This is a genomic window from Frigoribacterium sp. CFBP 13729, assembly GCF_014841875.1.
Classification (GTDB): Bacteria; Actinomycetota; Actinomycetes; order Actinomycetales; family Microbacteriaceae; genus Frigoribacterium.
In genome coordinates this window covers 173015-221555 of sequence record NZ_JACYUR010000001.1, presented here as the reverse complement: position 1 = coordinate 221555, position 48541 = coordinate 173015, and the positions used below count along the sequence as shown (strand labels likewise).

Genomic DNA, 48541 nt, shown 5'->3' with positions numbered 1-48541 from the left:
CCCTCCGTCGTTCGCTACCCAACCCTCTCCCCCACGCCTACGGACTCACGCATTCGCCCGCGGTCCTACCCAGCGCCGCAGGACGCCGCTCCGCCTTCGGGCGGGCCATCGTGCCCCACGGCGGCTTCCCGTAGCCCTCACCGGGCTCCCGTGCCTCGCGGCGGGTTCACGTGCCACTCGGCGGGCCCACCTAGCCCCCAGCAGGTCAGCGCGGACCCGCCGGCGGCGACAGCGGTCCTCCGTCCCCGCACGAGGTAGTGCGGCAGGGTCGCGCGTTCCAGGAGGCACGGCCAGGGCTCCCCAGGCGTGTGCCAGCGCCTCGACGGCCTCCCAGCACCTGTTCGGCGGGTTGCCATAGCTCCCGACGGGCCAGGGCCGACCCACTGCAGGTGACGACGAGAACCGAGCCGATGCGCCACCGCGGAGCACGAGGCTACGCGCTCTCTGATGCGCCTGGCGGCCTCGATGCCGCACGCCGCTGACCTCGGCGGGTTCCCGTGACCATCGTCGGGTGGCCGTAGGCCGTGGCGGTCCGCGCGGACCCGCCAGCGGCTACAGCTACCCGCCGACTCCGCGGAGCCGAGCGAGCCAGTGGGGCCCACTGCGCTCACCGACGCACGTCGAATCCGGTGATCAGGGGGAATGGGACAAGTCGGCAACGGGCCCCGGGGCATCTCGTCCCCTTCGCGTCAGAGAGCTCGAGTGTGCCCGTCCGCACGGAACGGCAGCCACGTCGGCCGCGCAGACACAGCCAGCCGGAGGTACCAACGACGGATGCCGCCCACCCTCAAGGGTGGGCGGCATCCGCGTGGACGATGACGTCAGTGGGCGAAGTTGCCCCGGTAGTACTCGTAGACCCAGCCGACGAGGGCGACGGCCACGAGGGCGCCACCGATGTAGATGATCCACATGCCGACAGCGAGGGCGAGGAAGATCAGGCCGCACGAGAAGGCGAGCAGGATGGGCCACCACGACCAGGGGCTGAAGTGCCCGAGCTCGGGGTCGCCGTCGTCGATGTTCGCGTCGGGACGGTCCTCGGCGAGCTCGCCGCCCTGGGCCGCGTGCGAGCGCCCCATGTAGAAGGCCAGGAACACGCCCAGGGCGCCAGCGAGGCCGATGCCCATGGTGCCGGCCCACTCCACCTTGCCCGTGTCGATGAGGCTCCAGATGACGTACACGGCGTCCATGAGGAAGAAGAAGATCGCGAGGATCCAGAACAGGGTCGCGTTGGTTCTCATCGGACTACTTCACCTCGTTGCTGGATGCGTCGTACGTGGGGGCCTCGGGTGCGTCCTTGACCGGACCGATGCCGACGGGGATGCCCGCCTCGGGGTGGTTGAGGTCGAACGCCGGCGACTCCGAGCGGATGCGCGGGATGGACGTGAAGTTGTGGCGGGGCGGCGGGCACGACGTGGCCCACTCGAGCGAGCGGGAGTAGCCCCAGGGGTCGTTGACCTCGACCTTGGGCGCCCGACGCGCGGTGATGTAGACGTTGTAGAGGAACGGCAGGATCGAGACGCCGAGGAGCATGGCGCCGATCGTCGACAGCTGGTTCATCCACGTGAAGTGGTCCTCGGCCTGGTATGTGGCGTAGCGGCGGGGCATGCCCATGACGCCGAGCCAGTGCTGGATGAGGAACGTCGTGTGGAAGCCGATGAAGAGCATCCAGAAGTGGATCTTGCCGAGACGCTCGTTGAGCATCTTGCCCGTCCACTTCGGCCACCAGAAGTAGAAGCCGGAGAACATCGCGAAGACGACCGTGCCGAACACCACGTAGTGGAAGTGCGCCACGACGAAGTACGTGTCGGAGACGTGGAAGTCGAGCGGGGGCGACGCCAGGATGACGCCGGTGAGCCCACCGAAGGTGAACGTCACCAGGAAGCCGATCGCCCAGAGCATCGGGGTCTCGAACGTGACCGAGCCGCGCCACATCGTGCCGATCCAGTTGAAGATCTTCACGCCGGTGGGGACCGCGATGAGCATCGTCATCAGCGAGAAGAACGGCAGGAGGACGGAGCCGGTGACGTACATGTGGTGCGCCCACACGGTGACGGACAGGGCCGCGATCGAGATCGTCGCGTACACCAGCGTCTTGTAGCCGAAGATCGGCTTCCGGCTGAACACCGGGAAGACCTCGGAGACGATGCCGAAGAACGGCAGCGCGATGATGTAGACCTCAGGGTGACCGAAGAACCAGAAGAGGTGCTGCCACAGGATGGCGCCTCCGTTGGCGGGGTTGAAGACCTGCGCGTCGAACACCCGGTCGAACCCGAGCCCGAACAGGGCGGCGGCGAGGACGGGGAACGCCATGATCACGAGGATCGAGGTGATCAGCGTGTTCCAGGTGAAGATCGGCATGCGCCACATCGTCATGCCGGGGGCACGCATCGTCACGATGGTGGTGATGAAGTTGACCGAGCCGAGGATGGTGCTGAAGCCGGTCATGCCGAGCCCGAAGACCCACAAGTTGCCGCCGAGCCCTGGTGAGAACGTCGTGTCCGACAGCGGCGCGTAGGCGAACCAGCCGAAGGAGGCGGCGCCCTGGGGGGTGAGGAAGCCGGCGACCGCGATGAGCGAGCCGAAGAGGTAGAGCCAGAAGGCGAAGCCGTTCAGCCGCGGGAAGGCGACGTCGGGCGCACCGATCTGCAGCGGCATGAGCGCGTTGGCGAAGCCCGAGAACAGCGGCGTCGCGAACATGAGCAGCATGATCGTGCCGTGCATGGTGAAGAGCTGGTTGTACTGCTCTTTCGTCTGCACGATCTCGAGCCCGGGGGCGAAGAGCTGCGCGCGGATCAGCAGCGCCATGACGCCGCCGAGGCAGAAGAAGAGGAACGACGCGATCAGGTACATGTACCCGATGGTCTTGTGGTCGGTCGACGTCAACCACGTGACGACGACGTTGCCCTTGCGGCCGACCTTCGACGCTCCGAAGTTCTGCCCTGAGGAGGTTCCGCCCGTGGTGGGGCGGGTGGCGGTGGCTGTCATCGAACCCGTGCCTTTACTTCTCGTCCGAACCGGCGGCGACGGGCGCCTCGTTGTTCGGCTGGTTGGTGTTGGTGTTGTACTGGTCGCCGAGGAGGCCGGTGTTGCCCTCGTCGGCGAGCGTGCTGAGGTAGTCCTCGTACTCGCCCTCGGAGACGACCTTGACGTTGAACAGCATCAGGGAGTGGTACTCGCCGCAGAGCTCGGCGCACTTGCCCGTGAACGTGCCCTCTTTCTCGGGCGTGAAGTACATGAAGTTGGTCTTGCCGGGGATCGTGTCCTTCTTGTAGAGGAAGTCGACGATCCAGAACGAGTGGGCGACGTCGCGCGACTTGAGGTCGATCTGCACGGTCTTGCCCACGGGGAGGTACAGGACCGGGAGCTGGTCCTGGTCGACCTCGCCGTCGGGCAGCTCCTGGGCCTGGATGCCCTGGTAGTAGACGCTGTCGTCTTCCTGCTGCTGGTCGATGTAGTTGAAGTCCCAGGCCCAGCGCTTGGCGTAGACGTCGATCTTCACGTCGGGGTTCGCGGTCGGCTCCTCGATGGCCGCCTGGTCACGCGCGGTGAAGGCGAAGAAGCCCAGCACGAGGATGAGCGGCACGACCGTGTAGAAGATCTCGATCGGCATGTTGTAGCGGAGCTGCACGGGGAGGCCGGTCTGGCCCTTGCGACGCCGGTAGGCGATGCAGGTCCAGATTATGAGGCCCCAGACGATGAGGCCGACGATCAGCAGGACGATCCACGACGTGACCCACAGGCCGATGATGCTGTCGACGTGGTTGGTGGTGCCCGCGGTGGTGGGGAGCCAGCCCTGGAGCTGCTCGGGCGTACATCCCGCGAGGACGAGGGCCATGACGGCGGCCACGGGGATGGCGGCCCAACGAAGACGGCGGTTAGAACGCACTGTTACCTCTCGGATGACACGACAGCTTGGGGTCTTCCCAGTCTAGGACGGGACTTCCCTAGCCTACTCGCAGGTTGACCGGGCCTCTGCACGCGGCCCCGCCGAGTCGTTCGAGCACGAGCCACCTGGACGCACGAGAGGGACCGCCTCTCGGCGGTCCCTCTCGTGTGGTGACCGGTCAGGAGCGCCTAGGAGGCGCCTCCTGCGTCAGTGGAAGCTGTCGCCGCAGGCGCAGCTGCCCTGGGCGTTCGGGTTGTCGATGGTGAAGCCCTGCTTCTGGATCGTGTCCTCGAAGTCGATGGCCGCGCCGTCGAGATAGGGAACGCTCATCTTGTCGACGACGACCTCGACGCCGTCGAAGTCGACCGTGGCGTCGTTCTCGAGGAGGCGCTCGTCGAAGTAGAGCTGGTAGATGAGGCCGGAGCAGCCACCGGGCTGGACGGCCACGCGGAGGCGGAGGTCGTCACGCCCCTCCTGCGTCAGGAGGCTCTTCACCTTGTCGGCGGCGGTCGCGGTGATCGTGACGCCGTGGGCGGTCGTCGTGTCGCCGGCGGCCGTCTCGACGGCGGGGGTCGCGGTGTCGGTCATGGAGCCTCCTCGGGTCGGTGCGCAGGGGCACTCGTCGTTGACCAGTGTAAGCAGCCCGTGCCGGGATTTGTTCCCGGCCACCAGGGCCGACGAGGCCGACGGTGCACAGGCGCCGTCGACCCCGTCGTGCCTCAGCTCCGTGCGTCGAGGCGGGCGATCAGCACGGCCTCGCTGAGCACGGCACGGTGCAGCACGCCGAGGTGCTGCGACTCGTTCGGGCTGTGCGCGCGCGTGTCGGGGTCCTCCACGCCCGTGACGAGGATCTGGGCCTCGGGGAACGTCTGGACGAGGTCCGCGATGAACGGGATCGAGCCGCCGATGCCGATCTGCAGGGGCGCCTCCCCCCAGGCCTCGGTCATGGCCGCCGTGGCCTCGGCGAGGGCCCAGCCACTGGTGTCGACGAGGAACGGGTCGCCCTGGTCGACGTCGTCGATCTCGACGTGCGCGCCGAAGGGGGCGTGCTCGCGCAGGTGCGCCTCGATGGCCGCGTAGGCCTCGGACGCGGCCTGCCCGGGAGCGATGCGCGCGCTGATCCGGACGGACACCTCGGGCGACAGCGTGTTCGACGCGTTCGCGACGCTCGGCGCGTCGATGCCCGTCACCGTGATCGACGGCTGCGACCAGACGCGGCTGAGCAGCGGACCGGTGCCGATCGGCGTCACGCCCTCGAGCAGCCCGGCCTCCTCGCGCAGCTGCTGCTCGCTCTGTTCGGGGTGCTCGGCCTCACGGCTGTGCAGCCCGGCGACGGCGACGCTGCCCGCGTCGTCGTGCAGCGTGGCGAGCAGCTTCACCATCGCGAGCATCGCGTCCGGGACCGCGCCGCCGACCATCCCCGAGTGGGACGCGTGCGCCAGGGTGCGGACGGTCAGCCGGAACGTCACGTTGCCGCGGAGCCCCACGGTGATGGCGGGGACGGTCGTGCTCCAGTTGCCCGAGTCGGCGACGACGATGACGTCGGCCGCGAGGTCGTCACGGTGCTGGCGGAGGAAGTCGGCGAACGAGCGGGAGCCGAACTCCTCCTCCCCCTCGATGAACACCGCGACGCCGACGCCCAGGTCGTCGCCCAGCACCTCGCGGACGGCCCGCAGCGCCGCCACGTGGGTCATCACGCCGGCCTTGTCGTCGGAGGCGCCCCGCCCGTAGAGGCGATCGCCCTTGACGGTGGGCTCGAACGGAGGCGAGTCCCAGTCGGCGTCGTCGCCCTGAGGCTGCACGTCGTGGTGGGCGTAGAGGAGGACCGTCGGCTTGCCGTCGCGCGCGGGGCGCCGGGCGAGCACGGCCGACTGGCCGAGGGCGCCCGTGTCGCCGATCGGCGCACGGCTCACCTGCACGGTCTCGAAGAGGCCCGTGCCCCGCACGAGCTCGGCGACGGCCTCGGCGCTGGCTGCCACGTGGGCGGGGTCGAAGGCGTCCCACGAGACGGACGGGATGCGGACCAGGCCGCCGAGGTCGGCGACTGCGGCGGGGAAGCCGCCCTGCACCGCCTCCGCGAGTTCGCTGACAGTACGAGGATCGGTCGGGGTCACGGGGTGCTGCGAGTCGGTCATGCAGGTAATCTTAGGAACTCGTTCAACCCCCGAGGACTCTCCGTGGCCAAGGCACCTGACAAGACCATCACGACGACCGTCGACGAGACCGAGTCGCCGACGAGCGGCAAGGGACGGCCGACGCCGACCCGCCGCGAACGCGAGGCGGCCAACCAGCGCCCGCTCGTGGCCACCGGCAAGGAGGCGCAGAAGGCCCAGCGCGCCCGTCTCGCCGAGCAGCGCGAGCGCCAGCGCGTCGGGCTCGCGAACGGCGAGGAGAAGTTCCTCCCCGAGCGCGACAAGGGCGTGCAGCGCAAGTTCATCCGCGACTACGTCGACGCTCGCTACAGCGTCGGCGAGGCGATGATCCCGGTCATGGTGCTCGTCATCGTCATGAGCATCGTCCAGAACGTCGCGGTCCAGACGACGACGCTGTTCGTCCTGTGGGGCTTCTTCATCCTCGCCGTCGCCGACTGCCTGCTCGCCGGCCAGCGCGTCTCGTCGCAGCTGCGCGCGAAGTTCGGCGACGACGGCCTCCAGAAGGGCAACCGCTGGTACACCGCGATGCGCGCCATGCAGATGAAGCCGATGCGGCTGCCGAAGCCGCAGGTCAAGCGCCGCGAGTTCCCCACGCTGTAGCCAGGACCCACGAAGGAGCCCCCGACCACATGGTCGGGGGCTCCTTCGTGTCGGGCGCGCCTCTCGGGGCTGCCGCGACCGGTCACGCCGCTCGGCGGAGGGCGCGCAGCCCCCGGTTGACCTTCCGGGCCCAGAGCGGCCCCTCGTAGAGGAAGGCCGTGTAGCCCTGCACGAGCGTCGCCCCGGCGTCGAGGCGCGACTGCACGTCGGCCGCGCTCGTCACGCCCCCGACGGACACGACGCACGTCTCGTCGGGCAGGACCGAGCGCAGCACCCGGAGCACGTCGAGCGACCGGGCTGCGAGCGGGGCGCCGGAGAGACCCCCGGCCCCCGCGGCCTCCACGACGGTGGGCGAGGTCCGAAGCCCCGAACGGGACAGGGTCGTGTTCGTCGCGATGACTCCCCCGAGGCCGATCTCGGTGACGAGCTCGGCGATCTTGCGGATGCCGTCGTCGTCGAGGTCGGGGGCGATCTTGACGAGCACCGGGGTGTCGCCTGCGGCCGCGTCGACGGCGCGAAGCAGCGGCGAGAGCTTGTCGAGCTCCTGCAGGCCGCGGAGGCCGGGAGTGTTGGGCGAGCTGACGTTGACGGCCAGGTAGTCGGCGAGCGGGGCGAGCAGGCGGGTGCTCACGAGGTAGTCGTCGACCGCGTCGTCGACCTCGACCACACGGCTCTTGCCGATGTTGACCCCGATCACCGGCCGGACGGAGGCCCGCCGTGCGTGGGTGAGCTCGCCGGCTGCCTGCGCCGCGCCTCCGTTGTTGAAGCCCATGCGGTTGACGACCGCCAGGTCGGGCACCAGACGGAACAGCCTCGGTCGCTCGTTGCCCGGCTGGGCCCTGGCCGTGACGGTGCCGACCTCGACGTGGCCGAAGCCCAGCGCACCGAGGCCCGCGATGCCGGTCGCGTCCTTGTCGAAGCCTGCCGCCACGCCGAACGGCGAGTCGAAACGGAGGCCCAGCGCCTCGACGGCGAGAGACGGGTGCGGGGCGGTGAGTCGGCGCACCAGCGGCGCCAGGCCGACCCGCGGGACGGCACGGATGACCCGGGACGCGAGGTGGTGCGCGTCTTCGGGGTCCATCTTCGAGAGCACCAGGTCGAACACGACCCGGTAGGCGGTCCTCACTCGTCGACCGATCGAGGCGTGCGCACGCGGTCACGGTGCTCGTCGCGGAGCTGCGTGATCGACGACTCGAAGTCCTCGAGGGAGTCGAAGGCCTGGTAGACGCTCGCGAAGCGCAGGTAGGCGACCTCGTCGAGCTCGCGCAGGGGCGGCAGGATCGCGAGGCCGATGTCGTTCGCCTCGATCTGCGACGTGCCCGACGCACGCACCGCCTCCTCGACCTTCTGCGCCAGGACGGCCAGGTCGCCGTCGGTGACGGGACGGCCCTGGCAGGCCTTGCGGACGCCGGAGATGATCTTCTCCCGGCTGAAGGGCTCGAGCACGCCGTTGCGCTTGACGACGTTCAGGCTGGCCGTCTCGGTCGTGCTGAAGCGACGACCGCAGTTCGGGCACTGGCGCCGCCGACGGATCGAGGTGCCGTCGTCGCTCGTGCGGGAGTCGACGACGCGGGAATCGGGGTGGCGGCAGAAAGGACAGAACATGGTGCCCTCAGCGTACTGGGGCCCCGCACCCCGCCCCCTCGACGCCACGGGCGGGACACGCTCGGCCACGCCCTGCACGGAGGCCGTCGGGACGACGGGTCAGGGCTTGTGGAGACGCGCCGCGACGGCCTCGCCGTGGGCGGGCAGCAGCTCCGCGCGCGACAAGGCGACCAACCTGTCGGCGACCTCGGCCAGGGCGTCGTGCTCGTAGCGCACGATCTGCTGCGGCCGGAGGAACGTGTACGCGCCGAGTCCCGACGAGAACCGCGACTGGCCGCCCGTGGGCAGGACGTGGTTCGAGCCGGCGAGGTAGTCGCCCAGGCTCACGGGGGTGCTCGGGCCCACGAAGACCGCACCGGCGCTCGTGATGCCCGCGAGCACCCCCTCGTCGTCGCGCGTCTGGATCTCGAGGTGCTCGGGCCCGTAGGCGTTGCTGAAGTCGACGGCGGCCGCCAGGTCGTCGACGAGCACGAGGGCCGACTGGCGGCCGTCGAGGGCGGTCTGCACGCGGGTCGCGCTCAGCGTCCGCGGGACGAGCCGCACGAGCTCGTCGCGGACTCGGTCGGCGAGCTCCGCCGAGGTGGTCACGAGGACGGCGGCGGCCTCCTCGTCGTGCTCGGCCTGGCTGATCAGGTCGACGGCGACGAGCGTCGGGTCGGCCGAGTCGTCGGCGATGACGAGGATCTCGGTGGCGCCCGCCACGGCGTCGATGCCGACGCGTCCGCGGACGAGCTGCTTCGCGGCGGCCACGTAGTTGTTGCCGGGGCCGGTGATGACCTGGACCGGCTCGAGCCCGATCTCGGGCACTCCGTAGGCGAGGGCCGCGATGGCGCCCGCCCCGCCCATGACGTAGACCTCGTCGATGCCGAGGAGCCCCGCCGCGCCGAGGATGACGGGGTGGACGGCACCGCCGAAGTCGCGCTGCCCGGGTGAGACGAGCGCGACCGAGCCGACCCCGGCGACGAGGGCCGGCACGACGTTCATGACGACGCTCGACGGGTAGACGGCCTTGCCGCCGGGGACGTACACGCCCGCCCGGGCGACCGGCTGCCAGCGCTGCTCGATGAGCGCCCCGGGGGCCGGGACGGTCACGGAGCCCGCGGGCACCTGGGCCCTGCTGGCCTCGGTGACGCGGGCGATCGACTCGACCAGCGCCTCCTTCACCAAGAAGTCGAGCTCGTCGACGGCTCGGGCGATGGCCGCCGCCTCGACGCGGAACACGTCGGTGCGGACGCCGTCGAAGCGCTCCGCCTGGTCGCGCAGGGCGTCCGCGCCGCGCTCGCGCACGGCCTGGACGATCTGGGCGGCGGCGCCGGAGGCGGCGGCGACGTCGACGTGCGACCGGGGCACGAGGCCCAGCAGGTCGGCGTGGGTAGGCTTGAGGCCCCGGAGGTCTGTGGTCTGGATCATGGCCCGTCGAGCCTAGCCCGAGCGGGCTCCGCGCGAGCCGTCACGGCGTGCACGCGCCCGCCACTCCCCCGGCAGCAGAGCACAGGAGGCGCCCACCCGTCATGCCCGACACCACCGCACCAGAAGCCGCGGCTGCACCGCCCGACCCCGCCGACCTCGCCGCGTTCAAGGCCGGCTTCCGCCGCCACGCCGCGGGCGTCGCCATCGTCACCGCCCGGGACTCGGACGGCCGACCCGTCGGCTTCACCGCGACCTCGCTGGCCTCGCTCGCCGCCGTCCCGCCGCTCGCCACCTTCAACATGGCGCGCACCGCCAGCTCGTGGCGGGCGATCGAGGAGACCGAACACGTGGTGATCCACCTGCTCGGCCTCCGCAACCAGGGCCTCGCGCGCCGCATGGCCGGCCCGGCCGCCGAGCGGTTCGAGGGCGACCACTGGAGCGAGGGGCCGCACGGTCTCCCCCTGCTGCACGACGTCACCGCCTGGATGACCGGCCGCATCGTCGAGCGGGTGCACGTGCACGGCAACGCCGTCGTCGTCGTGCAGGTCGAGGACGGCGGCACGGGAGCCGACGACGACGCGTTGCTGTACCACGACCGCCGCTGGCTCCGGCCCGTGCACCTCGAGGCGTAGACGAAGCGGACGTCCACGTGACGAGGGCCCCGCGGACTCGAGTCCGCCGGGCCCTCGTGCGTCACCGGGACGCTCGGACGTCAGACGAGGCAGCCGGGCCCGAGGAGGCTCTTCAGCTCGCCGTACAGGTCGGCGGTCACGTCGACCGGCATCGGGATCTCGAACGACCGGGCGACGTCGCCCTTGACGAGCCGGAGCCGCACCTCGGTGCCGCCGGTGTGTCGCCCGAGCACCGCCGCGAGCTCCGTGACGGTGTCGGTCGTGGCGCGGTGCTCGGGGATCTGCAGCACCAACGGGCCCTGTGACGCACCGACGCCGAGGTCGGGCATGAACATGCTCGCGGCGTGCATGTTCATGCCGTCGTCGCGGACGCTGACGCGACCCTTCAGCACGATGATCGAGTCGCCGACGAGCGACGGCCCGAACTCCTGGTACGTCTTGCCCAGGAACATCGCCGAGATCTCGCCGCCGAAGTCCTCGACCGTGACGATGCCGTACGGGTTGCCCGAGTTGCGGGCGACCCGGTGCTGGACGCTCGTGATGAGGCCGGCGATCGTCACCGTCTCGCCGTCGATCGCGGTCGGCTCGCTCGACAGGATGTCGGTCACCGTCGTGCTCGCGTGCTTCGCGAGCGGCAGCTCGAGCCCGGCCAGCGGGTGGTCGCTGACGTAGAGGCCCAGCATGTCGCGCTCGAACGCCAGCTTGTCCCGCTTCGACCACTCGGGTCGCTCGGGCACGTGCTGGACGTCCTGTGGCTCGTCCCAGAGGGAGTCGAAGTCGAAGCCGACCTGGCCGTTTGCCTCGGCACGCTTCTCGTTGACGGCGGCCTCGACCGCGGACTCGTGGATCTCGACCAGGGCACGGCGGGTCGAGCCCAGGCTGTCGAACGCCCCGGCCTTCACCAGCGACTCGACCGTGCGCTTGTTGGCGACGGGGAGCGGGACCTTGCGGAGGAAGTCGTGGAAGGAGGCGAAGGCCCCCTCTTTCTGGCGGGCGGCGATCACGTGGTCGACGACGTTGAACCCCACGTTCCGGACCGCGCCCATGCCGAAGCGGATGTCGTCGCCGACGGCCGCGAAGAAGCCGATCGACTCGTTCACGTCCGGCGGGAGGACCGTGATGCCCATGCGCCGGCACTCGTTGAGGTAGAGCCCGAGCTTGTCTCGCGAGTCGCCGGTGCTCGTGAGCAACGCGGCCATGTACTCGGCCGGGTAGTGGGCCTTGAGGTAGGCGGTCCAGTAGGACACGACGCCGTAGGCGGCGGAGTGCGCCTTGTTGAACGCGTAGTCGGAGAAGGGCAGCAGGATGTCCCAGAGCATCTTGACGGCGTCCGGTGAGAAGCCGTTGTCGAACATGCCCTGCTCGAAGCCCGCGTACTGCTTGTCGAGCTCGGACTTCTTCTTCTTGCCCATCGCACGACGGAGGATGTCGGCCTGGCCGAGCGAGAACCCGGCGACCTTCTGCGCGATCGCCATCACCTGCTCCTGGTAGATGATCAGGCCGTAGCTCGTCGACAGGATCTCCTTCAGGGGCTCCTCGAGCTCGGGGTGGATCGGCGTGATCTCCTGGATGCCGTTCTTCCGCAACGCGTAGTTCGTGTGGGAGTTCGCGCCCATGGGCCCGGGGCGGTACAGCGCGATGACGGCCGAGATGTCCTCGAAGTTGTCGGGCTTCATCAGCCGCAGGAGCCCCCGCATGGGCCCGCCGTCGAGCTGGAAGACGCCGAGCGTGTCACCGCGGCCGAGCAGCTCGTAGGCCGCCCGGTCGTCGAGCTCGAGGTCTTCGAGGACGAGGTCGAATCCTCGGTTGGTGCGGATGTTGTCGAGGGCGTCGTTGATGATCGTCAGGTTGCGGAGACCCAGGAAGTCCATCTTGATCAGCCCGAGCGACTCGCAGGCGGGGTAGTCGAACTGCGTGACGATCTGGCCGTCCTGCTCGCGCTTCATGATCGGGATGATGTCGATCAGGGGGTCGCTCGACATGATGACGCCGGCCGCGTGCACGCCCCACTGGCGCTTGAGGCCCTCCAGGCCGAGGGCCGTGTCGAAGACCGTCCTCGCCTCGGGATCGGTCTCGACGACCGTCCGGATGTCGCCCGCCTCCTTGTAGCGCTCGTGGGCCTTGTCGAAGATGCCCGTGAGCGGGATGTCCTTGCCCATGACCGCGGGCGGCATGGCCTTCGTGAGCTTCTCGCCCATCCCGAAGGGGAAGCCGAGCACACGGCTGCTGTCCTTCAGGGCCTGCTTGGCCTTGATGGTGCCGTAGGTGACGATCTGGGCGACGCGCTCGTCGCCGTACTTCTCGGTCACGTACTGGATGACCTCGCCGCGGCGCCGGTCGTCGAAGTCGACGTCGAAGTCGGGCATCGAGACGCGGTCGGGGTTGAGGAAGCGCTCGAAGATGAGGCCGTGGCGGAGCGGGTCGAGGTCGGTGATGCGCATCGCGTAGGCGGCCATCGACCCGGCGCCCGAGCCGCGTCCCGGACCGACGCGGATCCCGTTCTCCTTCGACCAGTTGATGAAGTCGGCGACGACGAGGAAGTAGCCGGGGAAGCCCATGCCGGTGATGACGCCGATCTCGTACTCGGCCTGCTTGCGGACGTCGGAGGGGATGCCGTCCGGGTACCGGTAGACCAGGCCCTTCTCCACCTCCTTGATGAACCAGGTCTCCTCCGTCTCGCCCTCGGGCACGGGGTAGCGCGGCATGTAGTTGGCCGAGGTGTTGAACTGGACGTCGCAGCGCTCGGCGATGAGCAGGGTGTTGTCGCAGGCCTCGGGGTGGTCGCGGAAGAGGTGCCGCATCTGCTGGGCGGACTTCAGGTAGAACTCGTCGGCGTCGAACTTGAACCGGTTCGGGTCGTTGAGGGTCGAGCCCGACTGGACGCAGAGCAACGCCGCGTGGCTCGTGGCGTCGTGCTCGTGCGTGTAGTGCAGGTCGTTGGTGGCGACGAGGGGCAGCCCCAGGTCTTTCGCGAGGCGGAGGAGGTCGCCCATGATCTGGCGCTCGATGCCGAGGCCGTGGTCCATGATCTCGGCGAAGTAGTTCTCGGCGCCGAAGATGTCGCGGAAGTCCGCCGCGGCCTTGACCGCCTCGTCGTACTGGCCGAGTCGGAGGCGCGTCTGCACCTCGCCGGACGGGCAGCCCGTCGTGGCGATGAGGCCGTCGGAGTACTGCGACAGCAGCTCGCGGTCCATGCGCGGCTTGAAGTAGTAGCCCTCGAGGGACGCGCGCGACGACAGCCGGAAGAGGTTGTGCATGCCCGCCGTGCTCTGCGAGAGCAGCGTCATGTGCGTGTACGCACCGGCGCCGGAGACGTCGTCACGGCCGCCGTCGCCCCAGCGGATGCGGGTCTTGTCGCCCCGGTGCGTGCCCGGCGTGATGTAGGCCTCGGTGCCGATGATGGGCTTGACCCCGGCCTCGGTCGCCGTCTTCCAGAAGTCGTAGGCGCCGAACACGTTGCCGTGGTCGGTGACCGCGACGGCGGGCATGCCCTGGGCGGCGGCCTCCGCGATCAGCGGCTTGACCCGGGCCGCACCGTCGAGCATCGAGTACTCGCTGTGGACGTGCAGGTGGACGAAGGAATCTTTCGAGGCCACGCGGCTCCTCGTCTGTGGTTCGACGGTTCTGTGGTGGATCTGCGGTTCTGTGGTGGTGCGCCGGTTCAGCGGCAGGTGGACAGCCTAAGCCGCACGGAGGACATCGAGCGCGTGCTGCAGGTCGTCCGGGTACGTCGACCGGTAGACGACCGGCTCGCCCGTCCCCGGGTGGCGGAAGCCGAGCTGGACGGCGTGCAGCCACTGCCGGCCGAGGCCGAGGGCAGCGGACAAGGTCGGGTCCGCTCCGTAGGTCGCGTCGCCCACGCAGGGGTGGCGCTGGGCGGCCATGTGGACGCGGATCTGGTGCGTGCGACCGGTCTCGAGGTGGATCTCGAGCAGCGAGGCCGAGCGGAACGCCTCGACGGTCTCGTAGTGCGTCACCGAGGGCTTGCCGTCCACGACCACGGCGAACTTCCAGTCCGACGACGGGTGACGACCGATCGGGGCGTCGATCGTGCCGGTGAGCGGGTCGGGGTGGCCCTGCACGACCGCGTTGTAGATCTTCTCGACCGTCCGCTCGCGGAAGGCGTCCTTGAGCTGTGCGTAGGCACGCTCGGACTTCGCCACGACCATGAGGCCGCTGGTGCCGACGTCGAGGCGGTGCACGATGCCCGCGCGCTCGGCCGCCCCCGACGTGGCGACCTGGAACCCGGCCGCCGCGAGGCCGCCGAGCACCGTGGGCCCGGTCCAGCCGACCGAGGGGTGGGCGGCGACGCCGACGGGCTTGTCGACGACGACGATCTCGTCGTCGTCGTGCACGATGCCCAGGCCGGGGACGTCGAGCGGCACGACGGTAGGGGCCTCGCGCGGCGCCCAGGTGACCTCGAGCCAGGCGCCGGCCTCGAGTCGGTCGGACTTGCCCACGGGGCGACCGTCGACGGCCACGCCCCCGGAGGTCGCCACCTCGGCGGCGAAGGTGCGGCTGAAGCCGAGCAGCTTGGCCAGCGCGGCGTCGACCCGCTCGCCGGCGAGTCCGTCGGGCACGGGCAGCTGGCGGGACTCGGTCACGGGTGCTCCGTCGGTCGGGCCGCAGGATGCGCGGCGTCGGCGTCCGTCACGGACCCCGCCGCGGTCGTCTCGTCGGCGGCCTGGTCGCTCGCCGCGTCACGCGCCGCGCTCGCCTTCGTGGTCCGGGTGCCGTCGAGGTTGACGCCCAGCAGGGTCAGCAGCAGGAGGAGCCCCATGCTCGACACGATGAAGATGTCGGCCACGTTGAAGATCGCCGGCAGCAGCGAGGGGAAGTAGAGGAAGTCCACGACGTGACCCTGCCCGAAGGAGGGCTCACGGGTGAGACGGTCGGTCAGGTTGCCGAGCGTGCCGCCCAGGAGCATGCCCAGCATGACCGCCCACGCCCGGGACCGGATGCGCCGGGCGAAGACGACGATGGCGACCACGACGGCCGAGGCGGCGATCGAGAAGATCCAGGTCGTGCCGCTGGCCAGGGAGAAGGCCGCACCGGGGTTCCGCACGAAGTGCAGCTGGAAGAACTCGCCCACGACGTCGACGCTCTCGCCCTCGACCAGGCGGGTGGTCACGAGGTGCTTCGACACCTGGTCGAGCACGTAGGCCGTGACAGCGACGAAGGCCAGCGCCGCGATGATGCGGACGCTGACCTTCGTCGGAGGAGTGCTCTGCGTCAAGACCTTAGTTGGAGCCGAAGCCCTGGGCGCTGGCGGGAGCGAAGCCGCTCGCGGGCTGCTGCTCGCCGGACTCGGCCTCGAGGTCGCGGAGCTGGCCCTCGATGTAGCCCTTGAGCTTCTGGCGGTAGTCGCGCTCGAACGTGCGCAGGTCGTCGATGCGACGCTCCAGGCCGGTGCGCTCGGTCGCGAGCTGCTCGAGCACCTCGCGGCGCTTGGTCTCGGCCTCGGCCACGACCTCGCGGGAGCGGGCCTCGGCCTCGGTGACGACGTCGCGCTGCTTGGCCTCGGCCTCGGCCACGAGACGAGCCGACGTCGACTGCCCCTCGGCGATCAGGGCATCGCGCTTCTCGACGCCCTCGCGGACGTGCTCCTCGTGCAGGCGACGAGCGAGCTGCAGGAGGCTGTTGGTGCTCTCCGTGTCGTCCTGGCTGGGCCCGGCGTAGGCCGGGACCGGGGCGACCGCCGCGGCGGCGACCGGCTCGGGTGCTGCCTCGGGCTCGGGCGCGTCCTCGACGGGAGCCGGGACCGACGCGGGCGCCGGCTCGGAGACCGGGGCGGGCTCGGACTCGGGCGCCGGGGCGGAGGCCGGGGCCTGCACCGAGGCGGGGGCCTGGGCCGATGCCGGGGCGCTGGCGGCGACCGGGGCGGGGACGGCGGAGCCGCCCGCCGACTCGGCGGACGACAGCCGCTGACGCAGCTCGTCGTTCTCCTGGCCGAGTCGTCGCAGCTCTGCGACGACCTCGTCGAGGAAGTCGTCGACCTCGTCCTGGTCGTAGCCCTCGCGGAACTTCGTCGGCTGGAACCGCTTGTTGACTACGTCTTCAGGCGTCAAAGCCATTGCCGTCACCTCGTGCATCTGTGGGATCACGTGATCGTGATCGTGGTCTGTGTCGTTCGACTACACCGTAGCGAACACTGGCCCCGGAGGGCAGCGGGGGCGCGGTTGCCCTCGCAGCAGCCTACCCTCTCGCCGTGCGGAGAGAGGCCAGGCCGGGCGTCATGCGAAGCGGAGCCCGCTGGCGACACCCATGAGGATGACGACGGCGAGCATGATGATGCTCCACCCGAAGTCGAGGGCCACCGACCCCAGCCGCACGGGCGGGAGGACGCGCCGGATGGCCTTGATGGGCGGGTCGGTGACCGTGTACGCGATCTCGGCCAGCACCAGGACGGGGCCCCTAGGACGCCACCCCCGGCTGAAGGACTGCGCCAGGTCGAGGACGAAGCGCCCCCACATCAACAGGAAGAACAGGAGGAGCGCGTAGTACGCGATCGAGGCGATCAGGAACGTCATCGGGGTGTCATCAGCTCACACTGGTCGGCGTGGTCGAGCCACGGAGAGGAGTCGGGGCGTCGGGACGCCGCGGCTCAGGACTGCGCGAAGAAGGACGCCTCGATGTCGGACTCTACCTCGGCCTGCTCGCCGCTCACCGCGATGTGGGCCGGGGACAGGAGGAAGACCTTGTTCGTGACGCGCTCGATCTTGCCGAAGAGGCCCTGCGACAGGCCGCTGGCGAAGTCGACGAGGCGACGGGCATCGGCCTCCGTCATCTGCGACAGGTTGATGATGACGGGGATGCCGTCCCGGAAGCTCTCGGCGATCGCCTGGGCGTCCTTGTACTCGCGGGGGTGGACGGTGAGGATCTCGTTCATGTCGTGGGGCACCGTGTTCTTCGAGGTGGAGGAGGTCGAGCTGCGACGCAGGGGCGTCACGGGGGCGCGTGTCGCGGCGGGGGCAGGTGCCGGCGCGGGGACGGGGGCGACCGGGGAAGCGTGTGCCGCCGCGGAGGACTGACGAGCGGCCGGCTGAGCGGCCTGGGCAGGCTGCTGGCGCTGTTCCTGCCGCTGCTCCTGCTCGTCGTACTCGAGTTCTTCGTCGGCGAGGCCCAGGTAGACCATCGTCTTTCGCAGGGGGTTGGCCATGGGGTGTCCTCCGGGTCGTGGGGCGTTGTGTCCGAGGTTAACGAGCTTCGGGCCTCGAACCCGTGATTGCGGTGCCGATGCGGAGGTGTGTCGCTCCCTCGGCGATCGCGTCGGCGAAGTCGTGCGACATGCCGGCGGAGATCGCGTCGGCGCCGGGAGCCGTCCGACGGACCTCCTCGGAGACCTGGCGGAGGCGCGCGAACGCCGGCCGCGCCGGCTCGCCCAGCGGCGCCACGGCCATCACTCCCCTGAGGCGGACGCCGGGCAGGTGCAGCAGCCGCTCGACCAGGCGCTCGACCTCGGACGCGGGGACGCCGCCCCGCCCCTCCTGGCCGTCGAGGGACACCTGCACGAAGCCGTCGACGACGTGGCCGTCGTCGACCCCGAGGGCGTCCACGACGCTGTCCCGGTCGAGCGAGTGCACGGCCGAGACGTAGCGCCGCGCCTGCCGTGCCTTCTTCGACTGGAGCTGGCCCACGAAGTGCCACCGGAGGCCCTCGAGGTCGGCGGTGTCGGCCGACTTGGCCTGCGCCTCCTGGTGTCGGTTCTCCGCGACGTCGCGCACGCCCAGGGCGTGCAGCTCACGGACCAGCGACGCCGGGTGGAACTTCGTGACGACGATGGTCGTCACCTCGTCGGCCTGACGACCGGCGGCCCTGGCCGCGTCGTCGACGCCGGAGGCGACCCGGGCGAGACGCTCGCCGAGGTCGCCTCCGAGATCGAGACCGTCCGTCACGCGCTACTTGAGGAAGTCGGGCACGTCGAGGTCGTCGTCGCCGCCGTCGAAGGCAGGGTCGACGGCCTGCGTGGCCGCGTGGTCGTCGGGCCTGCGCCACGACGGGGTGTCGTGCGACGCACCGCTGTCGGCGATGGCCGAGACGCCTGGCGTCGACGCCGCGGCCGGGGCCGCGTCGGACTCGACGAAGCTCGAGCGCCGGTCCTTCGTCTTGGCCGTGGGCTCGCCGCCGTCGAAGCCGGCGGCGATGACGGTCACCCGCACCTCGTCGCCGAGGGTGTCGTCGATCACCGCACCGAAGATGATGTTGGCCTCGGAGTGGACGGCCTCCTGCACCAGGCGCGCGGCGTCGTTGATCTCGAAGATGCCGAGGTTCGAGCCGCCCTGGATGGAGAGGAGGACGCCGTGGGCGCCGTCGATGCTCGCCTCGAGCAGCGGCGACGCGACGGCGAGCTCGGCGGCCTTGATGGCCCGGTCTGCGCCTCGCGACGAGCCGATCCCCATCAGGGCCGAGCCCGCGCCCTGCATGACCGACTTGACGTCGGCGAAGTCGAGGTTGATGAGGCCGGGGGTCGTGATCAGGTCGGTGATGCCCTGGACGCCGGCGAGGAGCACCTGGTCGGCGGTGCCGAACGCCTCGACCATCGAGATGCCGCGCTCGGAGATCTCGAGGAGGCGGTCGTTGGGGACCACGATGAGGGTGTCGACCTCGTCCTTGAGCTGGGCCACGCCGGCCTCGGCCTGGGCCTGGCGGCGCTTGCCCTCGAAGCCGAAGGGCTTCGTGACGACGCCGATGGTCAGCGCGCCGATCGACTTCGCGATGCGGGCCACCACCGGCGCCCCGCCCGTGCCCGTGCCGCCGCCCTCGCCTGCGGTGACGAAGACCATGTCGGCGCCGGCCAGCGCCTCCTCGATCTCCTCCGCGTGGTCCTCGGCGGCGCGCCGGCCGACCTCGGGGTCGGCTCCGGCGCCGAGGCCGCGCGTCAGCTCACGGCCGACGTCGAGCTTGACGTCGGCGTCGCTGAGGAGAAGTGCCTGGGCGTCGGTGTTGATGGCGATGAACTCGACTCCGCGGAGACCGAGCTCGATCATGCGGTTGACGGCGTTGACGCCACCGCCGCCGACACCGACGACCTTGATCACGGCTAGGTAGTTATGGTTCGTTGTCACGTCCGGGCCTCCGCTGAAACCTTAACTCGGAAGTTGAAGGTTAAGGTTGTACATGGTATGTAAGTGCTGCAGTCACAAGTTAGGTGCCGCCGCGAGACGCACGGTCCAGCCGGGCAGGCGTGTCGCGAACGAACGGCGTGTCACCGGGTCCGGATGATGCCGTTGTCCGGTGCGGACACGTCGAACTCGACGGACGCGGCCGGGTCCCGCCTCGCCTGGTCGGCGACGAGCCCCGAGAGCACCTGCGCCTTCTCGGCCGAGTGGTCGGCGCTGCCCCAGACGACGCGCTCGCCCGTGGTGAGCGACAACGTGACGTCGTCGGCGGTCGAGGCGGTCGCGGAGTCCACGGTCGCCCGGAGCGCCTGAGGCAGCGCGAGCAGGACCTCGGCGGTCGACCGGAAGGCCGTGTCGTCCAACGAGGCGCCGCCCACGTCGACGAGCGGGACGCCCTCCTGGCGAGCGTCGAGGTGCTGCACGACGATGCCGGCGGGGTCGACGAGGTCGAAGCCGTCGCCGGAGGGCACCGTCGCGATCGGCTGACGCTCGGTCACCCGGATCACGAGGGTGTGCGGCGGAGCCGTCTCGGTGACGTAGCTCGCGATGAGGGGGAACTGCTCGAGCTCGGTCGTGATCCGCGAGAAGTCGATCCGCGCGAGGGGGGTGCCGAGCTGGCCCGAGACGGCGGCCTGCACCGACGCGGCGTCGACACGGTCCGTCCCCTCGACCTCGATCTGCTCGAGCGAGAGGAGCGGCGAGAAGACGGCGATCCCCACCGAGGCCGCGAGCGAGAGGACGACGGCCGCGGCGGTCACCCACGCGGCTCGGCGGTGGCGTGACCGCCTCGTGAACCGCCGGACCTCGGTCCGCTCCGTGCGCCGCCGCTCCCCCGACGCACGCCGTGCGGCACGGCGCGCCTCGGCGGCACGCCGACGAGCCTCGTCCGCACCCCCCTCGGGCTCGATGCGCGCGGTCACGGTGCGCGGCGCCTCCTCGGCGTCCGACGCGGACACGGCCCCCTCGGGCTGACCGGTCGACGACGCTCCCCGACGGGACACGACGCCCGACAGGCCCGAGGCGAGGCGGGAGGCGACGCCGGACACGGTGCCCGATCCCGTCGGCAGGGCCACCGGTCCCGTGGACGTGTCGTCCGGGGCCTCGGCTGCTCCGTCGGGCTCGGACCGAGCTCGACGAGGCCGTGCCGCGGACAGCCGGTCGCGCAGGGACGACGGACGTGCCGCCTCCTCGGACGCGCCGTCGGAGCCCTCGGACGGGTCGAAGCCCTCGGGCCGCCTCACGGGCGCCGCCCGCCGGCCGACGCGGGTCGACGCGTGGTCACTCTCCGGACTCCTCCGCGGTCGACGCGTCCGGCGCCGACGCGGCGTCGAGCGAGCCGAGCAGCTGGGGGACGATGCGGTAGACGTCGCCGCAGCCGAGGGTGATCACGAAGTCGCCGTCGCGGGCGACGGCCGCCGTGCGGTCGGCGGCGGCCTGCCAGTCCGCGACGAAGTCGACGCGCGACGCGTCGGCGAAGCGCTCGGACACGAGAGCGCCGGTGACCCCGGGCTCCGGGTCCTCGCGGGCACCGTAGACGTCGAGCACGATCGTGTGGTCGGCGAGGCGCTCGTAGGTCTCGGCGAACTCCCCCGCCATCATCCGGGTCCGGCTGTAGAGGTGGGGCTGGTGCACCGCGATGAGGCGTCCGTCGCCGACGACGGACCGGGCGGCCTGCAGGGCGGCCGCGACCTCCGTGGGGTGGTGGGCGTAGTCGTCGTAGACGCTCACGCCGCGGACCGTGCCGTGCAGCTCGAACCGGCGCTCCGTCCCGCCGAAGGTCTCGAGGCCGGCGATCGCCGCCTCGGGCTCCACGCCGAGGCCGACGAGCACGGCGAAGGCCCCCGCGGCGTTGACGGCGTTGTGGTGCCCGGGCACGCGGAGCTGGACGGGCCAGCTCGAGCCGTCGTGGCGCAGGGTGAACGACACGGGGCCCGAGGACGCGACGTCGGTCAGGCGGACGTCCGCGGACTCGTCCTCTCCGAAGGTCACCACGTGCGGGTGCGTGAGCGACTCCGTGACCCGACGCGCGCCGGCGTCGTCGGACGACACCACGACGAGCTCGCGGGCCGCGGAGGCGAACTCGACGAAGGCGGCGTCGAAGGCCTCGTGCGAGCCGTAGTGGTCGAGGTGGTCGGCGTCGACGTTCGTGATGAGCGCGACCGACGTGTCGTAGAGCAGGAACGAGCCATCCGACTCGTCCGCCTCGACGACGAACAGGTCGTCGGAGCCGCCCTGCGCGCTCACGCCGAGCGACTGGATGACGCCGCCGTTGACGAAGCTCGGGTCGTGGCCCGCCGCGAGCAGCGCGGTGACGAGCATGCCGGTCGAGGTCGTCTTGCCGTGGGCGCCGGCGACCGAGACGAGGCGGTGCTGCCCGATCAGCCAGGCCAGCGCCTGCGACCGGTGCAGCACGGGGAGGCCCCGCTCGAGGGCGAGCTGGTACTCGGGGTTGTCCTGCCAGAGGGCGCCCGTGACGACGAGCGTGTCGGCGTCCCCGACGTTCGCCGCGTCGTGGCCGATGGCGATCTCGGCGCCGAGCTCGCGGAGGGCGGCCACCCCGGCCGTCTCGCGGATGTCGGAGCCGGAGACGGTGTGGCCCGCAGCGAGGAAGACGCGCGCGATGCCGCTCATCCCGGAGCCGCCGATGCCGACGAAGTGGACCCGGCCGAGCTCGGCCGGGATCTGCTGCTGGAGGTCGGGCTTGATCATGGGCGCTCGGGGCTCGCCTTCTCGGTCTGGGCGTCGGTGCGGTCGGTGCGGCGGTCGCTGGCGGGCCGGGACGAGGCATGCCGCTGCGTGCGGGGCGGCGCGTCGCGGTCGGCACGGGCGGGCGCCTCGCGGACGGCCTCCCGGACCAGCTCGACCGTGCGGTCGGTCCCGTCGAGCACGCCGACGGTGCCGGCCCGGACGGCCATCTCGGCGATGGCAGCGCGGTCCTGCAGGAGGCCCACGAGCGTGGAGCGCACCCAGTCGGGCGTGAAGTCGGCGTCCGCGACGAGCAGCGCTCCGCCGGCGGCCACGACGTCGGTGGCGTTGTGCCGCTGCTCGCCGTTGCCGACGGGGTAGGGCACGAGCACGGAGGGCAGGCCGAGGGCCGTCAGCTCGCTGACCGTCGCCGAGCCGGCGCGGGAGACGACGAGGTCGGCTGCCGAGAGCGCCAGGTCCATCCGGTCGCAGTAGGGCAGGAGGTGGTGGTCGGCCAGGTCGGTCGAGCGCAGCTCGGACTTCTGTCCCGTCACGTGCAGGATCTGCCAGCCGGCGCCGAGCACGCTCGTCGCGGACCGGGCGATGGTCTCGTTCAGGCGGCGCGCGCCCGACGAGCCGCCGGTGACCAGCAACGTCGGCTTGCGGGGGTCGAGGCCGAACTCGACCAGCGCCTCCTGCCGGCTCTCGCGGCGGTCGAGCTGCTCGATCTCGCGGCGGAGGGGCATGCCGACCTGACGGCCGTGCCGGAGCCGAGTCGACCGGTGGACCACGCCGACGTGCCGGGTGAACCACGAGCCGAGCACGTTCGCGATGCCGGGCTTGGCGTTCGCCTCGTGGACCACGAGCGGGACGTGCGAGCGCCAGGCCGCGACGTAGGCGGGCGCCGACGCGTAGCCGCCGAAGCCGACGACGACGTCGACGTCGTGCCGGTCGAGCAGCTCGCGAACGCCGGCGACGGCGCCGCGGAGCGCTGCGGGGAAGCGGAGCGCGGCGCGGGAGGGGCGGCGCGGGAACGGCAGGCGGGGCACGGTGAGGAGCTCGTAGCCGCGCAGCGGGACGAGCCGGGCCTCGAGGCCCTCGGCCGTGCCGAGGACCAGGACGGTCGCGTCGGGCTCGGTGTCGCGGATCCGGTCGGCCACCGCGAGCAGGGGGTTCACGTGCCCGGCGGTGCCGCCGCCGGCGAGGAGGTACGTCGTCACCGGAGAGACCCTACCCGCTGGCGCGGGACGCCTCGGCCGGCCAGGGGCTCCTCCGGCTGACGGGCGAACGAGAGCACCACGCCGATCGCCACGAGGGTCACGATGAGCGCCGAGCCACCCGCGGAGATCAGCGGCAGCGGCACCCCGAGCACCGGGAGGAGCCCGAGGACGACGGCGACGTTGATCAGCGCCTGACCGATGATCCAGGCGGTGACGGCACCGGTGACGACCCGGACGAACGGGTCGTTCGTGCGTCGGATGATCTTGACGAAGCCGACCGCGAGCACGACGAAGAGCGCCAGCACGACGATGGCGCCGATGAGCCCCAGCTCCTCGCCGATGATCGCGAAGATGAAGTCGTTGTCGGCCTCGGGCAGCCAGGACCACTTCGACTTGGAGTTGCCGAGGCCGACCCCGAAGAGGCCGCCGGAGGCGAGCGCCCAGGTGCCGTGCAGCGTCTGCCAACAGGCGGCCTGGTAGTCGCTCGAGTCGGTGCAGCCCGACATCCACGCCGCGATGCGCTCGTTGCGCGAGGCCGAGCCGGACGCGATCAGCGGGATGGCCGCGGCCAGGAAGAGGACGGGGACCGCGAGGTACCGGAGGCGGACGCCCGCGAACCAGACGGCCGCGAAGACGAGGAGGAGCATCACCATCGTGGTGCCCAGGTCGCCGCCCAGCACGACGAGGCCCACGGCGACGCCGACGACGGGCACCAGCGGGATGGCGAGGTGCTTCCAGTCGTCGAGCAGGTCGCGCTTGACGCTGAGGATCATGCCCAGCCAGATCGCCAGGGCGAGCTTCACCGCCTCGGAGGGCTGCGCGGTGAAGGACCCGAGGTCGATCCAGTTGCGGTTGCCGCCGATCTCGTAGCCGAGGGGGGTGAACACCAGCAGCTGGAGCACGACCGTGACGAGCAGGATCTGCCAGGCCCAGCGCTTCCAGAACGAGACGGGCACGCGGGAGGCGATCAGCATCAGCGGGACCCCGATGGCCGCGTAGACGCCCTGCCGCACGAACGCGCCGAAGAAGGACGTGTGCCGCGAGGCGATGTACTGCTCCACGGACGACGACGACAGGACCATCACGAGGCCCAGCACGACCATGAACAGCGTCGTGCCGAGGATCAGGAAGAACGAGCCGGTCTCGGCGGCGAAGAGCTTCTTGACGGCCACCACGGCCGCGGCCTGCCTGCCGTCGTGCGGCGTGGCACGGGTGCCGTCGTCGTCCCGCGGGCGGGTCGACTCAGTCGGCCGGCGACGCGGGAGGCTGGTGGGCTTCGTGGCCATCAGCGTCACCTCCCAGGTGGTGTGCGACCGCGGCGGCGAATGCCCTGCCGCGCGCGGTGTAGTCGGTGAACTGGTCGAAGGACGCCGCCGCGGGAGCGAGGAGGACGGTGTCGCCCGGCCTGGCCGCGGCCGCCGCCAGGCGGACCGCCGTCGGCATCACCCGCTCAGTGTCGGTCTCGTCGACCTCGAAGACGGGCAGCTCGGGGGCGTGTCGCCGGAAGGCCTCACGCAGCCCCTCCCGGTCGACGCCGATCAGCACGGCGGCGGCGAGCCCCTCGGCCGCGTCGCGGACGAGGGGCTCGGGGTCGACGCCCTTGAACGTGCCGCCCACGATCCACACGACGGAGGGGAACGAGCCGAGGGACGCGTGTGCCGCGTGGGGGTTCGTGGCCTTCGAGTCGTCGACCCAGAGGACGCCGTCCGACTCGGCCACCACCTCCGTGCGGTGGTGGTCGACCCGGAACGCGAGGAGGGCCTCACGGACCGCGGCCGGTTCGACGTCGACGGCCCGGACCAGCGCGGCGGCGGCCAGCACGTCCTCGACCAGGTGGTCGGCGGCGAGGCCGGCCGTCTCGAGCTCGGCCGTCGTCGCCAGCTCGAGGGCACGGTGGCGCCGCTCGGCGAGGAAGGCCCGGTCGACGAGCACGCCGCCGTCCTCGCCGCTCACGACCCCGAAGTCGCTCGGGCCGGGCGCGGAGAGCCCGAAGCCGACGGCACGGCAGCCCTCGGCCACGTCGGCCTGCTCGACCATGTGGACGGTGGCCGCGTCGGCCTTGTTGTACACGCACGCGGTGACGGTGTTCTCGTACACGCGGGCCTTGGCGTGGCGGTAGGCCTCGACCGAGCCGTGCCACTCGAGGTGGTCGGACTGCAGGTTGAGGCAGACGGACGCCCGGGGCCGGAGGGCGCCGGGGCCCTCGACGGGCAGCCAGTGCAGCTGGTGGCTGGAGAGCTCGACCACGAGCACGTCCAGCCCCTCGGGATCGCGGACGGCGTCGAGGACCGGCACGCCGATGTTGCCGACGGCCGCGGCACGCCGGCCGCCGGCCAGGGCCATGGCCGTCGCGAGCTGGGTCGTCGTCGTCTTGCCGTTCGTGCCGGTGACGAGCAGCCACTCGGCGACCGTCGCCGTCTTGTCGCGGAGGCGCCAGGCCAGCTCGACGTCTCCCCAGACGGCGGCCGTCGACTCGACCGCGCGCACGGCGAGGGGGTGGTGGGGCGCGAAGCCCGGCGACAGGACGACGAGCTCGGGATCGAACTCGACGACGCTCGGCGGGAGGTAGGCCATGGCGGGGTCGAGGACGAGCTCGGCGCCGATCAGGCCCAGCAGCTCGGCCCGGTCGTCGTCGACGCTCGGGGCGAGCACGACGACCCGGGCGCCCAGCTCGGTCAGGGTGTCGGCGACGGAGAACCCCGTGACGCCGAGGCCGAGGACCAGCACGCGGAGGCCCGACCAGTCGGCGTGCCAGCTCGTGAGGCCGTCGAGCCGCGCCGCGAGGACGGGGTCGGAGGCGGAGTGCGTCATGAGGTGCGCGAGATCCACTCGAGGTAGAACACGCCCACGCCCGCGGCCACGAAGAGCCCCGCGATGATCCAGAACCGGACGACGACCGTCACCTCGGCCCAGCCCTTGAGCTCGAAGTGGTGGTGCAGCGGGCTCATCAGGAAGATCCGCTTGCCGTGCGTGATCTTGAAGTACGCCCGTTGCAGGATGACCGAGCCGGTGACGACGATGAACAGGCCGCCGATGAGGACGAGGAGCAGCTCGGTCCGGCTGAGGATCGCGAGTGCCGCGAGTGCGCCGCCGAGGCCGAGCGAACCGGTGTCGCCGAGGAAGATCTGGGCCGGCGACGTGTTCCACCACAGGAAACCGATCAGGCCGCCGCAGATGGCCGCGGCCACCACGGCGAGGTCGAGGGGGTTGGCGACCGTGTAGCAGGCCGCCCTGGTCGACTCGTCGAGCCGCGTGCTGAAGCAGGACTGGTTGAACTGCCAGAAGCCGATGAAGATGTAGGAGGCGATGGCCAGGATCGACGCCCCGGTCGCGAGGCCGTCCAGCCCGTCGGCCACGTTCACGCCGTTCGACGTGCTGACCGTGATGAGGACGACCCAGATCAGGAACAGCCCGCCGCCGACGATCGTGCCGAAGAACATGAAGTCGAGCCACGAGATGTCTCGCACGCCGCTGATCATGGTCGAGGCGGGCGTGAGGCCGTTCTCGTTCGGGAACGACAGCGCCAGCACGGCGAACACCGCTCCGACCACGACCTGGCCCGCGATCTTCGCCCAGCCGCCGAGCCCGAGGCTGCGTTGGTTGCGCACCTTGAGGAAGTCGTCGAGGAAGCCGACGGCGCCGAGGCCGACCATCATGAAGAGGACGAGCAGGCCGCTGTTCGTGATCCTGTCGGGACCGACGAGGTGGCCGACGAAGTAGCCGAGCACGGTGCCGATGATCAGGACGATGCCGCCCATGGTCGCGGTGCCCCGCTTGGTGTGGTGCGACTGCGGCCCGTCGTCGCGGATGAACTGCCCCCAGCCGAGGCGGTGGAACAGCCGGATGAAGAGCGGCGTCATGAGCAGCGTGAAGACGAGCGACACGGCGCCCGCGATCAGGAGGGCGATCATGAGGTCACCCCCGCGAGGCGGTCGCCCAGGTGGCGCAGACCGGCCGACTTCGACGACTTCACGAGCACGACGTCGCCGTCGCGCAGGGTCCGACGGAGCAGGTCGTACGCCTCGTCGACGGTGTCGACGAGGACGGACTCGCCGTCCCACGAGCCCTCGAGGCCGGCGGCGACGTGGATGTGACGGGCCTCGTGGCCGACGACGACCAGCTGGCCGACGTTGAGCCGCACGACGAGGCGACCGACGCGGTCGTGCTCCTCGCGGGCGAGGTCGCCGAGCTCGGCCATCTCGCCCAGCACGGCGATCGAGCGACCGCCGGGGGGCACGATCTGGGCCAGCGTCTTGAGGGCCGCGGCGACCGAGTCGGGGCTCGCGTTGTACGCGTCGTTGACGACGGTGACGCCGTCGCCGCCGTCGAGCACCTCCATGCGCCAGCGCTCGGCGCGGGCGACTCCCTCGAGCACCGTGACGACGCGGTCGAGGTCGAGGCCCCACTCCCCCGCCACCGTGAGGGCGGCGAGGGCGTTCATGACGTGGTGCTCGCCGAGGATGCGCAGCTGCACGGGGCGCGAGACCCCGTCGTGCTCGAGCACGAACGAGGTGCCCTCGCGGGTGACCTCGAGGTCGGACGCCTTGTAGGCGGCCGAGTCGGTGAGGCCGAAGCCGACGACGCGGGCGGCCGTGTCGGCCGCCATTCCGGCGACGCGGTCGTCGTCGACGTTGAGGACGGCGGTCGCCGTCGCGGGCAGGTCGGTCACCATCTCGGCCTTCGCCGCACGGGTGCCCTCGATGCCGCCGAAGCCGCCGGCGTGGGCGAGGCCCACCTTGAGCACGACGCCGGTGTCGGGTCGGGCGATCGCGACCAGGCGGGCGATCTCGCCCGGGCCGGAGGCGCCCATCTCGACGACGAGGAACTCGGTGTCGAGGTCGACGCGGAGCATCGAGATCGGCGCTCCGACGTGGTTGTTGAACGAGCCCTCGGGCGCGACGGTGGGGCCGACGTCGGACAGCACAGCCCGGAGCATGTTCTTGGTGCTGGTCTTGCCGTTCGACCCGGTGACGCCGACGACGCGCAGTCGTCCGCCCCGGCGGACGCGCTCGACGACCCCCGCGGCGAGGCGGGAGAGGGCCTCGACGCCGTCGTCGACGACGACGACCGGGACGGCCAGGTCGAGCGGACGCTCGGCGACGACGACCGCGGCGCCGGAGGCGACGGCCGAGTCGGCGAACAGGTGGCCGTCGGTCTCGTCGCCGCGCAGGGCGAAGAACACCGAGCCTGTGGTCACGAGCCGGGAGTCGGTCTCGACGGATCCGTCGACGACCTGGTCGGCGTCGGGACCGGCCTCGGGGAGGTGCAGGGCACCTCCGGCGATCTCGGCCAGCTCGGCCAGCGTGAGGGCGATCACTCGGACCACCCGGCCTCTCGCAGCGCGGCGCGCGCTTCGTCGCGGGCGGAGTACGGGGTCCGCTCGCCGCGGATGTCGCGGTAGTCCTGGTGGCCGGGGCCGGCCCAGAGGATGGAGTCGCCCTCGCCGGCCAGGCCGACGGCGGTGCGGATGGCCGCCTCGGGCGGGCTGACCTCGTGGATCTCGTGCTCGGGGTACGCCTCGCGGGCCGCGCCGACGAGGGTCGCGCGGATCTCGGCAGGGTCCTCGAAGCGGGGGTGGTGGTCGGTGACGACGAGGATGTCGGAGCCCTCGGCGGCCACGCGGGCCATGTCGCCGCGCTTGGTCTTGTCGCGGTCGCCGTCGGCGCCGAACAGCATGATGACCTTGCCGGGGGTGAAGCGGCGGACGGCCGCGAGGGTGGTGAGGAAGGCGTCGGGGCTGTGTCCGAAGTCGACGTAGACGCTCGGGCCGCGGTCGCCCGAGACGCGCTCGGTGCGGCCCGGCAGGTAGGCGACGATGCCGCCCTCGGCCTCGAGGGCCTGCGAGATCGCGCCGAGCTCGAAGCCGGCCTCGACCAGCATCACGATGGCCAGGGCGGCGTTCGCGACCATGTGCCACCCGATGAGCGGCACCCGGGTGACGAGCTCGCGGTTCTCCGGGCCGGTGAGCCGGAACTCGGTCCAGGCAGCCTGCTCGTCGAGGATCTCGACGCGCCAGTCGGCCTCGACGTCGGGGAGGATCGTGATCGTCGTCAGCGGCACCCGCGCGTTGTCGACGACGCGGTGCCCGTACGGCGAGTCGAGCGAGATGACCGCGCGCTTGGCCCGGTCGGGCTGGAACAGCGGCAGCTTCGCCTGGAAGTACTCCTCCATGTCGGCGTAGTCGTCGAGGTGGTCGTGGCTGAGGTTCGTGAACGCCGCGACGTCGAAGACCAGGCCGTCGACGCGGTTGCGGCTCAGCGCCTGCGCGCTGACCTCGACGGCCACCGCACGCACCTCGCTCTCGCGCATGCGGGCCAGCAGGGCGTGCATCTCGCTCGCCTCGGGCGTGGTCAGGCGGCTGACGACCGTGAGGTCGCCGATGTGGCGCTCGGCCGTGCTGCTGAGGCCGGTCACGAGCCCGAGCTGGCGGAGGACGCCCTCCAGCAGGTAGGAGGTGCTGGTCTTGCCGTTCGTGCCGGTGACGGCGAACAGGAGGGGCGAGTCGTCGCCGCCGGTGCGGTAGATCCACGCCGAGACGTCGCCGAGGGCCGCGCGGGGCGAGTCGACGAGCACCACGGGCAGCCCGCTCTCGCGGGCGATCTCGAGGCCCGCGGCGTCGGTGAGCAGCGCGACGGCGCCGCCCTCCCGTGCCTGCGCGGCGAACTCGGCACCGTGCCGGTGCTCGCCGGGGACGCCGACGTACAGGTCGCCGGGGTGGAGGTCCCCCGTGCTCAGCGTGACTCCGGTGACCTCGACGCCGTCGAGGGAACCCTCGTGCTCGAGACCGAACTCGCTGACCAGCTGGGCGAGTGACCTCGCCGACGGATGTTCCGGTCGAAGGACCGGGGGGATCCGGGCGCTCAATGAATCCTCTTCTCTCACCAGGTCTGGGGGATGGCCGGCGCGGGCTCCGTCGACGGAGGGACGCGGTACATCTCGAGGACCTGGGACATGATGTTGTTGAAGGTCGGCGCCGCGGCGGCCGACGTCTTCATGGTACTGGGCTTGGTGAAGCTCACGACGACGACGTACTTCGGGTCCTCGGCCGGGGCGATGCCCGCGACGGACACCACGCGGTCGGAACCGTAGCCGGTGCCGTCGGCGCGGGCCATCTCGGCGGTGCCGGTCTTGGCGGCGACGCGGTAGCCCGGGATGGTCAGCGCGTCCTTCTGCTCGCCGGCCGAGACGACGCTCTCGAGCATGTTCACCGTCGTGTCGGCAGCGTACGGCGACACCACGGTCGTGCCCTCGACGGCCGGTGCCGGCGTGACCGTCCCGTCGGCGGCCGTGCAGCCCTCGACGAGCTGGGACGGGAGCCTGACGCCGTGGTTGCCGAGGGTCTGGAAGATGCTGGCCACGTGCAGCGCCGTCGTCGAGACGCCCTGGCCGAACATCGTGTTGATGCTGGTCTGCTGGTCCCACGAGCTCGCGGCCCGGACGCCCTGCGTCGGCTCGCCGAGGAACCCGACGGCCGTGGGCTCGTTCAGGCCGAACTTGACCATGTAGTCGTACCGCGCCTGCGCGCTGAGGTTCTGGCCCAGCAGCGAGATGCCGACGTTGGAGGAGTCGCGCAGGATGCCGGTCAGCGTGAGGCGCTCGGTCGGGTGGAAGCTCGCGTCGTGGATCTCGCCGCCCCAGGGGAACGAGCGGGAGTAGGGCACGGTCGCCTGGCTCGTCGGCGTGGCCTTGCCGGAGTCGAGCAGCATGGCCGCGGTCATCGCCTTGAAGGTCGAGCCCGGCTCGTAGGAGGCGGTGAAGGCCTTGGAGCCGAGGTCGCCGACGTCCTTCGTCAGGTTCACGTCGTTGGGGTCGACCGTGGGCCAGTCGGCCACGGCGAGCAGCTTGCCGGTCGCCACCTCCTGGACGACGGCGGTGGCCGACTCGGCCCCGATGGCCTGGCCCTGCTCGGCGATGGCCTGCTGCGTCATGTACTGCAGGTCCTTGTCGACGGTGAGCTGCAAGGTGCCGCCGGCCACCGCCTCCTTCGTGGTCACGGTGCTGCCGGGGAGCTGCACGCCGTCGGCGCCGCGCTCGTAGGTCTCGCTGCCGTTCGTGCCGGCGAGGCAGGAGTCGGCCGTTCGCTCGAGCCCCGCCTGCGGCCCGTCCGTGCCGACGAAGCCCGTGAGGTTGCCGGCCACCGAGCCGTTCGGGTAGGTCCGGGCGGACTGGCGCTCGAAGTAGAGCCAGGACACTCCGCTGTTCTTGAGGTCGCGGACGGCGCGGAAGGCGTCGACGTCGACGCCCTTGACGAGGAACGCGAAGTTGGCCTCGGGGTCGCGGGTGAGCGCCTCCTGCATGGTCTCCACCGACCCGCCGGTGATCTCGGCCACCTCGGCCAGCACCTGGTCGACCGACATGGCGACCTTGGTCTTCTCGCCGTCCGCGTCGGTCCCCGTCACGGTGACGTCGGCGGCGAAGGCCGGCGCGGCGGTGATGTTGTACCGCGTGACGCTGCCGGCGAGGACCGTGCCGTCGTTCGCGGTGATGTCGCCCCGGTCGCCGTACGTCACCTGCTGGATCTCGCGCTTGTTCTGCGACTGCGCGTTGAGCTCGGCGGCCTGGACGAGCTGGATGTCGGCCAGGCGGACGACGAACACGCCGACCAGCGCGATCACGACGGCCATGGCCAGCGTCGCCCGGAGCCGGCGGCTGCGAGGGGCTGTGTTCACGAAGGTGTCCTCACCGCGGCAGGTCGTGTGGCACCGGCCGCTGTCGTCGTCAGGTGCGCCACGGAGGGCGCACCGCTAGCGGGTCTGGGGAGCCGCGAGCTGGTCAGGGTCAGACGCTACCGACGGGGTGCCGGATCCCGCGGTCGCCGCGCCCGTCGTGGCGGAGTCGGTCGGAGGCGTGCCCTGCGCCGCCGCGTCGCTCGACGCCGCCGCCGGGTCCGCCGTGTCGGTCGTCGCCGCGTCGGGTGCGACCGTCGCGAGGGGGACGCCGTCGAGCAGGGTGTTCGGGATCAGGTTGTCCGTGCCGTCCGCCGTGCCGTCGGCCGGGGCAGGGTCGCCGTGCACCGCGCCGGTCGTCGGGTCGAGGTAGACCGGGTTCGAGTTGCGGACCATGCCGAGCTGCTCGGCGTTGTTGGCCAGGTTCTGCGGCGACGAGAGGACGTCGAGCTGCTCGGAGTACTTCTGCTGGTCGCGCGTCAGCTCGGTCTTCTCGGCCTGCAGGTCGGAGATCGTGTAGGCCCCGTCGCTCAGAGCGATGCTGATCGCCAGCTGGGTCAGGAGCAGGACGAACAAGGAGGCGGTCGCCACGAGCGCGTACGCGATCCGGGGCCGCGCGCGACGCTGTGCCCGGCTCGTGACGATCTCGACCGGTGCCCGGCGAGGCTCGTGCGAGGGGCGGCGCTGCGGGATCGGGTCGATCGCGGCGTTGCTCATGCTGTTCTCCGGATTCGTTCGGCTGCGCGCAGTCGCACGGGCTTGGCACGGGGGTTCAGGTCGATCTCGTCGGCGGAGGCGAGCTCGGCGCCGCGGACGAGGAGGCGGTAGCCGGGCCGGTGCTCGGGCAGCTCGACCGGGAGGCCCTGGGGCGCCGTCGAGGTGGTCCGGGCCGCGAGCTCGCGCTTGACGAAGCGGTCCTCGAGCGACTGGTACGCGAGCACCACGACGCGACCCTCGACGGCGATGCGGTCGAGGGCGGCGGGGACGGCCGCCTCGAGCGAGGCCAGCTCGCCGTTCACCTCGATGCGCAGCGCCTGGAAGACGCGCTTGGCAGGGTGGCCCGCCCGCTGCAGGGCCATCGGCGTGGCGGCGATGAGGAGGTCGACGAGCTCCCCGCTGCGACGGAGCGGCGCCTCGGCGCGGTGCTCGACGATGCGGCGGGCGTACCGGGGGCTGAGCTTCTCCTCGCCGTACTGGTAGAAGATGCGCCGCAGCTCGGACTCGGGGTACTCGGCGAGGATCGTCTCAGCCGTGACCGGGGAGGTCGGATCCATCCGCATGTCGAGCGGTGCGTCCTTGGAATAGGAGAAGCCCCGCTCGACCCGGTCGAGCTGGAGGGACGAGACGCCGAGGTCGAAGAGCACGCCCTGCACCTCGTCGATGCCCAGCTCGTCGAGGGCGTCGGCCACGCCGTCGTAGCGCGTGTGCACCAGTCGGGCACGCTCGCCGAACGGTCGCAGACGCTCGCCGGCGATCGCGAGCGCCTCGGTGTCGCGGTCGAGGCCGACCACGGTGAGGTCGGGGAACCGCTCGAGCATCGCGGCCGCGTGGCCGCCCATGCCGAGCGTCGCGTCGACCGCGACGGCGCCGGGGCGCGAGATCGCCGGGGCGAGGAGCTCGAGCGTGCGCTCGAGGAGGACGGGGGTGTGGATCTGATCTGCCATGGCTGACCTGGGCCTGGATCCCGGGCCCTGATCCCCATCCATCTCGACCTGGCACCGGGGAAGGTGCGCCAGGGCGGACGGCTGGGAGTCAGGGCCGAGGAGCTAGAAGAGCCCGGGGATCACCTCCTCCGTGGTGTTCGCGAACGCGGCCTCCTGGGCCTCGTAGTAGGTGTTCCACGCGTCCGTGGCCCAGATCTCGGCACGGTTGCCCGCGCCGATGACCGTGAGGTCGCGACCCAGGCCCGCGTAGTCCCGCAGCGGGGACGGGATCGTGACGCGGTTCTGCTTGTCGGGGACGTCGTCGCTGGCGCCGGAGAGGAACAGGCGCATGTAGTCGCGCCCCTCCTTGCTCGTGATCGGCGCCTGCCGGATGCGCGTGTGCATGTCCTCGAACTCGGCCTGGCTGAACACGTAGACGCAGCGCTCCTGACCGCGGGTCATGACGAGGCCGGAGGCCAGCTCGTCACGGAACTTCGCGGGGAGGATGATCCGGCCCTTCTCGTCGAGCTTGGGCGAGTAGGTGCCGAGGAACATGCGCCTCGCCCCCCTTCGCTCCGCACCCCGTTCGTGGCACGTGCCTCCACTTTACTCCACAATCCCCCACCCGGATAGGCGACATGGGGTCGAAGTCGCGCCGGGACCTTCCGGATCCGCTCCAGTTCGGGGGTCACGGCGGTGGAGGAGAAGGGAGGGAGAGTCGACCGGGGACCACGAGACGGGTCCGGGACGCGCCGACACCGGGAAGGGAGCCCTGCGGGGAGGCGCCAGGAGGCCCCGGGCGCACGAGAAAGGGGCCGGCCCGGAGGCCGACCCCTGAGGTCGTGGTGCGAAGTGGAGGACTAGGAGCGGTCGCCGTCCTGGCGGCGCTCCCAGCGGTCGTTGAGGCGGTCCATCATGCTGCCGCTGCGCGCGGGGCGCGAGGCCGACGGACGAGCGGAGCCGGGAGCGGACGACGCAGCCGAAGGACGGGCCTGCGAGCCGCGACGAGGAGGCGCCATCGCGAAGACGGCGCCGGCCACGAGGAGCACGAAGCCCGCCACGCCGACGAGCGGACCCACCGGAGGAGTCCGGATGATGACGCCGGTGACGATGACCGCGATGCCGACGAGAGCCGCGAGCACGCCGATGACGACCATCGTGTAGTTCGGGCGCCCACGGCGCCCGCCGACCGTCGCCACGAAGTCGGAGTCGTTGCTGTAGAGGCTCCGCTCCATCTCTTCGAGGAGTCGTTGCTCCTGTTCGGAAAGTGGCATCTCTTTGTTCCCTTCGAGCACAGGCCCCGCGGCCTCGGGATCACCGCGTGTGGATACGGGCGAGTGTATGCCCGGGCGCTGTGGCTAGGCTAGGCAGCGTGGCTGAGAGTACGCGGTTAGTGGACGTCGTTCAAGAGCGCATCGATCGGTTCCTCGACGACCGCCGACCGGCCCTCCGGGGCATCGCCGACGACCTCTCCCCCTTCGCCGGTTTCTCCAGCGACCTGCTCCGCGGCGGCAAGCGCTTCCGGGCCCTGTTCTGCTACTGGGGCTGGCAGTCCGTCGCCGGCCGTGACGCCGGGTTCGACCCGCTCGGGACGACCGTCGACCAGCGGTCCCTCGACGCCGTGATGACCGCCTCCGTCGGGCTCGAGTTCTTCCACGCGGCTGCGCTCGTGCACGACGACATCATGGACAACTCCGACACCCGTCGCGGGCGCCCCGCCGCGCACCGCCGGTTCGAGGCCCTGCACCGCGAGGGCGGGTGGCTCGGCTCCGCGTCCGGCTTCGGCACATCGGCGGCCCTGCTCATGGGCGACCTCCTCCTCGCATGGAGCGACGAGCAGATCAGCGAGGCCCTCGACGCCCTCGAGTCCCGGGGCGCCGCCCTCTCGGCTCGGCGCGAGTTCAACCGCATGCGCACCGAGGTCACCGTGGGCCAGTACCTCGACATCCTCGAGGAGAACGCCTGGCGCAGCGTGCCCGACGTCGACCTGCTGCCCCGGGCCCAGAGGGTCATCGTCTACAAGTCCGCGAAGTACAGCGTCGAGGCACCGCTCACCATCGGGGCGGCCATGGCCGGGGGCTCGGAGTCGGAGCTCGAGTCGCTGCGGCGCTTCGGGCTCCCCCTCGGCATCGCCTACCAGCTCCGCGACGACCTGCTGGGCGTCTTCGGCGACCCCGAGGTGACCGGCAAGCCCGCCGGCGACGACCTCCGCGAGGGCAAGCGGACCGTCCTCGTGGCGACGGCCCGCCGGGCGCTGCCGCCGAGCTCCGTCCGCCTGCTCGACGAGCTGCTGGGCGATCCCGACCTCGACGACGACCAGATCGGCGTGCTGCAGGCGACGCTGAGGGAGTCGGGGGCCGTGGAGGCGGTGGAGCAGTCGATCACCGACCAGGTCGAGCGCGCCGTGACAGCCCTCGACGGCGCGGATCTCGCACCCTCCGCACGGGCCCAGCTCACGCGGCTCGCCGACACGGTGACGAAGCGCACCTACTAGGTCCGGGGCCGCCGGCCTCCGGCTGCCCCCCGACCTGACGGGAGTCGGCTCAGAGGAGGCTCTGCGCCACCCGGCGGACCTCGGCCTTGCGCCCCGCGCGCAGCGCCTCGACCGGGGAGACGCCGAGGCTGTCCTCGACGGAGAGCATCCAGTCGAGCGCCTCGTCATCCGTGAACCCGTTGTCCGCGAGGACGGTGGCGGTTCCCCGGAGCTCGTGCATGGGCTCGCCGTCGACCAGGAACACCGCCGGGGTGACGACGACGCCGTCCACCCGCGTGGAGATCAGGACGTGGTCCTCGAAGAGCCGGTGGACGCGGCTGACGCTGAGGCCGAGCATCTCGACGAGGTCGGGCACCGCCAGCCACTCGGTGTCGTCGAACCAGGGCTGCTGAGAGAGATCGGTCACGGGTCCACCTTGCCACGGTCGCCCACCGCTCCGTGTCGCGCCTCGTAGCTCGTGTCACTCTCGTCACACGTGCCACAAAGGTCACATCAGTAACATCGACCCCACTCGTAGCACTGGTCACTGTGATTGACACGGGTCTCCACCTGTGCCAACTTGGCACCACGAGACACGCCGTCGCGGATCAGGTTGTCGACGTGTCGGACGCCACGACCCGAGGATCACCTCCATGAACGACAGCAGCTCGGACCGCGCCCTCGACCTCGACGGGACCCCGGACGCGCCCCGCGCCACACGGCTGCCCGGTGCCGCCTTCGGCCGCGGGGCACTCGACGCCGACGGACGGGGGGCTCGTTCACGGGCCGCTCGCTCCATGCTCCAGACGGTGCCCATCATGCTCGTCGGCTCGATGGCGCTCAGCCTCGGCATGACCGGCCCCGTCGCGTCGGTCGCCCACGACCAGCAGCCCACGAAGAAGCCGCACGCCGCCCCGCGCCCGATCGCGCTCCCGCCGACGGCAGCCGCTCCGGCCCCGGAGTCGACGTCCTCGACGGTCGACGTCGCCGCGTCGTCGAGCACCGTCCTAGCGCCGTCGACCTACACCGTCGCCTCGGGCGACACCGTCGCCAGCATCGCCGCGTCCTTCGGGCTCAGCACCGCCTCCGTGCTCGCCCTCAACGGCCTCAGCTGGAAGTCGACCATCTTCCCCGGCCAGACGCTCAGCCTCGTCGCGTCCTCGCGGACGCCCTCTCCCGCGGCGCCGACCAGCGCGACCCGGGCCGCCGCGGCCGGCAGCTACACCATCGCGCGCGGCGACACGCTCAGCTCGATCGCCGGCGCGCACGGGGTGAGCACCGCCTCCCTGCTCGGGGCGAACGGCCTCAGCTGGTCGAGCATCATCTACCCGGGCCAGGTGCTCTCCCTGCCCGGCGGGGCGTCCCAGGCCACGGCGCCGGCAGCGCAGAGGGCCGCCGCGCCGACCCCCGCGGCGACCGCCGGCCACGTCATCAGGAGCGGCGAGACGATCGCCTCCATCGCGAGGCAGACCGGCACGACGGTCCAGGCGCTCCTCGCGGCCAACGGGCTGAGCATGACGAGCACGATCTACGCGGGCCGCACCCTCGTCGTCCCCGGCGCCTCGTCGCCTGCCCCTGCCGCCGCGCCCACGACGGTCGTGGCCACCACCTCCGTGGCCCCGCTGACGACGAGCACCACGCTCACCGCCGAGCAGCAGGAGAACGCTCGCGTGATCATCCGCGTCGGGCGCGAGCTGGGCGTGGGAGACCAGGCCATCGTCGTGGCCCTGGCCGCGGCGGCGCAGGAGTCGAGCCTCAGGAACATCCACCACGGCGACCGCGACTCGCTCGGCCTGTTCCAGCAGCGTCCGAGCACGGGCTGGGGCACCCCCGCGCAGCTCACGGACGCCGCGCACGCGACGAAGCTCTTCTTCGGCGGACGGACGAACCCGAACGTCGGCAAGACCCGCGGCCTGCTCGACGTCCGGGGCTGGTCCTCGATGTCGCTGACGGACGCCGCCCAGGCGGTCCAGCTCTCGGCCCACCCCACGGCCTACGCCAAGTGGGAGGCACCGGCACGCACGTGGCTCAGCACCCTGGGCTGAGCCGTCCGCGCCACCACCGCGGCGACGTCGTCGGCACCCCCGTTCGACACTCGCCGGTGAGCCTCGTCGGCCACCGGCGCGCCGACTCGTAGGATCGCCTCGATGAGCGCGAACCAGACTGACCCGATGATCGGCCGGCTCATCGACGACCGGTACCAGGTCCGCTCGCGCATCGCCCGCGGCGGCATGGCCACCGTGTACCTGGCCACCGACCTCCGGCTCGAGCGCCGGGTCGCGATCAAGATCATGCACGGCCACCTGGCGGACGACGCCTCCTTCAAGGAGCGCTTCATCCAGGAGGCGCGCTCGGCAGCGAGGCTCGCCCACCCCAACGTCGTCAACGTCTTCGACCAGGGCCAGGACGACGACAGCGCCTACCTCGTGATGGAGTACCTGCCCGGCATCACGCTGCGCGAGCTGCTGCAGGACCACAAGGTCCTCACGAGCGAGCAGGCCATGGACATCCTGGAGGCGGTGCTCGCCGGCCTCGCCGCCGCCCACCGCGCCGGCATCGTCCACCGCGACCTCAAGCCCGAGAACGTCCTGCTCGCCGACGACGGCCGGATCAAGATCGGCGACTTCGGCCTCGCCCGCGCCGCGACCGCGAACACCGCGACCGGCGCTGCCCTGCTCGGCACGATCGCCTACCTCTCCCCCGAGCTCGTCACCCGCGGCGTGGCCGACACCCGCAGCGACATCTACGCGCTCGGCATCATGCTCTACGAGATGCTCACCGGCGAGCAGCCCTACAAGGGCGAACAGCCGATGCAGATCGCGTACCAGCACGCGAACGACACGGTCCCCGCGCCCAGCTCGGCGAACCCGTCGGTCCCCGCCGAGCTCGACGAGCTCGTCCTGTGGGCCACGGCACGCGACCCGGAGCACCGCCCCCGCGACGCCCGGGCGATGCTCGACCAGCTGATCGACGTCCAGCGCGTCCTCGCCGACCCGTCCGGCGCTCCCCTCGGCCGCACCATGGTCCTCCCCCCGGCCTCCGCGACGATGGTCCTCCCGCGAGGCGGCACCGGCGAGACGCAGGCGCTCCCCAAGGCACGCCACCGCACCGGACCGGTGGGACCGGCGGCCGTCGACACGGTCGCCGAGCTCAGCGAGGTGGCCCGGAGGCGACGGCGACGGGGCTTCGTGTGGATCGCGCTCGTCCTCGTGCTCGCCGTGGTGGGCGGCGGCGCGGGCTGGTGGTTCGGGGCAGGTCCGGGCAGCCAGGTGGCCGTCCCCGACGTGGCCGGCCAGGACCCGGCCGCGGCCGCGTCCGCCCTCGAGGCGGCCGAGTTCGTCGTCGCCGAGCAGGACGCGGCCGACTTCTCGGTCGAGGTCCCGACCGGGCAGGTGATCGGGACGGACCCCGGTGCGTCCTCTCGCCTCCAGAAGGGCTCGACCGTCACGCTGGTCGTCTCGCAGGGCCCGCAGCCGCTCGACCTGCCCGCCGTCGTGGGACAGACCGAGGACTCGGCCCGCGCCTCCTTGTCGTCCTTCGCCGTCCAGGACAGCACGACCCAGTTCGACGCCGCCGACCCCGGCACGGTGCTCGCCATCTCGGGGGTCGACTCCGCGGGCACGGCCGTCGACCTGGCCGGCGCGGCCCAGTACGGCGAGCAGCAGCCCGTCACGCTGACCGTCTCGCTCGGCCCCGTCCCGGACGTGGTCGGCCAGTCGGTCGAGGACGCCCAGGCGACGCTCCAGGACGTGGGCCTCACGGGCGTCGAGGCCGGCACGGAGTTCAGCGACGACGTCGACGAGGGCGCCGTGATCCGTGCCGACCAGCAGCAGGACGGCCCGATCCGGCCCGGCGCCTCCCTCGACCTCGTCGTCTCGGACGGGCCTCCGCCCGTCACCGTCCCCGACGTCACCGGCAAGACCCTCGACCAGGCCACGGCCCAGCTGCAGGCACTCGGCCTGCGGGTCAGCTACGACCGGTGCACGAACTTCACCTGCGCCTTCTTCGACTGGGAGGCGAGCCTCACCGTCGTCTCGACGGACCCCGTCCCGGGAGCCACCGCGCCCCGGGGATCGACGGTCAGGCTCTCCTACCGCGTCGAGTGACCGCCGCGCGCCCGCCCTGGGCCGCCCCCGTCCCGACGAAGGGCCCGTCTCCTGTGGGAGGCGGGCCCTTCGACGTGGCCGTTCGGCGAGCCGAGGAGGCGCGGCCTAGTTGGCCGCCAGCTCCTCCGCGACGAGGAACGCGAGCTCGAGCGACTGCATGTGGTTCAGCCGCGGGTCGCAGAGCGACTCGTACCGCGTCGCGAGCGTGGCCTCGTCGATGTGCTCGGAGCCGCCCAGGCACTCGGTCACGTCGTCGCCGGTCAGCTCGATGTGGATGCCGCCGGGGTGGGTGCCCGCGGCGCGGTGCGCCTCGAAGAACCCCTTGACCTCGTCCATGATCTCCTCGAAGCGGCGGGTCTTGTAGCCCGTCGGCGTCGTGAGGCCGTTCCCGTGCATCGGGTCGCTGACCCAGAGCGGCGTCGCGTCGGCGCCCTTGATCGCCTCGAGCAGCGGCGGCAGCGACTCGCGGATCTTGCCGGCGCCCATGCGCGTGATGAACGTCAGGCGCCCGGGCTCGCGGTCGGGGTCGAGCACGTCGATGAGGCGGAGCATGTCGTCCGGCGTGGTCGACGGGCCGAGCTTGACGCCGATGGGGTTGCGGACCCGGGAGAGGAAGTCGACGTGGGCGCCGTCGAGGTCACGCGTGCGCTCGCCGATCCAGACGAAGTGCGACGACAGGACGTAGGGGTCGCCCGTGCGGGAGTCGATCCGCGTCATCGGCCGCTCGTAGTCCATCAGCAGGCCCTCGTGGCTGGTGTAGAACTCGACGCGCTTGAGCTCGTCGAAGTCCGCACCGGCCGCCTCCATGAAGCGGATGGCCTTGTCGATCTCCTTCGCGAGGTGCTCGTAGGCGGCGTTGGCGGGGTTCGACGCGAAGCCGCGGTTCCAGCTGTGCACCTGGCGGAGGTCGGCGAACCCGCCCTGCGTGAACGCGCGGATCAGGTTGATCGTCGACGCGGAGGTGTGGTACCCCTTCACGAGCCGGGCAGGGTCGGCCCGTCGGGACTCGGGCGTGAAGTCGTAGCCGTTGACGATGTCGCCCCGGTAGGCGGGGAGGGTCACGCCGTCACGAGTCTCGGAGTCGCTCGAGCGGGGCTTCGCGAACTGGCCCGCCATGCGGCCCATCTTGATGACCGGCACGGAGGCGCCGTACGTGAGCACCACGGCCATCTGGAGGATGGTCTTGACGCGGTCGCGGATCTGGTCGGCGGTGGCGCCGGCGAAGGTCTCGGCGCAGTCGCCGCCCTGCAGCAGGAATGCGTCACCGCGGGCCGCCGCGGCCAGCCGGTCGCGGAGGGTGTCGACCTCGCCCGCGAAGACGAGCGGCGGCAGCGCGGCGATCTCGGCCGACGCGGCCTGGACCGCGGAGGGATCGGGCCACGCGGGCTGCTGCTTGATCGGGAGCGTGCGCCAGTAGTCGAGTCCGTCGATCACGTCGGTGGTGGAGGCGTCGGTGACGACGCCCGCGGACGGTTCGGCGATGGGGACCACGGTCTTCCTTGCAGCTAGGACGGGCCAGGGACCGATCGATCCCGGCGGTCGAGCCTACCGCGCGGAGGCGACGCGCTTCTCCTTGACCGACGAGGCGTAGACGTCGGCGTACTCCTGGCCGCTCAGGGCGCCGAGCTCGTACATGATCTCGTCGGTGATGGACCGGAGGATGAACCGGTCGCCCTCCATGCCCTCGAACCGGCTGAAGTCGAGGGGCTCGCCGAAGACGATGCCGACCCGGCGGATCTTGGGGATCTTGGTGCCGGTCTTCATGACCTTCTCGGTGTCGATCATGGCGACCGGCACGACGGGCACGTGCCCCTCGAGGATCATGCGCGCGACGCCCGTCCGGCCGCGGTAGAGCTTGCCGTCGGGGCTGCGGGTGCCCTCGGGGTAGATGCCCAGCTGCTCACCGCGGCCCAGGACCGACAGGCCCGTCGCGAGCGACGCCTCCGAGGCCTTGCCGCCCGATCGGTCGATGGACAGCTGGCCGGTGGCGGTGAAGAAGAGTCGCATGGCCCAGCCCTTGAGGCCCGACCCCGTGAAGTAGTCGCTCTTGGCCAGGAACGAGATGCGGCGCTCGAGGGCGAGCGGCAGGAAGATCGAGTCGACGAACGACAGGTGGTTGCTGGCGAAGATGACGGCGCCGGACGCCGGGACGTTCTCGAGCCCGCGGACCCACGGACGGAACACCGTGAGCATGAGGGGGCTCGCCACCATCGTCTTCAAGAACCAGTAGAGCATCGGGGCCCCTCCCTCGTCGGCGGTCGGAGTCTAGCGAGTGGACGCGTGCAGCCGGGCCAGGTCGGCGGCGCCCACGACGCCCGCGTCGTTGACCAGCTCGGCGATGACGAAGTCGGGCTCCGGGTGGAACCCGCGGGCCGGCAGGTGCTCGTGGAACGCCTTGCGGACGGGGGCGAGGAGGAGCTCGCCCGACTGCGCGACTCCCCCGCCGAAGACGAACACCTGCGGGTCGAGGATGGCGGCGAGCGAGGCCGCGGCCTGGCCGAGCCAGGTGCCCAGCTGGCGGAGGGCCTCGAGGGCACCCGCGTCGCCCGCCTGCATCAGCGCGGCCACGTCGTGGCCCGTGAGCTCGCCCTTCTCGGCACGCACCGCCGCCAGCGCCGACCCGACGCCGCCGAGGTCGGCCACCTCGCCCGCCATGCGCAGCAGGGCACGTCCGGAGCCGTACTGCTCGATGCAGCCGCGGGCACCGCAGCCACAGGGCAGGCCGTCGGGGACGATGCGCATGTGGCCGAGCTCGCCGCCGGTGCCGAAGCCGCCGCGGAGCAGGCGGTCCTGGGCGACGACGGCGCCGCCGACGCCCGTGCCGATGGTGAGCATGGTCATGTCGCTCGCGAGGCGGCCGGCGCCGAACCGGAACTCGGCCCAGCCCGCGGCGTTCGCGTCGTTGTCGATGGTGATGTGCAGGTCGAGCTGCTCGGACAGCCGGGCCCTGAGCGGCTCGTTCCGCCACGGGATGTTCGGCGTGTAGTACACGACCGACTGCGAGGCGTCGATGAAGCCGGGGGCCGCGACCCCTGCGGCGACGACGTCGGGGTGACGCGCCTGGAGGCCCTTCACCATCGCGACGACGGCGTCGACGATCGCACCGGCGTCGCCGGCGGGGGTCGGGACTCGCTCCTCGGCGACGATCTCGCCCAGCTCGGTGACGACGCCGCCCGCGATCTTCGTCCCGCCGATGTCAATGCCTATTGCCTGCACGAGCGACGAGTCTATCCTCGGGCCGTCTCCTGTCGTTCCACGACGCCCGCAGGTCGTCCCGGGACGGACGGAGGGGGCCCCGCTAAGCTCGTCGGACCCTGCCGGTGCCGAAGGAGCTGCCGTGAACGAACACACCGTCCCCCTCGTGGTCCCTGCCGACCCGACCGCCAACGCGACAGACCTGCTCGTGGAGCGGGCGGCGGCGACGCCGAACGAGCCGTTGTTCTCCGTGCCCGACGGTACGGGAGGCTGGACCGACGTCACCGCCGCCGAGTTCGCCGCCCGGGTGCGCGAGGTCGCCAAGGGCCTCATCGCCGCCGGCATCCAGCCCGGCGACGTGGTGGGCCTGATGAGCCGCACCCGCTACGAGTGGACGCTCGTCGACTTCGCGGTCTGGTTCGCCGGCGCGCTGCTCGTGCCCGTCTACGAGACGTCGTCGCCGAGCCAGGTGCACTGGAACCTCAGCGACTCGGGCGCCGTGGCCGTGATCGTCGAGACGCCGGACCACTTCGCCCGCTTCGACGAGGTGCACCCCGAGCTGCCGGACGTCGCCCACGTCTGGCAGATCGACCTCGGCGACCTCGAGAAGCTGGCCCGCTCCGGGCGGGGCGTGCCGGACGACGAGCTCGAGCGCCGCCGCACGCTGGCGAACGGGGACGACCTCGCGACCATCATCTACACGTCGGGCACCACGGGCCGCCCCAAGGGCTGCATGCTGACGCACGCCAACTTCGTCGAGACCAGCCGCAACGCCGCGGTGGCCATGGGCGACGTCGTGGCACCGGGCTCGTCGACCCTGCTGTTCATCACGACGGCCCACGTCTTCGCCCGCTTCATCGCGGTGATGTCGGTGCACGCCGGGGTCAAGGTGGGCCACCAGGCCGACACCAAGCAGCTCCTGCCGTCGCTCGCCTCCTTCCGCCCCTCGTTCCTGCTCGCGGTGCCGCGGGTGTTCGAGAAGGTCTACAACTCCGCCGAGCAGAAGGCCGAGGCCTCGGGCAAGGGCGGCATCTTCCGTCAGGCCGTCGCGGTGGCCATCGCGCACTCCAAGGCCCTCGACGAGGGGACGGTGCCCGTCGGCCTGCGCCTGCGCTTCGCCCTCTTCGACCGGCTCGTGTACCGCAAGCTGAAGAAGGCGATGGGCGGGAACATCCGCTACGCCGTCTCGGGCTCGGCCCCGCTCGGCACCCGCCTCGGACACTTCTTCCGCAGCCTCGACATCCGCATCCTCGAGGGCTACGGCCTGACCGAGACCACGGCTCCGGCCTCGGTGAACCTCGTGTCGCGGTTCAAGATCGGCACCGTCGGACCGGCGCTCCCGGGTGTCTCGCTGCGGATCGACGACGACGGCGAGGTGCTGGTCAAGGGCGAGAACGTCTTCGCGGGCTACTGGAGGAACGAGGAGGAGACGGCCGCGGTCATGCAGGACGGCTGGTTCCGCACCGGCGACCTCGGCAGCCTCGACTCTGACGGCTACCTCACCATCACGGGTCGGAAGAAGGAGATCATCGTCACCGCCGGGGGCAAGAACGTCGCCCCCGCCGTGCTCGAGGACCCGATCCGCGCGAACCCCCTCGTCGCCCAGGTCGTCGTGGTGGGCGACCAGCGCCCGTTCATCTCGGCGCTCGTCACCCTCGACACCGAGATGCTGCCGGTCTGGCTCAACAACGCGGGAGAGGCCGCGGACATGCCGCTCGCGGAGGCTGCCGAGCACCCCGCCGTGCTGGCCGAGGTGCAGAGGGCGGTCGACCTCGCGAACGAGGCGGTCTCCCGGGCGGAGTCGATCCGCAAGTTCGTCGTGCTGCCGATCGAGCTGACCGAGGCCAGCGGGCACCTGACGCCGAAGATGAGCGTCAAGCGCGCCGTCGTCGTCGAGGACTTCGCCGGCCAGATCGCCGACCTCTACTCCGTCTACCCCAACACGGAGTCGGTCAGGACCGTCTCGTCCGCGGACAAGCCGGGGCCGACCGCCTGACCGCGCGCGGCACCCGTGCCGGCGGCGCCGCGGGCGCCGCCGGTCGAGGTCCGGTCAGGCCCGCCACCAGTCGCTGGCCCGGATCTGCCGCAGGGCGTCGCGGCGGGTCTCGGTCTCGAGGGTCATGACGTAGAGGGTGCCGGCGAGGTGGTCCGTCTCGTGCTGGAGCGCCTGCGCCATGAGCCCGTCGCCCTCGAGCACGACCGGCTCGCCGTCGAGGTCGATGCCCTCGACGCGGGCCCGCGACCAGCGCGGGGTCGGGAACCAGAAGCCCGGCACGGAGAGGCAGCCCTCCTCCACCAGCTCCTTCTCGCCCGAGAGTTCCGTGATCTCAGGGTTCAGGACGTAGCCGACCTCGCCGTCGACGTTGTAGCTGAAGGCCCGGAGGCCGACGCCGATCTGGGGAGCGGCCACGCCCGCACGACCGGGCTCGCGCACGGTGTCGAGGAGGTCGTCGACTAGCGAGGCCAGTCGGGCGTCGCCCACGCGGACAGGGTCGGAGGGCGACCGGAGCACCGGGTCGCCGAAGAGTCGGATGGGGCGGACGCTCACGACGAGCACCTCCTGGGGAAGGAACGGGGACGGGGCTCGGAGCCACCGGAGACGAGGGAGCCTGCCGGGATCGCCCGTCGGGCGACGTGGCGTGCAGGTGCTTCAAGAATAGTGACGGTATCGTCGTCGTCGTGCATGTACTCAGCGTCAGTTCTCTCAAAGGCGGCGTCGGCAAGACGACCGTGACGCTCGGACTCACGTCGGCGGCCTTCGCCAAGGGCCTCCGGACCCTGGTGGTCGACCTCGACCCGCAGTCCGACGTCTCGACCGGCCTCGACATCACCGTCGCGGGGCACCTCAACGTCGCCGACGTCCTCGCGTCGCCGAAGGAGAAGACGGTCCGGGCCGCCATCGCCCCCAGCGGCTGGACCAAGGGCCGCACGGGCAAGATCGACGTCATGATCGGCAGCCCCTCGGCCATCAACTTCGACGGCCCGCACCCGTCGATCCGCGACATCTGGAAGCTCGAGGAGGCGCTCGCCAACGTCGAGGCCGACTACGACCTCGTCCTCATCGACTGCGCTCCCTCCCTGAACGCCCTGACGCGCACCGCCTGGGCCGCCTCCGACCGCGTCACCGTGGTCACCGAGCCCGGTCTCTTCAGCGTCGCCGCGGCGGACCGTGCCCTGCGGGCGATCGAGGAGATCCGCCGCGGCCTCTCCCCTCGGCTCCAGCCCCTCGGCATCATCGTCAACCGTGCTCGCGTCCAGTCGATCGAGCACCAGTTCCGCATCAAGGAGCTCCGCGACATGTTCGGGCCCCTCGTCCTGAGCCCGCAGCTGCCCGAGCGGACCTCGCTGCAGCAGGCGCAGGGCGCCGCGAAGCCCCTGCACGTCTGGCCCGGCGAGAGCGCGCAGGAGATGGCCCGAAACTTCGACCAGCTGCTCGAGCGCATCATGCGCACGGCGAAGATCGGCGACTACGCCGAACCCGCCGCGCGCTGAGACCGGTCGCCCCTCCGCACGCCGGTCGAGGCACGCCCGCAGGCGCACGTCCCCTGGCGTGCAACCGCCGGCACACGTCTACGGGGCCCCGCGCCCTGCCGTGTCGCTGCGGAGGACGGGACGAGCCACGTGGGCAGGAGACGAGAAGCCACCGCTCGCGGGCGCCGAGACCCCAGGACGCTGCGCCTGGTGAGTCCCGAGCAGCGCTCGACCGGACGCTGACCGTGGCAGGTCAGCTGGCGCGGTCGCCTCGACGGGCGGCCAGCTCGTCGGAGGGATCGGCCGCGGGGGTGCTGTCGAGCTCGACGAGGCTCGTCTCGACCTCGCGGAGGACCTTGCCGACAGCGATGCCGAAGACGCCCTGACCGCGGCTCACGAGGTCGATGACCTCGTCGTCGGACGTGCAGAGGTAGACGCTGGCGCCGTCGCTCATGAGCGTGGTCTGCGCCAGGTCGCTGACCCCCGCCTCCCTCAGCTGGTTCACGGCGGTACGGATCTGCTGGAGCGAGATGCCGGTGTCGAGCAGGCGCTTCACGAGCTTGAGCACGAGGATGTCGCGGAAGCCGTAGAGCCGCTGCGAGCCCGAGCCGGCGGCGCTGCGGATGGTGGGCTCGACGAGGCCGGTCCGGGCCCAGTAGTCGAGCTGGCGGTAGCTGATGCCGGCGGCGCGAGCCGCGACGGTGCCGCGGTAGCCGCTGTCGGCGTCGAGCTCGGGCATGCCGTCCGTGAAGAGCAGGCCCCGCTCGTAGCGGGATCCCTCAGGGGAACCTGACTCGTTCATGCAGTTGCCTTCCACGTCGCGATCTGACCCGAAACATTCAACACCGGGTTGATGGTTCGACCTGGTCCCACGGTACCCACATCGGGTGCTCGTCGAGGCGACATCCGCGTCGAGGAGTCGGCGTGTCGAGGATATTCGTCGACGGCGCCGACGTCTACGTGTCGAGGCGGTCGAGGGCGGAGCGGATGAGGGAGGTGCGGACCACCTCGAGCTGCCCGGCGAGCTCTCGGGAGAGCTCGGCGACCCGTGCCCGACCGGCAGGGTCGCGACGCCGAGCGACCGACGCGAGCGCGCTCTCGATGAGGCTGAGCTCTCGTTCGGCGGCTGCACGGAAGCTCCGCAGGTGACGGGGCTCGATGCCCGAGCGACCGAGCTCGACCAGGGCGACGAGCACGGCGAGGGGCTCGTCTCCGTACGTCTCGGACGGCGAGATCAGGGACGACGCGATCGCGTCGTCGAGCAGGGCCGAGGAGGCGCCCGACTCGCGGAGCAGGTCGGCTCGGGAGAACCGGCGCACGGTGGAGAGCATCGAGACGGGAGCGGAGCCCGTCGGAAGGGTGGAGGGTCGACCCGCATCGAGGTCGTCGAGGTGCTGACGGATGACCTTGAGGGGCAGGTAGTGGTCGCGCTGCAGCCCGAGGATGAACCGCAGGCGCTCGACGTCGGCGGACGAGAACTTGCGGTAGCCCGACGCGGTGCGCACGGGCGTGACCAGTTGGCGTTCTTCGAGGAACCGGAGTTTGCTGTTGCTCAGGTCGGGGAACTCGGGCTTGAGACGCGCCAGGACCTGCCCGATCGTCAACAGGTCTGCCGACCCGGTCGGCGACGACCGGGCGGCGGCGGAGCCGGGCACTACTGGAGGGCCAGGGTGGCCA

The 48541-nt window shown here is 71.4% G+C and carries 44 protein-coding genes (1 of these 44 only partly in view); 7 read left to right on the top strand and 37 right to left on the bottom strand.

Annotated elements, in window-relative coordinates:
- Positions 1-821 precede the first annotated feature (821 nt).
- The 5 genes from IFT77_RS00940 to IFT77_RS00920 all read right to left on the bottom strand — a co-directional run bounded on the left by IFT77_RS00940 (position 822) and on the right by IFT77_RS00920 (position 6021).
- Complete coding sequence (locus IFT77_RS00940; protein ID WP_192041597.1) at positions 822-1238, bottom strand: cytochrome c oxidase subunit 4; 417 nt, start codon at positions 1236-1238, stop codon at positions 822-824.
- A gap of 4 nt (positions 1239-1242) precedes the next feature.
- The gene (ctaD, locus tag IFT77_RS00935; protein ID WP_146901127.1) at positions 1243-2985 is read right to left on the bottom strand and encodes a cytochrome c oxidase subunit I; all 1743 of its coding nucleotides are present in this window, start codon (positions 2983-2985) and stop codon (positions 1243-1245) included.
- Positions 2986-2998: 13 nt separating this feature from the next.
- A complete protein-coding gene (coxB, locus tag IFT77_RS00930; RefSeq protein WP_192042284.1) occupies positions 2999-3835 on the bottom strand; it encodes a cytochrome c oxidase subunit II in 837 nt (278 codons plus the stop codon).
- 258 nt (positions 3836-4093) lie between these two features.
- Positions 4094-4474: an iron-sulfur cluster insertion protein ErpA gene (gene erpA / locus IFT77_RS00925; protein ID WP_123545598.1), complete on the bottom strand. Its 381-nt coding sequence runs from the start codon at positions 4472-4474 to the stop codon at positions 4094-4096.
- Between the two features lie 131 nt (positions 4475-4605).
- Positions 4606-6021 carry a dipeptidase gene (locus tag IFT77_RS00920; RefSeq protein ID WP_192169016.1) on the bottom strand — a complete coding sequence of 472 codons (1416 nt, stop codon included), beginning with the start codon at positions 6019-6021 and terminating at the stop codon, positions 4606-4608.
- A 42-nt stretch (positions 6022-6063) separates the two neighbouring features.
- On the opposite strand from IFT77_RS00920, the gene IFT77_RS00915 reads away from it, so the two are divergent.
- A complete protein-coding gene (locus IFT77_RS00915; protein WP_371740851.1) occupies positions 6064-6639 on the top strand; it encodes a DUF3043 domain-containing protein in 576 nt (191 codons plus the stop codon).
- 82 nt (positions 6640-6721) lie between these two features.
- On the opposite strand, the gene IFT77_RS00910 is transcribed toward IFT77_RS00915, so the two are convergent.
- From IFT77_RS00910 to hisD, 3 genes are all read right to left on the bottom strand, one after another.
- A complete protein-coding gene (locus IFT77_RS00910; protein WP_371740850.1) occupies positions 6722-7765 on the bottom strand; it encodes a quinone-dependent dihydroorotate dehydrogenase in 1044 nt (347 codons plus the stop codon).
- On the bottom strand, positions 7762-8244 hold the full coding sequence (gene nrdR / locus IFT77_RS00905; RefSeq protein ID WP_133737445.1) for a transcriptional regulator NrdR: 483 nt from the start codon (positions 8242-8244) through the stop codon (positions 7762-7764). The genes IFT77_RS00910 and nrdR overlap by 4 nt, the downstream gene beginning before the upstream one ends.
- Before the next feature lie 99 nt (positions 8245-8343).
- Positions 8344-9654: a histidinol dehydrogenase gene (hisD, locus tag IFT77_RS00900; protein ID WP_192169015.1), complete on the bottom strand. Its 1311-nt coding sequence runs from the start codon at positions 9652-9654 to the stop codon at positions 8344-8346.
- Between the two features lie 101 nt (positions 9655-9755).
- Between hisD and IFT77_RS00895 the strand changes: the two genes are divergently transcribed.
- Entirely contained in the window at positions 9756-10286 is a 531-nt protein-coding gene (locus IFT77_RS00895; RefSeq protein WP_192169014.1) for a flavin reductase family protein, read from the top strand.
- An 80-nt stretch (positions 10287-10366) separates the two neighbouring features.
- Here the strand turns inward: IFT77_RS00895 and dnaE are convergent, their stop codons facing one another.
- The 21 genes from dnaE to IFT77_RS00790 all read right to left on the bottom strand — a co-directional run bounded on the left by dnaE (position 10367) and on the right by IFT77_RS00790 (position 34893).
- A complete protein-coding gene (gene dnaE / locus IFT77_RS00890) occupies positions 10367-13882 on the bottom strand; it encodes a DNA polymerase III subunit alpha (protein ID WP_192041594.1) in 3516 nt (1171 codons plus the stop codon).
- 84 nt (positions 13883-13966) lie between these two features.
- Positions 13967-14890, bottom strand: a complete 924-nt coding sequence (locus tag IFT77_RS00885; protein ID WP_123545587.1) for an RluA family pseudouridine synthase — start codon at positions 14888-14890, stop codon at positions 13967-13969.
- Positions 14887-15522 (bottom strand): signal peptidase II, encoded by a 636-nt coding sequence (lspA, locus tag IFT77_RS00880; RefSeq protein WP_197980377.1) that lies wholly within the window; start codon positions 15520-15522, stop codon positions 14887-14889. Before lspA ends, IFT77_RS00885 begins: the two co-directional genes overlap by 4 nt.
- Positions 15523-15526: 4 nt before the next feature.
- Entirely contained in the window at positions 15527-16360 is an 834-nt protein-coding gene (locus tag IFT77_RS00875; protein ID WP_192041593.1) for a DivIVA domain-containing protein, read from the bottom strand.
- A gap of 159 nt (positions 16361-16519) precedes the next feature.
- Complete coding sequence (locus IFT77_RS00870) at positions 16520-16816, bottom strand: YggT family protein (RefSeq protein WP_123545583.1); 297 nt, start codon at positions 16814-16816, stop codon at positions 16520-16522.
- A gap of 74 nt (positions 16817-16890) precedes the next feature.
- Complete coding sequence (locus tag IFT77_RS00865) at positions 16891-17445, bottom strand: cell division protein SepF (protein WP_192041592.1); 555 nt, start codon at positions 17443-17445, stop codon at positions 16891-16893.
- A gap of 37 nt (positions 17446-17482) precedes the next feature.
- Entirely contained in the window at positions 17483-18181 is a 699-nt protein-coding gene (locus IFT77_RS00860; RefSeq protein ID WP_192169013.1) for a YggS family pyridoxal phosphate-dependent enzyme, read from the bottom strand.
- A 3-nt stretch (positions 18182-18184) separates the two neighbouring features.
- Positions 18185-19351 (bottom strand): cell division protein FtsZ, encoded by a 1167-nt coding sequence (gene ftsZ / locus IFT77_RS00855; protein WP_123545577.1) that lies wholly within the window; start codon positions 19349-19351, stop codon positions 18185-18187.
- Positions 19352-19491: 140 nt separating this feature from the next.
- Positions 19492-20646 carry an FtsQ-type POTRA domain-containing protein gene (locus tag IFT77_RS00850; protein ID WP_371740849.1) on the bottom strand — a complete coding sequence of 385 codons (1155 nt, stop codon included), beginning with the start codon at positions 20644-20646 and terminating at the stop codon, positions 19492-19494.
- Between the two features lie 37 nt (positions 20647-20683).
- Positions 20684-22114 carry a UDP-N-acetylmuramate--L-alanine ligase gene (gene murC / locus IFT77_RS00845; protein WP_192041590.1) on the bottom strand — a complete coding sequence of 477 codons (1431 nt, stop codon included), beginning with the start codon at positions 22112-22114 and terminating at the stop codon, positions 20684-20686.
- Entirely contained in the window at positions 22111-23310 is a 1200-nt protein-coding gene (locus IFT77_RS00840; protein WP_192169012.1) for a glycosyltransferase, read from the bottom strand. The genes murC and IFT77_RS00840 overlap by 4 nt, the downstream gene beginning before the upstream one ends.
- Positions 23307-24596 carry a putative lipid II flippase FtsW gene (ftsW, locus tag IFT77_RS00835; RefSeq protein WP_192041588.1) on the bottom strand — a complete coding sequence of 430 codons (1290 nt, stop codon included), beginning with the start codon at positions 24594-24596 and terminating at the stop codon, positions 23307-23309. Before ftsW ends, IFT77_RS00840 begins: the two co-directional genes overlap by 4 nt.
- Entirely contained in the window at positions 24553-26121 is a 1569-nt protein-coding gene (gene murD / locus IFT77_RS00830; protein ID WP_192169011.1) for a UDP-N-acetylmuramoyl-L-alanine--D-glutamate ligase, read from the bottom strand. Before murD ends, ftsW begins: the two co-directional genes overlap by 44 nt.
- Positions 26118-27221, bottom strand: a complete 1104-nt coding sequence (gene mraY / locus IFT77_RS00825) for a phospho-N-acetylmuramoyl-pentapeptide-transferase (RefSeq protein WP_192041586.1) — start codon at positions 27219-27221, stop codon at positions 26118-26120. Before mraY ends, murD begins: the two co-directional genes overlap by 4 nt.
- A complete protein-coding gene (gene murF / locus IFT77_RS00820) occupies positions 27218-28627 on the bottom strand; it encodes a UDP-N-acetylmuramoyl-tripeptide--D-alanyl-D-alanine ligase (RefSeq protein ID WP_192169471.1) in 1410 nt (469 codons plus the stop codon). Before murF ends, mraY begins: the two co-directional genes overlap by 4 nt.
- Positions 28624-30174 carry a Mur ligase family protein gene (locus tag IFT77_RS00815; RefSeq protein ID WP_192041585.1) on the bottom strand — a complete coding sequence of 517 codons (1551 nt, stop codon included), beginning with the start codon at positions 30172-30174 and terminating at the stop codon, positions 28624-28626. The genes murF and IFT77_RS00815 overlap by 4 nt, the downstream gene beginning before the upstream one ends.
- Positions 30175-30188: 14 nt before the next feature.
- Positions 30189-31979: a peptidoglycan D,D-transpeptidase FtsI family protein gene (locus IFT77_RS00810; protein ID WP_371740848.1), complete on the bottom strand. Its 1791-nt coding sequence runs from the start codon at positions 31977-31979 to the stop codon at positions 30189-30191.
- A 75-nt stretch (positions 31980-32054) separates the two neighbouring features.
- Complete coding sequence (locus tag IFT77_RS00805; RefSeq protein ID WP_192169010.1) at positions 32055-32693, bottom strand: hypothetical protein; 639 nt, start codon at positions 32691-32693, stop codon at positions 32055-32057.
- Positions 32690-33640: a 16S rRNA (cytosine(1402)-N(4))-methyltransferase RsmH gene (rsmH, locus tag IFT77_RS00800; RefSeq protein WP_192169009.1), complete on the bottom strand. Its 951-nt coding sequence runs from the start codon at positions 33638-33640 to the stop codon at positions 32690-32692. Before rsmH ends, IFT77_RS00805 begins: the two co-directional genes overlap by 4 nt.
- A 102-nt stretch (positions 33641-33742) precedes the next feature.
- Positions 33743-34174: a division/cell wall cluster transcriptional repressor MraZ gene (gene mraZ, locus IFT77_RS00795; RefSeq protein WP_192041582.1), complete on the bottom strand. Its 432-nt coding sequence runs from the start codon at positions 34172-34174 to the stop codon at positions 33743-33745.
- A 305-nt stretch (positions 34175-34479) separates the two neighbouring features.
- Positions 34480-34893, bottom strand: a complete 414-nt coding sequence (locus tag IFT77_RS00790; protein ID WP_133737434.1) for a DUF3040 domain-containing protein — start codon at positions 34891-34893, stop codon at positions 34480-34482.
- A gap of 98 nt (positions 34894-34991) precedes the next feature.
- On the opposite strand from IFT77_RS00790, the gene IFT77_RS00785 reads away from it, so the two are divergent.
- The gene (locus tag IFT77_RS00785) at positions 34992-36113 is read left to right on the top strand and encodes a polyprenyl synthetase family protein (RefSeq protein ID WP_133737433.1); all 1122 of its coding nucleotides are present in this window, start codon (positions 34992-34994) and stop codon (positions 36111-36113) included.
- A gap of 49 nt (positions 36114-36162) precedes the next feature.
- On the opposite strand, the gene IFT77_RS00780 is transcribed toward IFT77_RS00785, so the two are convergent.
- The gene (locus tag IFT77_RS00780) at positions 36163-36519 is read right to left on the bottom strand and encodes an Rv2175c family DNA-binding protein (RefSeq protein WP_371740847.1); all 357 of its coding nucleotides are present in this window, start codon (positions 36517-36519) and stop codon (positions 36163-36165) included.
- A gap of 226 nt (positions 36520-36745) precedes the next feature.
- Between IFT77_RS00780 and IFT77_RS00775 the strand changes: the two genes are divergently transcribed.
- Together IFT77_RS00775 and pknB are read left to right on the top strand one after the other, a co-directional pair.
- On the top strand, positions 36746-38137 hold the full coding sequence (locus tag IFT77_RS00775; RefSeq protein WP_244638374.1) for a LysM peptidoglycan-binding domain-containing protein: 1392 nt from the start codon (positions 36746-36748) through the stop codon (positions 38135-38137).
- A gap of 102 nt (positions 38138-38239) precedes the next feature.
- On the top strand, positions 38240-40198 hold the full coding sequence (gene pknB, locus IFT77_RS00770; protein WP_192169008.1) for a Stk1 family PASTA domain-containing Ser/Thr kinase: 1959 nt from the start codon (positions 38240-38242) through the stop codon (positions 40196-40198).
- Positions 40199-40303: 105 nt separating this feature from the next.
- On the opposite strand, the gene IFT77_RS00765 is transcribed toward pknB, so the two are convergent.
- The 3 genes from IFT77_RS00765 to IFT77_RS00755 form a co-directional block, all read right to left on the bottom strand.
- Entirely contained in the window at positions 40304-41632 is a 1329-nt protein-coding gene (locus IFT77_RS00765) for a class II 3-deoxy-7-phosphoheptulonate synthase (RefSeq protein WP_192169469.1), read from the bottom strand.
- Between the two features lie 111 nt (positions 41633-41743).
- On the bottom strand, positions 41744-42433 hold the full coding sequence (locus tag IFT77_RS00760) for a 1-acyl-sn-glycerol-3-phosphate acyltransferase (RefSeq protein ID WP_123545549.1): 690 nt from the start codon (positions 42431-42433) through the stop codon (positions 41744-41746).
- Between the two features lie 30 nt (positions 42434-42463).
- Positions 42464-43414, bottom strand: a complete 951-nt coding sequence (locus IFT77_RS00755; RefSeq protein ID WP_123545547.1) for an ROK family glucokinase — start codon at positions 43412-43414, stop codon at positions 42464-42466.
- A 121-nt stretch (positions 43415-43535) separates the two neighbouring features.
- Between IFT77_RS00755 and IFT77_RS00750 the strand changes: the two genes are divergently transcribed.
- Entirely contained in the window at positions 43536-45389 is a 1854-nt protein-coding gene (locus tag IFT77_RS00750; protein ID WP_192041578.1) for an AMP-dependent synthetase/ligase, read from the top strand.
- A 54-nt stretch (positions 45390-45443) separates the two neighbouring features.
- On the opposite strand, the gene def is transcribed toward IFT77_RS00750, so the two are convergent.
- Complete coding sequence (gene def, locus IFT77_RS00745) at positions 45444-45941, bottom strand: peptide deformylase (RefSeq protein WP_133737430.1); 498 nt, start codon at positions 45939-45941, stop codon at positions 45444-45446.
- A gap of 131 nt (positions 45942-46072) precedes the next feature.
- Here def and IFT77_RS00740 point away from each other — a divergent pair, with 131 nt between their 5' ends.
- On the top strand, positions 46073-46885 hold the full coding sequence (locus IFT77_RS00740) for a ParA family protein (RefSeq protein ID WP_123545543.1): 813 nt from the start codon (positions 46073-46075) through the stop codon (positions 46883-46885).
- 232 nt (positions 46886-47117) lie between these two features.
- Here IFT77_RS00740 and IFT77_RS00735 read toward each other — a convergent pair whose 3' ends face one another.
- The 3 genes from IFT77_RS00735 to IFT77_RS00725 form a co-directional block, all read right to left on the bottom strand.
- The gene (locus tag IFT77_RS00735; protein ID WP_123545541.1) at positions 47118-47666 is read right to left on the bottom strand and encodes a MerR family transcriptional regulator; all 549 of its coding nucleotides are present in this window, start codon (positions 47664-47666) and stop codon (positions 47118-47120) included.
- A 154-nt stretch (positions 47667-47820) separates the two neighbouring features.
- Positions 47821-48519 carry a MerR family transcriptional regulator gene (locus tag IFT77_RS00730; RefSeq protein WP_192041577.1) on the bottom strand — a complete coding sequence of 233 codons (699 nt, stop codon included), beginning with the start codon at positions 48517-48519 and terminating at the stop codon, positions 47821-47823.
- Positions 48519-48541: the end of an FHA domain-containing protein gene (locus tag IFT77_RS00725; RefSeq protein ID WP_192041576.1), read on the bottom strand. The gene runs 514 nt beyond the window's last position; 23 of the gene's 537 nt are visible here — the last part of the coding sequence; its start codon lies beyond the right edge, outside the window — the gene reads right to left on this strand; the stop codon is at positions 48519-48521. Before IFT77_RS00725 ends, IFT77_RS00730 begins: the two co-directional genes overlap by 1 nt.

Excerpts from the sequence above, each read along its gene's own strand:
- IFT77_RS00940 (WP_192041597.1), bottom strand. The coding sequence starts at position 1,238 with ATGAGAACCAACGCGACCCTGTTCTGGATCCTCGCGATCTTCTTCTTC.
- ctaD (WP_146901127.1), bottom strand. The coding sequence starts at position 2,985 with ATGACAGCCACCGCCACCCGCCCCACCACGGGCGGAACCTCCTCAGGG.
- coxB (WP_192042284.1), bottom strand. The coding sequence starts at position 3,835 with ATGGCCCTCGTCCTCGCGGGATGTACGCCCGAGCAGCTCCAGGGCTGG.
- erpA (WP_123545598.1), bottom strand. The coding sequence starts at position 4,474 with ATGACCGACACCGCGACCCCCGCCGTCGAGACGGCCGCCGGCGACACG.
- IFT77_RS00920 (WP_192169016.1), bottom strand. The coding sequence starts at position 6,021 with ATGACCGACTCGCAGCACCCCGTGACCCCGACCGATCCTCGTACTGTC.
- nrdR (WP_133737445.1), bottom strand. The coding sequence starts at position 8,244 with ATGTTCTGTCCTTTCTGCCGCCACCCCGATTCCCGCGTCGTCGACTCC.
- hisD (WP_192169015.1), bottom strand. The coding sequence starts at position 9,654 with ATGATCCAGACCACAGACCTCCGGGGCCTCAAGCCTACCCACGCCGAC.
- IFT77_RS00895 (WP_192169014.1), top strand. The coding sequence starts at position 9,756 with ATGCCCGACACCACCGCACCAGAAGCCGCGGCTGCACCGCCCGACCCC.
- IFT77_RS00875 (WP_192041593.1), bottom strand. The coding sequence starts at position 16,360 with ATGGCTTTGACGCCTGAAGACGTAGTCAACAAGCGGTTCCAGCCGACG.
- IFT77_RS00870 (WP_123545583.1), bottom strand. The coding sequence starts at position 16,816 with ATGACGTTCCTGATCGCCTCGATCGCGTACTACGCGCTCCTCCTGTTC.
- IFT77_RS00865 (WP_192041592.1), bottom strand. The coding sequence starts at position 17,445 with ATGGCCAACCCCCTGCGAAAGACGATGGTCTACCTGGGCCTCGCCGAC.
- murC (WP_192041590.1), bottom strand. The coding sequence starts at position 22,114 with ATGATCAAGCCCGACCTCCAGCAGCAGATCCCGGCCGAGCTCGGCCGG.
- ftsW (WP_192041588.1), bottom strand. The coding sequence starts at position 24,596 with ATGGCCACGAAGCCCACCAGCCTCCCGCGTCGCCGGCCGACTGAGTCG.
- murD (WP_192169011.1), bottom strand. The coding sequence starts at position 26,121 with ATGACGCACTCCGCCTCCGACCCCGTCCTCGCGGCGCGGCTCGACGGC.
- mraY (WP_192041586.1), bottom strand. The coding sequence starts at position 27,221 with ATGATCGCCCTCCTGATCGCGGGCGCCGTGTCGCTCGTCTTCACGCTG.
- IFT77_RS00805 (WP_192169010.1), bottom strand. The coding sequence starts at position 32,693 with ATGAGCAACGCCGCGATCGACCCGATCCCGCAGCGCCGCCCCTCGCAC.
- rsmH (WP_192169009.1), bottom strand. The coding sequence starts at position 33,640 with ATGGCAGATCAGATCCACACCCCCGTCCTCCTCGAGCGCACGCTCGAG.
- mraZ (WP_192041582.1), bottom strand. The coding sequence starts at position 34,174 with ATGTTCCTCGGCACCTACTCGCCCAAGCTCGACGAGAAGGGCCGGATC.
- IFT77_RS00790 (WP_133737434.1), bottom strand. The coding sequence starts at position 34,893 with ATGCCACTTTCCGAACAGGAGCAACGACTCCTCGAAGAGATGGAGCGG.
- IFT77_RS00775 (WP_244638374.1), top strand. The coding sequence starts at position 36,746 with ATGAACGACAGCAGCTCGGACCGCGCCCTCGACCTCGACGGGACCCCG.
- pknB (WP_192169008.1), top strand. The coding sequence starts at position 38,240 with ATGAGCGCGAACCAGACTGACCCGATGATCGGCCGGCTCATCGACGAC.
- IFT77_RS00760 (WP_123545549.1), bottom strand. The coding sequence starts at position 42,433 with ATGCTCTACTGGTTCTTGAAGACGATGGTGGCGAGCCCCCTCATGCTC.
- IFT77_RS00735 (WP_123545541.1), bottom strand. The coding sequence starts at position 47,666 with ATGAACGAGTCAGGTTCCCCTGAGGGATCCCGCTACGAGCGGGGCCTG.